The sequence below is a fragment of the Escherichia sp. MOD1-EC6021 genome (assembly GCF_002965245.1).
Classification (GTDB): Bacteria; Pseudomonadota; Gammaproteobacteria; order Enterobacterales; family Enterobacteriaceae; genus Escherichia; species Escherichia coli_F.
Genome location: NZ_PTRU01000004.1, coordinates 173,015 through 230,685, shown reverse-complemented (window position 1 = coordinate 230,685; position 57,671 = coordinate 173,015). Strand labels below are relative to the sequence as shown.

Annotated in this window: 42 protein-coding genes and 3 pseudogenes (2 of these 45 running past the window's edge); 20 read left to right on the top strand and 25 right to left on the bottom strand. The window is 48.5% G+C overall.

Translation table 11 applies throughout. The annotated features are described in order from the left end of the window. Together BEB54_RS07310 and hrpA are read right to left on the bottom strand one after the other, a co-directional pair. A protein-coding gene (locus BEB54_RS07310; RefSeq protein ID WP_000365422.1) for a DUF2262 domain-containing protein crosses the window boundary here: on the bottom strand, positions 1 to 814 show its 5' portion. The gene continues 44 nt to the left of window position 1, outside the view; only the first 814 of its 858 coding nucleotides appear in the window; its start codon is at positions 812 to 814; its stop codon lies beyond the left edge, outside the window. 212 nt (positions 815 to 1,026) lie between these two features. Then, complete coding sequence (gene hrpA / locus BEB54_RS07305) at positions 1,027 to 4,929, bottom strand: ATP-dependent RNA helicase HrpA (protein ID WP_105282159.1); 3,903 nt, start codon at positions 4,927 to 4,929, stop codon at positions 1,027 to 1,029. Between the two features lie 200 nt (positions 4,930 to 5,129). Here hrpA and azoR point away from each other — a divergent pair, with 200 nt between their 5' ends. Beyond that, positions 5,130 to 5,735 (top strand): FMN-dependent NADH-azoreductase, encoded by a 606-nt coding sequence (gene azoR, locus BEB54_RS07300; protein ID WP_000048948.1) that lies wholly within the window; start codon positions 5,130 to 5,132, stop codon positions 5,733 to 5,735. Positions 5,736 to 5,788: 53 nt separating this feature from the next. On the opposite strand, the gene BEB54_RS07295 is transcribed toward azoR, so the two are convergent. The 10 genes from BEB54_RS07295 to BEB54_RS07250 all read right to left on the bottom strand — a co-directional run bounded on the left by BEB54_RS07295 (position 5,789) and on the right by BEB54_RS07250 (position 23,284). Beyond that, on the bottom strand, positions 5,789 to 7,081 hold the full coding sequence (locus tag BEB54_RS07295) for a phosphatase PAP2/dual specificity phosphatase family protein (RefSeq protein WP_088542073.1): 1,293 nt from the start codon (positions 7,079 to 7,081) through the stop codon (positions 5,789 to 5,791). A gap of 13 nt (positions 7,082 to 7,094) precedes the next feature. Next, complete coding sequence (locus BEB54_RS07290) at positions 7,095 to 8,852, bottom strand: bifunctional alpha/beta hydrolase/class I SAM-dependent methyltransferase (protein ID WP_088542024.1); 1,758 nt, start codon at positions 8,850 to 8,852, stop codon at positions 7,095 to 7,097. Positions 8,853 to 8,867: 15 nt separating this feature from the next. Beyond that, positions 8,868 to 9,764, bottom strand: coding sequence for a phosphatidate cytidylyltransferase (locus BEB54_RS07285; protein ID WP_088542025.1), 897 nt, complete (start codon positions 9,762 to 9,764; stop codon positions 8,868 to 8,870). After that, positions 9,764 to 10,369 (bottom strand): CDP-alcohol phosphatidyltransferase family protein, encoded by a 606-nt coding sequence (locus BEB54_RS07280; RefSeq protein WP_088542026.1) that lies wholly within the window; start codon positions 10,367 to 10,369, stop codon positions 9,764 to 9,766. Before BEB54_RS07280 ends, BEB54_RS07285 begins: the two co-directional genes overlap by 1 nt. 170 nt (positions 10,370 to 10,539) lie before the next feature. Beyond that, on the bottom strand, positions 10,540 to 12,846 hold the full coding sequence (locus BEB54_RS07275) for a DUF2773 domain-containing bactofilin (RefSeq protein WP_105277695.1): 2,307 nt from the start codon (positions 12,844 to 12,846) through the stop codon (positions 10,540 to 10,542). A 63-nt stretch (positions 12,847 to 12,909) separates the two neighbouring features. Beyond that, positions 12,910 to 13,770, bottom strand: a complete 861-nt coding sequence (pdxI, locus tag BEB54_RS07270; RefSeq protein WP_105277697.1) for a pyridoxine 4-dehydrogenase — start codon at positions 13,768 to 13,770, stop codon at positions 12,910 to 12,912. 207 nt (positions 13,771 to 13,977) lie between these two features. Continuing rightward, positions 13,978 to 19,476 carry a BigA/YdbA N-terminal beta-barrel domain-containing protein gene (locus BEB54_RS07265; protein ID WP_105282158.1) on the bottom strand — a complete coding sequence of 1,833 codons (5,499 nt, stop codon included), beginning with the start codon at positions 19,474 to 19,476 and terminating at the stop codon, positions 13,978 to 13,980. Between the two features lie 646 nt (positions 19,477 to 20,122). Further along, positions 20,123 to 20,449 (bottom strand): YdbL family protein, encoded by a 327-nt coding sequence (locus tag BEB54_RS07260; RefSeq protein WP_161398338.1) that lies wholly within the window; start codon positions 20,447 to 20,449, stop codon positions 20,123 to 20,125. A gap of 4 nt (positions 20,450 to 20,453) precedes the next feature. Next, the gene (locus tag BEB54_RS07255; RefSeq protein WP_000698143.1) at positions 20,454 to 20,639 is read right to left on the bottom strand and encodes a YnbE family lipoprotein; all 186 of its coding nucleotides are present in this window, start codon (positions 20,637 to 20,639) and stop codon (positions 20,454 to 20,456) included. After that, positions 20,636 to 23,284, bottom strand: a complete 2,649-nt coding sequence (locus BEB54_RS07250; RefSeq protein WP_105277700.1) for a YdbH family protein — start codon at positions 23,282 to 23,284, stop codon at positions 20,636 to 20,638. The genes BEB54_RS07255 and BEB54_RS07250 overlap by 4 nt, the downstream gene beginning before the upstream one ends. Before the next feature lie 207 nt (positions 23,285 to 23,491). Between BEB54_RS07250 and ldhA the strand changes: the two genes are divergently transcribed. Both ldhA and hslJ read left to right on the top strand, forming a co-directional pair. Beyond that, positions 23,492 to 24,481: a D-lactate dehydrogenase gene (ldhA, locus tag BEB54_RS07245; RefSeq protein ID WP_032184120.1), complete on the top strand. Its 990-nt coding sequence runs from the start codon at positions 23,492 to 23,494 to the stop codon at positions 24,479 to 24,481. Positions 24,482 to 24,591: 110 nt separating this feature from the next. Next, a complete protein-coding gene (gene hslJ, locus BEB54_RS07240; protein ID WP_001309480.1) occupies positions 24,592 to 25,014 on the top strand; it encodes a heat shock protein HslJ in 423 nt (140 codons plus the stop codon). Here hslJ and BEB54_RS07235 read toward each other — a convergent pair. Further along, a complete protein-coding gene (locus BEB54_RS07235; protein WP_001295715.1) occupies positions 25,011 to 25,277 on the bottom strand; it encodes a putative hemolysin in 267 nt (88 codons plus the stop codon). The genes hslJ and BEB54_RS07235 overlap by 4 nt on opposite strands. Positions 25,278 to 25,549: 272 nt before the next feature. Between BEB54_RS07235 and nifJ the strand changes: the two genes are divergently transcribed. From nifJ to BEB54_RS28570, 4 genes and pseudogenes are all read left to right on the top strand, one after another. Then, on the top strand, positions 25,550 to 29,074 hold the full coding sequence (gene nifJ, locus BEB54_RS07230) for a pyruvate:ferredoxin (flavodoxin) oxidoreductase (RefSeq protein WP_105277701.1): 3,525 nt from the start codon (positions 25,550 to 25,552) through the stop codon (positions 29,072 to 29,074). A 365-nt stretch (positions 29,075 to 29,439) separates the two neighbouring features. Beyond that, positions 29,440 to 30,573, top strand: coding sequence for a porin OmpN (gene ompN / locus BEB54_RS07225; RefSeq protein ID WP_000837924.1), 1,134 nt, complete (start codon positions 29,440 to 29,442; stop codon positions 30,571 to 30,573). A gap of 140 nt (positions 30,574 to 30,713) precedes the next feature. Then, on the top strand, positions 30,714 to 31,148 hold the full coding sequence (gene uspF, locus BEB54_RS07220) for a universal stress protein UspF (RefSeq protein WP_001295593.1): 435 nt from the start codon (positions 30,714 to 30,716) through the stop codon (positions 31,146 to 31,148). A gap of 88 nt (positions 31,149 to 31,236) precedes the next feature. Beyond that, positions 31,237 to 31,837, top strand: a pseudogene (locus BEB54_RS28570) (metal ABC transporter permease). Positions 31,838 to 33,063: 1,226 nt separating this feature from the next. Here the strand turns inward: BEB54_RS28570 and BEB54_RS28565 are convergent. After that, positions 33,064 to 33,179: pseudogene (locus BEB54_RS28565) on the bottom strand (DUF1627 domain-containing protein); the annotation flags it as partial. A 12-nt stretch (positions 33,180 to 33,191) separates the two neighbouring features. Here BEB54_RS28565 and BEB54_RS07200 point away from each other — a divergent pair. Next, a pseudogene (locus BEB54_RS07200) lies at positions 33,192 to 33,422 on the top strand (tyrosine-type recombinase/integrase); the annotation flags it as partial. Between the two features lie 51 nt (positions 33,423 to 33,473). Further along, positions 33,474 to 34,409 carry a tRNA 2-thiocytidine(32) synthetase TtcA gene (ttcA, locus tag BEB54_RS07195; RefSeq protein WP_105277411.1) on the top strand — a complete coding sequence of 312 codons (936 nt, stop codon included), beginning with the start codon at positions 33,474 to 33,476 and terminating at the stop codon, positions 34,407 to 34,409. A gap of 128 nt (positions 34,410 to 34,537) precedes the next feature. On the opposite strand, the gene dbpA is transcribed toward ttcA, so the two are convergent. From dbpA to ydaN, 4 genes are all read right to left on the bottom strand, one after another. After that, positions 34,538 to 35,911, bottom strand: coding sequence for an ATP-dependent RNA helicase DbpA (gene dbpA / locus BEB54_RS07190; RefSeq protein WP_105277410.1), 1,374 nt, complete (start codon positions 35,909 to 35,911; stop codon positions 34,538 to 34,540). A 30-nt stretch (positions 35,912 to 35,941) separates the two neighbouring features. After that, a complete protein-coding gene (gene ynaL / locus BEB54_RS29680; protein ID WP_001296046.1) occupies positions 35,942 to 36,115 on the bottom strand; it encodes a proline-rich small protein YnaL in 174 nt (57 codons plus the stop codon). 274 nt (positions 36,116 to 36,389) lie between these two features. Further along, complete coding sequence (gene zntB, locus BEB54_RS07180) at positions 36,390 to 37,373, bottom strand: zinc transporter ZntB (RefSeq protein WP_000387388.1); 984 nt, start codon at positions 37,371 to 37,373, stop codon at positions 36,390 to 36,392. A gap of 13 nt (positions 37,374 to 37,386) precedes the next feature. Continuing rightward, positions 37,387 to 37,434, bottom strand: coding sequence for a protein YnaN (gene ydaN / locus BEB54_RS29235; protein ID WP_211180494.1), 48 nt, complete (start codon positions 37,432 to 37,434; stop codon positions 37,387 to 37,389). A gap of 193 nt (positions 37,435 to 37,627) precedes the next feature. Between ydaN and dgcM the strand changes: the two genes are divergently transcribed. Beyond that, positions 37,628 to 38,860 carry a diguanylate cyclase DgcM gene (gene dgcM, locus BEB54_RS07175; protein WP_001355263.1) on the top strand — a complete coding sequence of 411 codons (1,233 nt, stop codon included), beginning with the start codon at positions 37,628 to 37,630 and terminating at the stop codon, positions 38,858 to 38,860. Between the two features lie 20 nt (positions 38,861 to 38,880). On the opposite strand, the gene smrA is transcribed toward dgcM, so the two are convergent. Together smrA and BEB54_RS07160 are read right to left on the bottom strand one after the other, a co-directional pair. After that, positions 38,881 to 39,444: a DNA endonuclease SmrA gene (gene smrA / locus BEB54_RS07170; protein WP_001046832.1), complete on the bottom strand. Its 564-nt coding sequence runs from the start codon at positions 39,442 to 39,444 to the stop codon at positions 38,881 to 38,883. Between the two features lie 328 nt (positions 39,445 to 39,772). Further along, positions 39,773 to 40,681 carry a LysR family transcriptional regulator gene (locus BEB54_RS07160; RefSeq protein ID WP_105277409.1) on the bottom strand — a complete coding sequence of 303 codons (909 nt, stop codon included), beginning with the start codon at positions 40,679 to 40,681 and terminating at the stop codon, positions 39,773 to 39,775. A gap of 175 nt (positions 40,682 to 40,856) precedes the next feature. Here BEB54_RS07160 and abgA point away from each other — a divergent pair, with 175 nt between their 5' ends. The 6 genes from abgA (at position 40,857) to uspE (ending at position 47,750) form a co-directional block, all read left to right on the top strand. After that, positions 40,857 to 42,167, top strand: coding sequence for a p-aminobenzoyl-glutamate hydrolase subunit AbgA (abgA, locus tag BEB54_RS07155; RefSeq protein ID WP_105277408.1), 1,311 nt, complete (start codon positions 40,857 to 40,859; stop codon positions 42,165 to 42,167). Next, a complete protein-coding gene (abgB, locus tag BEB54_RS07150; protein WP_105277407.1) occupies positions 42,167 to 43,612 on the top strand; it encodes a p-aminobenzoyl-glutamate hydrolase subunit AbgB in 1,446 nt (481 codons plus the stop codon). Before abgA ends, abgB begins: the two co-directional genes overlap by 1 nt. 36 nt (positions 43,613 to 43,648) lie before the next feature. Continuing rightward, the gene (gene abgT / locus BEB54_RS07140) at positions 43,649 to 45,175 is read left to right on the top strand and encodes a p-aminobenzoyl-glutamate transporter (RefSeq protein ID WP_000062976.1); all 1,527 of its coding nucleotides are present in this window, start codon (positions 43,649 to 43,651) and stop codon (positions 45,173 to 45,175) included. A gap of 10 nt (positions 45,176 to 45,185) precedes the next feature. After that, positions 45,186 to 45,701, top strand: coding sequence for a methylated-DNA--[protein]-cysteine S-methyltransferase (gene ogt / locus BEB54_RS07135; RefSeq protein ID WP_039020832.1), 516 nt, complete (start codon positions 45,186 to 45,188; stop codon positions 45,699 to 45,701). Positions 45,702 to 45,895: 194 nt separating this feature from the next. After that, positions 45,896 to 46,648, top strand: coding sequence for a fumarate/nitrate reduction transcriptional regulator Fnr (gene fnr / locus BEB54_RS07130; protein ID WP_000611911.1), 753 nt, complete (start codon positions 45,896 to 45,898; stop codon positions 46,646 to 46,648). Between the two features lie 151 nt (positions 46,649 to 46,799). Continuing rightward, the gene (uspE, locus tag BEB54_RS07125; protein ID WP_001262123.1) at positions 46,800 to 47,750 is read left to right on the top strand and encodes a universal stress protein UspE; all 951 of its coding nucleotides are present in this window, start codon (positions 46,800 to 46,802) and stop codon (positions 47,748 to 47,750) included. A gap of 49 nt (positions 47,751 to 47,799) precedes the next feature. Here the strand turns inward: uspE and BEB54_RS07120 are convergent, their stop codons facing one another. Beyond that, entirely contained in the window at positions 47,800 to 48,057 is a 258-nt protein-coding gene (locus tag BEB54_RS07120; protein WP_000605090.1) for a DUF2534 family protein, read from the bottom strand. A 243-nt stretch (positions 48,058 to 48,300) separates the two neighbouring features. Between BEB54_RS07120 and ynaI the strand changes: the two genes are divergently transcribed. Further along, positions 48,301 to 49,332 carry a low conductance mechanosensitive channel YnaI gene (gene ynaI / locus BEB54_RS07115; protein ID WP_000559907.1) on the top strand — a complete coding sequence of 344 codons (1,032 nt, stop codon included), beginning with the start codon at positions 48,301 to 48,303 and terminating at the stop codon, positions 49,330 to 49,332. Positions 49,333 to 49,377: 45 nt separating this feature from the next. Here the strand turns inward: ynaI and mppA are convergent, their stop codons facing one another. Further along, entirely contained in the window at positions 49,378 to 50,991 is a 1,614-nt protein-coding gene (gene mppA / locus BEB54_RS07110) for a murein tripeptide ABC transporter substrate-binding protein MppA (protein ID WP_105282157.1), read from the bottom strand. Positions 50,992 to 51,173: 182 nt separating this feature from the next. Here mppA and mpaA point away from each other — a divergent pair, with 182 nt between their 5' ends. Then, positions 51,174 to 51,902 (top strand): murein tripeptide amidase MpaA, encoded by a 729-nt coding sequence (gene mpaA, locus BEB54_RS07105; protein WP_105277405.1) that lies wholly within the window; start codon positions 51,174 to 51,176, stop codon positions 51,900 to 51,902. Here mpaA and ycjG read toward each other — a convergent pair. Continuing rightward, positions 51,877 to 52,842, bottom strand: coding sequence for an L-Ala-D/L-Glu epimerase (gene ycjG, locus BEB54_RS07100; protein ID WP_105277404.1), 966 nt, complete (start codon positions 52,840 to 52,842; stop codon positions 51,877 to 51,879). The two genes, mpaA and ycjG, sit on opposite strands and share 26 nt — an antisense overlap. A gap of 118 nt (positions 52,843 to 52,960) precedes the next feature. Here ycjG and tpx point away from each other — a divergent pair, with 118 nt between their 5' ends. Both tpx and BEB54_RS07090 read left to right on the top strand, forming a co-directional pair. Continuing rightward, positions 52,961 to 53,464, top strand: a complete 504-nt coding sequence (gene tpx, locus BEB54_RS07095; protein ID WP_032184040.1) for a thiol peroxidase — start codon at positions 52,961 to 52,963, stop codon at positions 53,462 to 53,464. Positions 53,465 to 53,617: 153 nt separating this feature from the next. Next, a complete protein-coding gene (locus BEB54_RS07090; protein ID WP_105277403.1) occupies positions 53,618 to 55,660 on the top strand; it encodes a hypothetical protein in 2,043 nt (680 codons plus the stop codon). Between the two features lie 37 nt (positions 55,661 to 55,697). On the opposite strand, the gene tyrR is transcribed toward BEB54_RS07090, so the two are convergent. Next, entirely contained in the window at positions 55,698 to 57,239 is a 1,542-nt protein-coding gene (gene tyrR / locus BEB54_RS07085) for a transcriptional regulator TyrR (protein WP_032184038.1), read from the bottom strand. 147 nt (positions 57,240 to 57,386) lie between these two features. Beyond that, positions 57,387 to 57,671, bottom strand: partial view of a YcjF family protein gene (locus tag BEB54_RS07080; protein ID WP_000138728.1) — the final stretch only. 777 nt of this gene lie beyond the right edge of the window; the window shows 285 of its 1,062 coding nt (coding positions 778–1,062); the start codon falls outside the window, past its right edge — the gene reads right to left on this strand; it ends in the stop codon at positions 57,387 to 57,389.

The following is a 57,671-nucleotide window of genomic DNA, read 5'->3' as shown; positions in this document are numbered from 1 at the left end:
CCACAATATCAATAATGTGACCCCAGAACATATCATCATCGTTATAATATAATGAATAATCTCCATTATAATCCATAGCCAACTCAACAAGATTTATTCTGCTAACAAACATATCTTCTGTAATTTCTTCATCTTCTTCATCTTGAAGCCAGTCATTGGCCAATTCAGTTAATTGTTCTGCAGCATATTGGCGGAACTCCTGATCTTTTTGTTGCATATGACTACATAAAAATCGCAGATTTTCAAAAGCCTGTTGCCAGGTATATCTATCATTCTTATCTACTTCCATAGATACAGAAATATTCTGATCATTCCATTTCACTTCCCCGCTAAAACAGGAGTAGTCTTTATTAAGCACGAAAGTCCCCAATTGCTGATCTTCAACAACAACTGGTTTGCGATATTCTTTCTGAATATTGAGCAGTTCCTCACACTGAACATGACTTTCAAGAACCTCAAGAACATAAAACCGATTATAAAACTCGGCTAACTTTCCTTCCGGCACGGTCCTGTCAATCAAATCTCGTACTCTCAGGCGATATATACCACCAGACTGCATATTAAACGGCCACGCACAGCCTTGAGTTTTCTCATTTTCTTCTGTTATCAACCAGTTGAGTCGTCCATCTCCAACGTGAATTTCTCCCGTAGTCAGACTCTTCCAGGCGAGTAAGTGTTCAACCGCTGTCCAGTAATTATCACCGTTACTCTTACCCGCGCCACCGCCAGTATCACTAAGAAGAACGATAATTTCTTCTTCTGTATCTTTAAATGTATGACTAAATTTTTTGTATTCTTCAGAATTTAAGTCCATTTTTGCCCCGGTGAAAAATAAATTTGATCAATAACATTGAGTGCCGCAGTAAAGAATGTGTTATCGATAATTCAAAAATGACTGCGTACGCCACAAGCCTACTCCCCACGCGACGTAAGGAGTACCGCCCTTGCTATTTTTCAGAATTCATAAAGAAAAAACCCGGCGCTAAATGCTTACCGGGTTTTAGATTTATCAGGCAAATAGCAGGATTAACCGCTAATCTGCTCCATCGCCTGTAAAATACGCTTATCCGAAATCGGATAAGGCGTACCAAGTTGTTGAGCGAAGTAGCTGACGCGCAGCTCTTCTATCATCCAGCGGATCTCTTTTACGTCTTCATCTTCACGACGTGCTGGCGGCAGTTTGTTGATCCATTGCTGCCACGCCTGCTGGACGTTTTCAACTTTCAGCATCTGAGCACGGTCACGGTGCGGGTCAACCTCCAGTTTTTCCAGACGCTTTTCAATCGCCTGCAAATAACGCAGCGTGTCGCCCAGGCGTTTGAAGCCATTACCAGTGACAAAACCGCGATACACCAGCCCGCCCATCTGCGCTTTAATGTCAGAAAGCCCCAGCGCCATGGTCATATCCACCCGCCCTTTCAGGCGTTTGTTGATATTGAACACCGCTGTGAGGATTTGCTCGACCTGCTTCGCAATATCCACCACCGTGTCGTTCAATTCAGCGCGCACTTTTTCATGAAGCGCAGCAAAGCCTTCTTCCGTCCAGACCGGGCCACCATTGGCGTCGATCAGTTGATCCACACCGCAGGAGATACAGTCGTCTATCAGCTCCAGCACTTTGCCATACGGGTTAAAGTACAGCCCAAGTTTGGCTTTGTTTGGCAACTTCTCATGCAAATATTTGATTGGCGACGGAATATTCAGCAGCAGTAAACGGCGAAGACCGTTCCACATTGCCTGCTTTTGCTCCAGCGGGTTATCAAACAGTTTGATCGCCACGCTGTCGCGCTCATCCACCAACGCTGGCCACGCCTTCACTTTGTAGTTGCCACGCTTCTGTTCGTAGCTTTCCGGCAGTTGCCCAAAACTCCAGATATGTAACCCGCTTTGCTCAATACCATCATCGGCAACGGCGGAAAGCGTTTCCTGCACTTTGCCTTTCAGGGCGTCTTTCAGATCCTGTAATGAGCGCCCTTCTTTTAGCTTCTTATTTTTGTCATCCACCACACGGAAGGTGATTTTCAGGTGATCGGGCACCTGATCCCAGTGCCAGTCTTCGCGGTCAACGGTAACGCCGGTCATCCGCCGTAGCTCGCGCTCAAGGCTGTCGAGCAACGGCAGTTCCAGCGGCGTGACGCGACCTAAAAACGCTTCGGCGTAGTTTGGCGCGGGCACAAAATTACGCCGTACCGGTTTCGGCAACGATTTGATTAGAGCAATCACCAGTTCACGGCGCAGGCCGGGGATCTGCCACTCAAACCCGCTTTCCTCAACCTGGTTAAGTAACGGCAGCGGAATATGCACGGTCACACCGTCAGCATCCGCCCCCGGCTCAAACTGATAGCTTAAACGCAGCTTGAGATTGCCCTGATGCCAGAAGTTCGGGTAATCCAGCTTGCTGATTTTTTCCGCCCCTTCTTTGATCAACATGCTCTTTTCAAAGTTGAGCAAATCAGGTGTTTCGCGGCTGACTTTTTTCCACCAACTATCAAAGTGTCGTGCAGAGATCACATCATGGCTGATGCGCTGGTCGTAGAACTCAAACAACGTTTCGTCATCCACCAGAATATCGCGGCGACGTGATTTGTGTTCCAGTTCTTCCACTTCTGCCCGTAGTTTCAGGTTTTCACGGAAGAATGCGTGACGCGTCTGCCAGTCACCTTCCACCAGCGCGTGGCGAATAAAAAGTTCACGACACAACGCCGGATCAATCTGGCTGTAGTTGACCTTACGCGCAGCAACAATCGGCAACCCGTAAACGGTGACTTTTTCAGTTGCCATCACCGCGCCCTGCGCCCGTTCCCAGTGCGGTTCGCTGTAGGAGCGTTTAATCAAATGCTGAGCAACTGGCTCCACCCATTCTGGATCGATGCGTGCCGCAATGCGCCCCCACAGGCGGCTGGTTTCTACCAGTTCCGCCACCATTGCCCATTTCGGCGGCTTCTTGAATAAACCAGAACCGGGGAAGATGGAGAAACGCGCGTTACGTGCGCCGGTATATTCCTGTTTATCGGCATCTTTCATGCCGATATGCGAAAGCAAACCTGTCAGTAAGGCGATGTGAATTTCGCGATACTCCGCCGGTTCGCTGTTAACCGGAATGCCAAGTTCTTTCACCACCTGGCGCAACTGGGTGTAGATATCCTGCCATTCGCGCACGCGCAGATAGTTAAGGTAATCGGTACGGCACAGGCGACGGAAGGCGTTTGAAGAGAGCGCCTTTTGCTGCTCGCCGAGATAATTCCACAGATTTACAAACGCCAGGAAGTCGGATTCTTTATCGTGAAAGCGACGATGTTTTTCGTCCGATGCCTGCTGCTTGTCCATTGGCCGCTCACGCGGGTCCTGAATAGAGAGCGCGGAAGTGATAATCATCGCCTCACGCACGCAGCCATGTTTCTGCGCTTCCAGCACCATTCGCGCCAGACGAGGATCGACTGGCAGTTGCGAGAGCTGGCGACCGAGCGGCGTCAGTTTATAGGCGCTGGCCTGTTCATCAGTGGTGATCGCGCCCAGCTCTTCGAGCAGACGCACGCCATCCTGGATATTGCGTTTATCCGGCGCTTCTACAAACGGGAACGCAGCGATATCGCCCAGCCCCAGCGCGGTCATCTGCAAAATAACCGAGGCCAGGTTGGTACGCAGAATCTCCGGATCGGTAAACTCCGGGCGCGAGAGGAAATCGTCTTCGGAATAAAGACGAATGCAGATCCCTTCTGACACACGACCACAGCGGCCTTTACGCTGATTAGCTGAAGCCTGCGAAATGGGCTCAATCGGCAGACGCTGCACTTTGGTGCGATAGCTGTAGCGGCTGATACGCGCCGTACCTGGGTCGATAACGTATTTAATCCCCGGCACAGTCAGCGAGGTTTCCGCGACGTTAGTCGCCAGCACAATGCGCCGTCCGCTGTGCGACTGGAAGACGCGGTTCTGCTCGCTGTTCGAAAGCCGTGCATAAAGCGGAAGAATTTCCGTATGGCGTAAGTTCAGCTTGTTCAGCGCATCGGCGGTATCGCGAATTTCTCGCTCGCCGCTCATAAAAATCAGAATGTCGCCAGGGCTTTCCTGACTCAGTTCGTCTACGGCGTCAAAAATCGCCTGCAACTGGTCGCGCTCGGTGTCATCAGCTTCTTCAACAATCGGGCGATAGCGCACCTCCACCGGATAGGTACGACCGGAGACTTCGATAATCGGCGCATTATTAAAGTGGCGCGAAAAGCGTTCCGGGTCGATAGTCGCGGAAGTGATAATGATTTTTAGGTCAGGACGCCGCGGCAGTAACTCTTTCAAATAACCGAGGAGAAAATCGATATTCAGGCTACGTTCGTGCGCTTCGTCAATAATGATAGTGTCGTACTGCATCAGCAGGCGGTCTTGCTGGATCTCTGCCAGCAGGATACCGTCGGTCATCAGCTTGACCATCGTGTTATCACTGACGTGATCGCTGAAACGCACTTTATACCCGATGCAACCGCCCGGCTCCGTTTGCAGCTCTTCCGCAATACGGTTCGCCACCGTTCGTGCCGCCAGACGACGCGGCTGGGTATGGCCGATCAGCCCTTTAATCCCGCGGCCCAGTTCCATACAGATTTTCGGTAACTGAGTCGTTTTACCGGAACCCGTTTCCCCGGCGACGATCACCACCTGGTGATCACGGATTGCTTCGAGAATGTCCTGCTTTTTCTGACTAACCGGCAAATTGTCCGGATAAGTGATTTCCGGTCGTGCTGCTTCACGCAGCAGGACTTTCCCTGCCGCCTGGTCAATCTCTTTCGCCATCTCCTGGAAAATGGCCTGTTGTGCATCAGGATTTTTAACCTTCTTCACACCATGCAGACGGCGGGAAAAACGCAGTCTGTCACGCAGCATCAGCGAATCCAACCGTTGCTGCAAGGCCGTAAAGGTCAATTTTTGTTGTTCTGTCATAACGTTAGTGGGCAGTTGGCTGCCTGATTAATTTTCTTTTAAATGATAGATATAGAGTACCACATCGCGGCTTTCTATGCGTTGTTCAATAAATTCGAACATAGGCTTCGATTTATTGCGCTATCTCTGTGGCAGGATTGTGAATAAAGTGTCAACAAGCAACGGGGCATCGCCCATTCAAACATCTATAAGGAAACACCATGAGCAAGGTATTAGTTCTTAAATCCAGCATCCTGGCAGGGTACTCTCAGTCTAATCAGTTGTCCGATTATTTTGTTGAACAATGGCGCGAAAAGCACTCCGCTGATGAAATCACCGTGCGTGACCTGGCTGCAAATCCGATTCCGGTACTGGATGGCGAACTGGTTGGTGCACTGCGTCCGAGCGATGCGCCGCTGACTCCGCGTCAGCAGGAAGCTCTGGCGCTTTCCGATGAGCTGATTGCCGAGCTGAAAGCCCACGACGTTATCGTTATTGCGGCACCGATGTATAACTTCAACATCTCAACTCAGTTGAAAAACTATTTTGACCTGGTGGCACGTGCAGGCGTTACTTTCCGCTATACCGAGAACGGTCCGGAAGGTCTGGTAACGGGTAAAAAAGCCATCGTTATTACCAGCCGCGGTGGGATCCATAAAGATGGCCCAACGGATCTGGTAACGCCGTATCTGTCCACATTCCTGGGCTTTATCGGCATTACCGATGTGAAATTTGTCTTCGCCGAAGGGATCGCGTACGGCCCGGAAATGGCAGCGAAAGCGCAGTCTGACGCGAAAGCAGCCATCGACAGTATTGTTGCTGCATAACCGGACACTATTTTGATGTGGACTGTAGATATTCAGTCCACATCTCAATCCACTTACCTGTTTTCCCACAATCTCAGCATCGCTTTGTGCTCTTCTGTCAGCACAATCGGCGGGCGTCTGACGCGAATATAGTTAATCGCTTCATCAACGGTTTTACAGTGTCCGTAACATAACAGCCATGCGGCCACAACCAACGCACTGCGCGATAATCCCAACGCGCAATGGACCAGAATGCTGCCTTGCTCTTTGCGTAATGTTTCCAGCATCGCCACGGCCTGTCGGAGCTCCCCCTCTTCCGGAATCACCAGATCCAACATCGGTACACAAAAATAGAGTCGATCTTTTGTCGCGCGTCCGCGAGGGAATTCAAAGGTGACGTCCAGAACTGCATTCTGTGCCGGAATATGTCGTGGAAACGCCCCTAAATAAACACCCGCAGTAATTTCGCTCACTGGCTCCAGGCGAAGGCAAAACCAACGCATAGACAGCCACATCCCGATGCGCCAGGGCAACGTCAGCCAGTAAACGGCAGGCGGGAGTTTCCCCTGACTATCTTTCCCTGTTGTTATCGCGCCAAGCCCACCGTACCCACGGCCAATAATGAGTAGCGATAATACTGGCCAACATAACCAGACTGACCACCGTAACTGATTCATCATCATTAGCGTCATCAATACTATGCACGAACACGCGCCTACGACATAAGGCAGTGCTATTTTGATTCGACGTTGATCAGGTATCTGGTAGTTCCAGCGACGGTCGACGGGCACCATCCAGTCAATCAACATACCTACCGCCAGCCCTGTGATGACATCAATAAAATGATGCTGCCAGGTCGTCAGCGTAGAAATAGCGATGAGTAAAAACCATCCGCCACAGACTTTACGCCACCTCACAGCCAGATGCTGACGATAGTGACGCCAAAGTAGCCAGCAGAGAATAATATGCAGCGAAGGGGACTGGTTATAAGGCAGATCAAACAGTTCAAGTTGCGAAAATAGCCATCCCGTCACCCCACTCACTTCAGGGCGGATAAAACTAAACTTCAGCGGATAGAGCAAAAAACCGCAACAGGCCATTACCGTTGCCAGAATAAGCCGGTGGACCAGTCGGCGCTGTTCGAATGTCGAGCGACAAACGAACAGCGAAAATCCATATAAAAGATCCAGACTCCAGTAAGGAACAATAGTCCAGGGAAGAAAAGGGATCGCCGTTTCCCAACCGAACACCTGACTGGGGATATCATGGTTGTTAAGATCCTGAAACGCGGTGAACTGATTAAGAAATCCATATGTGAAGAAGAAAAACGGGGCCAGCAACAATAACCAGCCAGCTCCTTGTAGCAATACGCTCCGGCGTTCAGTGGTCACGACGCACCGCCATCGAAACCGTAAAAATGCCCCACTCATCAATCCGTTGTGTGCATTTATCAAATCCGGCATTACGCACGAGCGAATCCATCTCCCCTTGCGAACGCACGCGCATTACCCACGGTTTACCATCTTTATGACTGGTTAACACCCCGGCAATCAGCTCCAGTTGTGGGTGCCACGGCTGCCCGGTGTAGATGAGAATGCCACCCGGTTCGATGGCATTGGCAAGACCAGCGAGGGAGTTTTTTACCTGCTCGTTTTCGGGAAAAAGCTCATACAGGCCAGAGACAATCGCCAACGTAGGCCGCGGAGTTAACGCGCTGAGTTCTGCAGTATTAAACGCATCGCCCTGTTCAAAACGCGCCCGCCCAGACATTCCCTTTTGGGCAATCATCTCTTGCCCCTGTGCAACATTTAACTCACTGTAATCACGTAACAAAATATCGCTTACGGCAGGCTCGTTTGCCAGCGCATCCAGTACATAGCCCCCATGCCCTGCGGCAATGTCAACCACGCGGACGGCTAAACCATTGGCGTGGAGATCGGCAACGGCTTGTTTCATCAGCATTTGTAAATGGGCTTTGCGCTGGCGAATACCGCGCCAGCCAACACTGTTCAGGTAGATTTTGTCGATAAAACGCCCGAATGCGTTACTGCCTTGAGGTTGATTTTGATAGACATAATCCAGCGAACTGCCTGAATCAAAGCCGGTGCTCATTCCGAGATGCAGGCCCGCAGATTGCGCCCCGAACAGTTTCATCGCCTTTCGCATAAAGCGATACGCCAAATCAACTGGCGATAATGGCACGGGTCCACCAGAAAGGAGCCGCCATCGATCCGCAGATGGTCCTGTGCGGTCTTCATGCTGATAATCAAATTTTTGCGACTTGTTAGCATATAAGCGACTAATAAAGCTTTGCATTTTTTCAAATGCCTGTGCCCTGTTCTCTTCACCCAACGTGTCGTGATAAAAGCCCGGCAGCAGATGCAGCTCTTTCAGAGGGCTACGTAATCTCTGATAAAAATCAATCTGCGGTTGGCGATGTACCACATAGTCATCGCCCGATATCAGTAGTTGCGTAGGGAGCGTAATCGCCGCCGCATCGCTAACAATACGTTCAGACGTTTTATAGAGATCGAGCAAGATATTGACGGCAATCGCCCGTGTGATCAGCGGATCATTATTGAAACTCGCTACCCGTTCCCAATCGTGGGTCAAATAGCGTCCTTTCACATAGGAATTAATAAAAAACAGACCACGCAGACGATGCCATAACGCCAGCGCAGGACGTGCCAGCGGCACATACAATTTAACCTTAAAGGCCGGAGAAGCCAGCACCAGCCCGCGAATAGCAGGCGCATAATCATGAACCCATGTGGCAACCAGCACTGCGCCGACGCTTTGCGCGATCACAACCACCTCTTCCAGCCCGACCTGGCTGTCGCTGGCAGCAAAACGGACAAATTCATCGACATCCTGCACTGAACGCGCAAGAGATGGGCTATAACCACGCGGCCCCGAAGTTTGTCCATGCCCTCGGGCATCCCAGGCATAAAAAGTAGTATCTGGCATCGCCAGTTCATCAACGATATGTTGTAGACGACCAGAATGTTCATGACCGCGATGAAATAAGACGATGACCTTTTTAACCCCTGGCTGTAAAGCGGGCCAGTGCCGATAAAACAACGCTGTATTATCACTGGCTGTAAAAAAACATTCCCCAGGGATGCGTGAATTTTCCATTTTCTCTATTTTCCTTCAGTAACAGCAGTAGCGAATAAAATAAAAAAATACCGGAGCGGTGAAAATTAATGAGTCAATCCTGTCAAGGAGTCCGCCATGTCCTGGTAATAGTTTTCCACTATCTTTAACACCAATATCTCGTTTGATGGCTGACATCACTACATCGCCGCAAAAACCACTAATACCAATTAACAAACCCGCTAATAATGCCTGTAATGTATCTAGCGGTGTCAGCAACGGTCCAATAATCAGTGACGCAATCATGGTGGTGATTACGCCGCCCATCAGACCTTCCAATGTTTTTCCCGGGCTGACTTTAGGGACCACTTTTCTTCTGCCGCAGGATTTCCCCCATAAATACTGTGCAATATCGTTTGACTCGGTTAATGCCAAAAGAAATAACACCAGTAACGCCCCGACCTGGATATTTATGGTTGGCAACATTAATAACCAGGCGGCATGACTCAAGGCGAAAACGGTCATTATCCAGCCCCAAAAAATGGCGCTCACGGTATGCAGAAAACCGGAGAGGTCACCCACAAAAACTTGCCAGGTGGCTAATATCAGAAACCCAGCCAAAGGTATGAATAACAGAAACAGCTCAAAGCAATTAAAACCGATAAGCAAATAGTTAAGAGGAATAACCCAATATAACCAACGCGGAAAATGAACGGATATAAGCGTACAATATTCTTTCAATGCCATAAAACTTATCAGCGCAAAAAACGTCAATGTCATCCAGTGTGGACCTGAAATGACCAGTGAAAAACAAATGACGATGCCCCACCAGGTACGAATACGTAATGTAACTTCATCCCCTTTTCTCTTTGGTAACCGCCATACCAGAAAACGGTTTATCAGCGTTGCTAAAATTAACAACACGAAAAGTATTGCCAGAGATTTTTCCAGCATTACTTTTCAGCACTCATAAAAAGCACGCTCCGACTACGATTAATCGCAGTCCAGATAAGCAGAATTGAAGCAATGCTCCATAAAAGATTATTCCATTGCATCCACTGTGGATAAATGGCAACGGCCAGCCCCCACAACCCAAATATTAACGCACGATCGCTTTTGCCAAATGGACCGGCATAACTGCGAATACCGTTAATCGTCTGCGCGAGTAAACCGCAAAACTCAGTCAATATGGTGCAAAATAACATGAGTATTACGAGTGATGCGTTACTTTCCGGTAAAAATAAAAACGGTAAATAAAGCGCAATATCGGAAATAACATCGCCAGTTTCATTCAAAATCGCCCCAAGACGTGTTTGCTGATTACACTCACGCGCCATCATGCCATCCAGCGCATTGAGTGCCATACGGACAAAAAGCACGATGGGCAATAGCAAAAAGAGGATGGGGCGTGCCACCAACATCAACAGCAATCCGGTAAGAAGAGAAAGCGCCAGTGCAGCAAGAGTGATGTGATTCGCTGTAACATGGTGCTTATTAAGCCAAAACATCGTCGGCCTTAACAGCGACTGAAAGAGCGGTTTTATCTGGTAGAGCGTCATTATCAATCCTTGATAATTCGGTTTGCGCTATGGTGTATCAATTCCCCTGACGGAGATATCGCAACACGCCGCTTCATTAAAAATTCAGAATATATCAAGGTATTGGGGACTCACCGTCAGGAATGATTATCCCCAATAGATCAAGTGGTTAAAAATTATTACGCTGTTATTCAATACAACTCATCAAGTTTTCTCATCGCTTGTTCCCGTATTGCGCGCGTCTTACCGTTAAGCGCCAGCTGCCGAACTAAATCCAGTTCAGGGTTAACAAGCTCTAACGCCAGCAAAGGATCACGTTTCAGCCTCGCCTTCAATACATCAACTGGAAAGCGGGGATTATTCATCGCCACAATCCACCACTCGGGATCAATTTCTGCCGCCAGTGCCGCAGGGGGGGTGTGGCGGTTGCTAAGTGCGCCGAACTTGAAAAATGTGAGATTGCTTTTCGCCAGTGTACTCCACCATATACGATCCGGTTGTTTTGCCAGTACATCCAGTTGTGCTAACGCATCGGGGTCGAGTGCATAATAAACACGTAACGCTTCGTTAACCTGCGCACGGGAACTGTTTTCCTGCCTCAGAAAAAACTTCGCCCAAATATCATTGCGTGGCGTGTTTTGCTGTAATTCCTTGAGAACAACAGCGGGTAAATTATCCCAACTAATTAATGCACTCTCTAAAAAGTCCCAGTCGTCCGAACGTATCAGAGAGGTGGCATTTAATAGCATCTGGTCATCAACTTCACCGTAGCTGATAAGCTCAGACAAAATCATATCAGCGCTGGTTTCATATGCATCTGAATCTGCTTTGGGATTATTTTTCCGATGCGATAAAGCACGTTGCCAAATTTTTTGTTTCATCGACGTGCTCAGATACTGATTTTTCGCCAGATTACTCCACCCCTCAGGATCGTTGAAACGTGTCAATAACCGTTGTAGAGCAGCGTCAGAGTGAATTTCCTGCATATCCCGACAGCAAAAGTAGGCAGGGGATTTTTTCTCCATCCTTTTAACAAAATTAAACTGTAAGTTATCTGGCAATGCTAAAAATAACACACGTATTAGATCATCGTCATTCTCGAATTTTTGGTATAAATATACTGCAACTTTGTCACTCTCTTGTGGCGTCATCCGCAACAATTGACCATGGTGTTTCATCTCTGCCAGCTTTGACGCTAAGCTTGTGACAACATCGTTTGATGAATCGTTCGCCAACTGCATTGCCTGATTGTAGGTGAGTTGTCCTCCAGCACCGACCTGACGAATAGAGGGATCATCACTGCGGATATAGCCATCAATAATGGATTCGGGCAATAACCACGCATCTTTATAAAGCTCCTGAATGATCATATCCCAATCTCTTTTCGCCAGAGTCATGACGATATCCAGAGGGAGATTTTCACGTAGCGCAAGATTCAACGGACCGACACCATCAGGTAGATGACTCATTCGCGTCATTATTTCGACAGAGAGCGGTTCACGGTCGAGCAACCCCAGAACAACAGGCTGGTAACCCAATTGCTGATCGGTCAACTCCAGAATCTCATTGTCAGGCATATATCTCGCCATACTTTCAATCGTTTGTCCATCATTGCTATTAATAAGTTGTTTGCGTAGGTTAGCTGAAATTCCTTTAATCCTTGGGAGAGTTCGCATTATGGCAAGATCAAATGTCGCAATATCTCGTCCTTCAAATGCAGCAACGTTGCCTTCATCCAGCATTTGCAATTCCTGCACTAACTCAGGAGAAGGCTTAGGGCGAAACAGCGCTTCTTTTTTCATCAGACTACAGATATTCCCTGCCATGCGAATATTGCTTCGCTTAAAAATTTCTTTCAGAGCATCTTCATCATTTATTAGACCCCAATAATATGCATCAGGATTTATTATCATCAGCGCTTTTTTGACATTTTCAGTGTCATTTTTGTCACTCGCACGGACCATGAATTCACTATTTGTCGAAGACGCAACAACAGGTGCAATTATGTCATTGATAAATATCCCTCGCGCATTAATACTCCCCTTAATCGTAGACGGATTATCGTAATATGAGTCGATAAATACCAGTCCACTTGCATTTATCGAACCGGTAATTAACAGTGGCGAATCTGTAACCATATTCGTTGCCGTCACGTTACCGAGAATAACCCATGGATTAGAAAGAGATAAAGTGGAAATATTACCTTTGACTGTCAAATTGCCAAGAACAATCAATTTTTGATTACTCTCTATATTACCGTCTACCACTAAATCGCCACGATGCACTTTCCAGTCCGATGCAGATAAACCGAAGGGGACAAGGTTCACGCTACTGTTGATAGCTTGTTCAACTTGTTGTTTATCTTCAGCGGTAGCCGCAGAAAAAAATGGTTCAATATCAACTGCATTTGCAACACATCGAAGGTCCGCCTGTACTGGAAGACTCAGCATAAACAGGGGAAGTAAACCTATCCAGCTGCAAATCCTGGGCTTAAACATATGCACTCCATGCCATTAAAAAAGAAACAAAAGGGAAATGCATCTTTCCCTTTTGTATATTCGTTATTCTCGCGAAATACCGTCCAACGTAGACAACACGTCCGCAGAAAGATGCAATTTTTCTGAGGCCATATTCTCCCGTAAATGCGCAACAGAAGATGTTCCAGGAATCAACAAAATATTCGGTGAACGTTGTAACAGCCACGCCAGCGCTACCTGCATTGGTGACGCATTAAGGCTCGCAGCAACATCGGAAAGCGTGGAGGATTGCAGCGGCGTAAAGCCCCCGAGCGGGAAGAACGGCACGTAGGCAATGCCGTCACGAGCCAAAGCATCAATCATTGCGTCATCAGCACGATGAGCAATGTTGTATTCGTTCTGCACACAGACAATTTCGGTAATCTTACGCGCCTCTGCAACCTGCGTCGGTGTGACGTTGCTCAGGCCAATATGTTTTACCAGGCCTTGTTGTCGCATCTCTGCCAGCACGGTCAGGCTGGCTTCAATCGATCCTTCCGCTGGGCCATGACCATCCCCCATCATAACGCGCAGGTTAACCACATCCAGTACGTCCAGTCCGAGATTACGTAGATTATCGTGTACCGCTTTTTGCAACTCTGCCGGAGAAAATGCAGGCAACCAGGAGGCGTCCTCTCCACGCCGCGCCCCAATTTTAGTAACAATGGTCAGGTCGTCAGAGTAAGGATAAAGCGCTTCGCGGATAATCTGATTGGTGACGTGTGGACCATAAAAGTCACTGGTATCAATGTGATTAACGCCTAATGCCAGCGCCTCGCGCAGCACGGTTATAGCGACGTGGCGATCCCTTGGGGGACCAAAAACTCCAGGACCTGCCAGTTGCATCGCGCCATAACCAAGACGGTTAACGGATTTTGTACCGAGAGTAAATGTGTTGCTGCTCATCGCACCCTGCCCTGTAATAAAACGGATTAAGAAAAATCAGTATAGAAACGAAAAGAGTTAAATAATGCGAAGGCGTAAACAAGATTACTGGATGAGTTCCTCTATTGTCCTGAAAAACACCAAAACAAAACGCGTCAAGCGCCGCATCCGGCAATAAAAAACCGCAACCTGTATCAGCGTTGCGGTTTATGCATCACATACTAAAAATTAGAACGTTTTCTTGAAGTTCAGCATCACGCCTTTATCGCTGATACCATCCTCTTTCCAGTGGTAAGCATCCAGATTCAGCGAACTTTCTTTGCTGCTGTACTTCACGCCGACGCTTGCCAGGCTGTTGATGCCGCCGCCCTTCTGCCCATCATCGACATTAAAGTGCTGGCTGCCTGCGCCTGCCAGGCTTGCCGTGCGCTGGCTCTTCGTGTAGCTCAGGTTCGGCCCACCTTCCAGCGCGGCGTTCGCACTCCAGCCGTCTTTGGCTGCGTAGTCCAGCTTCAGCCCAACGATGCTGTCCACCGCCGTTTCGCTGCCGCTGTTCATGCTCAGATTAAAGTCTCCGGCATTACGCTCCTGATAACCGCCTTCGAGCGTATGACGCAGCTTCACTCCGGCATATGGCGTGATTTTCAATCCGGCACGTGGTTCAAAGGTTTTCGCCCCTTCACTGCGGAACTCCAGATACTGCTGTTTCACATTCGTGTCCGCCGTCTTACTGACGTCGCCATAAGCTACCGAACGGCTGCTGTCCAGTTGGTGGATATCGTAACGCAGCGCGTTATTCCAGCTCATACCGTTGTCAAAGGACATCTGATGCTTCAGGCCAAAGAACTGGCTGTAGCCGCCGGTGACGCCGTTATCACCCGCTTTCTGCGCACCGTCGCCGTCCAGAAGGGCGATACCGTACTCCAGGCTCATGGTCTGGTTTTCGCTCAGGTCGAGGGTTTTACGCAGCGCCAGCATGTCGTACTCGGTATTGTTACCCAGCTCAGCACGCGGATCGCCTTTCGCCACCACGTTAAATGCCAGACCGTTGCCCATCTTCGGTGCTGCCTCGGCCAGCATACTGAAGCGGTTGCTCAGTACGCGGGCTTCACGGAACACAGTGGTGGCCTGGCTCCCGCTGACTTGTTTTAGCGCGCTGTTCAGCTCTGCAGTGGTGCCGACGTTCAGACTGGTATACAGCTCGTTGTTGGTGTAACCCGCATCCAGCGCTTTTGCCACGTCATTCACTGAGGCATCCGTCGCCACATCGGTGTAGGCTTTTTTGCTCATGGTCACATCAACATTGCCGCTGGCGTCGGTACTGCCTGTCGCCTGCCAGACAACAGATGTCGAAGTGATCGCTTGCGCATCGGTCAGGTTGCTGCCTTGCACCACATCATCAAAGCTGACGGTTTTGTCCGCCGTTCCCGCCGCAAAAGCGGTATTGATCTCCACGCCATTCATACTGGCGTTATTGACCATCAGCTTACCGACGCTACCGTCGGCGTTCGTCCCCACCACGTAACCGTTGAGGTTGTTCATGCCATCGTTGCGGCTAACAGAAGAAGAATGGCTGCCGTCGTATGGCGTAATGATGGGTTCTTCCGGCGCTGTAAAGTCGACATAGTGTACTTCCGTACCGTCTCCCCCTTCGCCACTGCCCTCTATCGCCGTGCCAGATTGTTTAATCAATCCGGAACCATTCACGCTGTCGTCAATATAAACAGTGCCGTTGTTAACAATGTGACCATTGCTCCCGAGCTTGCTGAAAGCCCAGGAATTATTGGCGTAGATATTAATCGTACCGTTGTTTTCAACCACACCATCCGCTTTCGCGTCCGATGCTAATTGCATTCCAACCATACCTGTATGCGAAGTGCCTTCGCTACCAATATTGATAGTGCCATTGTTGACCATTTTTGCGCTGCCGTGCGCATTCATGGCGATGGTATTATTTTTATCAATATTGATAGTGCCATCGTTAATTGCCCGGCTACCGGCGTTATTATTTGGCGTCGTAACCTGGCCGTTAATCACACCTGTCGTACCGTTATACAAGGTATGCCCATTACCGCCGGTAGCGATATCAGCATCCCCATTCACTGTACCCCAGTTGTTGAAATGCCCAGCCCAAAGTCCGTTTTCAAGAAGATCGACAACACCACCACCCAGGTTATTAAAGGTCGAGTTTTTATCAACCGAACCACTGTGAACCGTTCCTGCGTTATTGAAGGTGGCTGCGGCAGAAAAATTCACTTTATTGACCGTTCCATCCGCTTCGTTATTCATCACGGCAGAAGCTGAGGCCCCTTTCCAGGCGGTTACCGTCCCGGCGTTATAAAACGTACTGGCCCATTGTTCAACAGTGTTGATAGTGCCGGAGTTGTTGATAACAGAACCCGCAACGGTTGTACCTACCTGCCCGGTCACTACACCTTCGTTAGTAAACACGCCGCCATCCATAGAAACGGTTTTTGTCGTGCCCTTATTGGTGTATTCCCCACCGGTTGCGATATCAACCTCATTAATACTGCCCGTGGTTTCATTGACCAGATGGCCGAAGTCAGCCACGGTGACAGGCCCCCCGGTAACCGTACCCGCGTTGGTTACCAGGGTTTCGGCGGTTGCCGTGATATCAGTCGTACCGCCATATGAAGACAGGTTAAGCGTTTCCCCGTCAGCCGTAATAATGTCACCATTTCTCCAGCTTAATGAAACAACTCCGTCAGTCGGGTTATAGGCGTTATTGTCCTGGCATTTCCCAAAAGTACAGATGGTTCCGTAATTAACGATAGTCCCGCTGCCATCGTTATAGAACGCCTGCCCGTTTTCAGCATTAATATTGATGATGCCCGTCTGATCATTAATCGCAGTGGCACCATTGTAGACAGCCATACCGACCAACTTATTTGGCCCCAGCGTATCATCATAATTTTCATTTACTTCCAGGTTTATAGTTCCCTTGTTAATAATGATGTTACCTGGCTTCATCGCGGCCATACCGGCACCGGCATTATAGATTGTAATTTCACCGCCCTGCTGATTAATGGCGGTAGAATTAACGCTGGCACCAGAACTGTCTGTACCCACAGCCATCCCGACAGCATAATCTTTGGCGCTGTCATGAGCGATATTGGACGCCAGACTGGAAGTATCGTTTTCATCCACCCATAATGCGTCAATGAAAATCTTACCCATATTGTCAATGGTTGAATTATTGGAGGCCAGCATGCCAACACTCCCCCGGCCGTACATTTGGATCTCACCGGCAGTATTATTTAAAGCGGTGCCATTGTTGCCTGCTGTCATCCCCGTCAGACTAATGACTTGATTATTAAAAATTAAAGGGTCACTCAAACCTTGAGCGTTCAGACTATTGAAAATACGTCCCTGCGCGAGTACCTTACTGGTGATGGCACTGTTATTAACAACTCGACCACCATAGACGCTAAAATATGCAGAACTAGCAGAGTCTGATGTATTCCCCTCTACGCCGTAGATAGAAATCGTTACATTGTTATTATTTACAGCTAGCGACTCTTCACCAGTAGCCCTGGCAAAGCCAATATTCCCCAGTTCTACATCACCATTATTTATCATCTGCGAACCGGAATTCACCAGTACAACCTGTGATGTGTCACTATTATAATGATCAAATGTATTTATATCTTTTAGGATAAAAGTGGCGTTGCGGCCAAGTTCTAAATGGGCTCGGTTATTCAGTTGAATGATATCGCCTAATCCAAGCGGAAAAACACCACTGATTGTTGAATCCCCATTTAGATACAGAGTAGAGTACCCATCGATTTTGATAACAGGCGTATCGCCATAACCATTACGTTTTAAAGCAGGTGTGGAGCCATCCTGTAGAGTATTTTCTTCGCCAGCTAAATGGATACCACCATTAATTTCGACGGTATTACCGTCACCCGACACAACCAGACCATTAATATTTTCCTGGCTGCCATCCATTTCATTATAGATACGAGAAGTGATTTCACTGTCAGCAACAACGGTAAGATTGCCATTTAATACGATATTATTGTCGTGTCCCTGCACCTGAATGCCAACAGAAGGGGTAAAAAAGTCATTTATTGAATGCTCTCCGGCCTGATTTTTATCCACCAGAATATTACCGGTAATTTCAACCTCATTGCCATCACCGGCCACATTTACCCCTATAGCAATACTGCCGGTCACATTAAGCTCATTCGTCGCCAGCGTCATGGCGTTATTATTTCCAAATACATCCAGACCGGTTGAATAATCCCCTACATCCACACGGCCAGCCAGAGAAATCAGACCATCATCTCCGATGATGCGAATCCCGGTACTGAAATTATCAGCAATGATGTCCCCCACATTGATAAGGGTAGAATGATCACCCTCAATCAGAATCCCTGTCGCATTGACCTCTGAACTGCCATTACTGACGGAAATATCCCCCCTGTTAATGAACGTCGACGCATCACCACTGAGCGAAACACCCAGCGATTTTTCATCCACGACCGCTACATTGCCTTTGTTGCTGACGATCGCGCCATAACCCTCAACATCAATGCCCCGAGCAGCATTGCTAACGTATAAATCCCCTTCCTGTATAACCGTCGCATTATTACCAACGATTTTGCTGCCCGTTGAATTTTGCCCATCAACCGTCATATGGCCTTTATTATCGGTCCTGACATCATTACCGCTAATAACGGCCCCTATTCCGCCGTTATTGACGGTGGAGTCGCCAGTGTTATTTAAGATTGTACGATCGCCATTGACGATAACCGCCGTGCCAGCATCGACCACCGTCTGACCGTTATTATTGATGGTTATATTATCGCCGGTCAGGATACCGACCACCGAATCTTCACCGACAGCCTCTGTTTTACCCTCGTTTGTCAGCGCAATGTTGTTACCATTAATCATCATCACCGTGCCGCCATTCAGGGCCGTGTTACCGCCCTGGTCAGTGATAATCGCATCATTAACGGTAATTATTCTGCCCGTTGTTCCATCAGACACGACACTGGCTAACTGTGTGACGTGGAGTTTACCTTCGTCATCGTAGCGCCATTCCATATCACCTGTGGTACTCACACCACTAAAGATGGCGGTATGAGTCTCTTCATGGTTTTCCCACTCTGTCACAATGGTTTTTCGGCCATCTTTTGCCGACAGCGTGTAGCTACCATCGACATTCTGTATATAGGTGAACGTTGCCCCGCGAATCTTCAGGGTTTGCGCGTCCTTGTCCCATGTCACATTGTTATCAAAGACAACGGGTTCTGTTCTCGGTAGGTCAACATCATCACCGCTATTGTCGGGTGGAATAACATTACCGCCGTTATCTGGCTTTACAGGTATACCTGAATCTTCATCACTGGGAACGGGTAGCGGTAGAGGGCCATTATCATCTGGCGGTATGGGCTGGGGAAAAGAAGAGTGAGCAGAATGATCATTGTCATGAGACAATTCAATCACTGCGAGTGTTGCCAGTACCGCCGTGGCACCTAATGCCAGTAACGAGCTGAAACCATTATTTGTAACAACAGCACATTTTTCTGGCATTGTTTTCAACTTCGTTGACGGTCGGGCGTGCCCTTCTGACTGACATGTCATTTGAGAGCTTCTGCGCATACTGTCTGCACTCTCGCCTTCTGTTATTTCCGCCCCCCAGCTTTGGCCACTTAACGCTATAGCGATACACGCTGATAATAACGTTTTCTTTTGCATGAGAAATCCTTTTCAATGAATGACATTTTAAATAATAAAATATGAGTAACAGATAAGAAATAGCCACAGGCTGTGTCATGATTTAATGTCTACTCTTGAAATTTTATTTAGCAACCCCAGAACATTCAACTTAATTAGTATTTCGAAACCTCAATGCAGACACATAAAAAACAAATTATTCGATTACTTAGGCTATTTGTTGCATTATTACACATCCTCTAACAATAATCAGACAAAAAGCAATGTCAGCGTCAAATTGGGTAGCTGATTCATATTACTGACCACTCCGGAAATTCATTCATCGTGAAAATATTAACATTTCAACCATGTTCCATTTAATCAACCCACTGAAAATCTGGAGGTTATCTACTGCGGTTTGTTGTTGACTGCCCCTGACAGGTTTACCAGGCGTTGACAGAAGATGAGGCTTGCAAGATGCTAAAAACAATGTGGTGTTACAAGCAATCCCATAAACCTCGTAACTTCACTTAAATGAGCGATGCCGTCCATATTTGGGTTGACTATAAAAACCCTTAATTTTGAGGTTGATGATGATATTCATGATGGCATTGGAAAAATAGGACACCCATAAAATATCTATACAGCCTTTAAATTAAATCATTGAAATATCGCTGTTGCATAGTGCTTATTTTTGCAACCATTTCCCGTTAATTCCCTGCACATATTCCCCCGGTTTGGCCCGAGCTACAAGCTTTTGTCCGGCAAGCTTCGCGATATCATCTACCGATACATTATTTTGCTTTGCCAGTTGTTGATAACTCACTTTACGTGCGGCATTAATCTCGGTTACTAATTTCTCTGTTTCAGCATCCGTTTTCAACGCAACCAAATAACCGTTAAATGTTTCACCTACCCGCCCCTGAGTTCTGGCCTCGTCCAGTGTTAATGCCATTACATTGCTGCTTACCAGCCCAACAAGAAACGCACAAAGAAGTAATGTTTTCTTCATCATCCCCTCAGAAAAGATCGCTACGGGTTTTGAGTAAATCTTCGACATCTTTGTCTGCCTTAATGATGATCTCATGCTCAATTTTAACGTTCATATTGATAGTGATCGGTTCCTTAGGTGCAGCGACTTCAATGCGAGGCGTACAGCCAACCAGCATAAAAGATGACGTCAACGCAGCCAGTAAAATTTTCATTGTTTTTCCTCACACCCTTTTCCTTGCGGACAGCCATTTTCCGGCAGACGCGCGTTCTGCTCCAACCATGCCTGGAGATTATCGCCAAAGCGTAAACTGCGCCACAGGGTAAAAATATTCTCTTCATGATGGTAATTAAGGTTTACCGTACCACTTTTACCGTCGACGCGACTGGTACCTGTAATATTGGCCTGCATGGTTAACACACCGAGATTATCTAAATTAATTTTTGTCGATGAACGGCTAATTTCCATATAGCGCAACCAGTTAATCGCAGAACCCGCGGTCATATTGTCTTTCACCACCGCATCTGCGGTGTCTTTATCCAGCCGCAAGGTCATTGGTCCGCTATTTGCCAGCCAGCCGTCTTTAACTATCCATTTTTCATTGTTCAGCCATAAAGGCAATGCCCCACTAAATGCCCCGGACATGGCGAATTGTTTCGGATTGACGGCGCTAACCAGTTCGCTGGATGAGAGGTTATTCAGCCGCAACAGCGCCGGGTCATGTTGCGGCATGCGTAATTGTTTCATCAGCACGTTACCGCCTAACACATCGACGCTAACATCGGTCAACAACAATGGTTCGTCTTCACTCCACGGATAACGCCCTTGCAAGTCAGCCGTAATATTTTTCGCTGTCACCAGATTAATCACTTCGGCAATTCGCAACGTAACGGGGCCGCGAGTCCCCAGATGCCAGGCTCCATCGGCAAAACGGAAAGGCAGGACAAAATCGACACCGTTAACCTGATTATCTGGCATCCAGGCACTACCGCCTTTCAACACACCGTGCCCTCCCGCGCGGAATCCTTGTTCAGGCGCAGCAGAAAATGCAACCTGGGCATACAGCTCGCCATCGCGTAAGTTCATCTTCCAGTCTGGTGGCACCAGCGGCTGGAATACGGTCAGTGATTGTTTAGGCCACCAGGCGTTACCGCGCAGACGAATACCGTCCCAGCGACCATTTACCCGAACCGGGCCAATCTCACCAGCATGTAAATCGCCTTTAAAGAGGAAATACGTCGGATCGCGTCCATCGACGCTAAATTTTAAGGTTGATGGCGGTAACACACTGCCACCCGTGAACAGCGTTTGCCCGGCGTCCAGTGACAGCGCGCCGCTGAACGAAGGATTCTGCACATCACGTACCCAGACGACGGGCTTGTCGAGAATCAATCGCGGCTTTTCTACCGTCATTGTCCCGTATTGCAATTTGTCAAAGCCGGTGGAGAGATCGGTCAGCGTAATCGTGCTGTCACGCCACTCACCTTTTCCTGCGACATCCCAACTGGCGTGCATTGGGGTAAAACTGCCCTTGCCCCAGTAGCGCCACTGCCAGCGGCCAGCGTCAGGGAGAAAATCATCCGCCAGTCCATCCATATGCAGCACGAAATCGCCCAGTTCATTTTCATGCGCCTGCAAAATGGCCTGCAAACGTCCGTCAACACCACGTTGGGTGACTTTTACACCCGCTAAAGGCCAGCGGATTTCATCGATGTCCAGCGAATCGATGACTCTTCCCTTCGAACGTAATAACGCGCCTGGCTCAAAGGCCAGCATTGGGTCAGTCAGACTTCCGCTTAGCTGCGCAGGTAAACGGGCATATAAAATGAGGTCCGCCTGTTTCGCTTCACCGGTCAGCTGCAAAGGCAGCTGGCTGTTATCCATACTTAATTTTCCTGGGCCAAAATTAAGCACCGCGTTGCCCTTACCCGCTTGCCCCTGGGTCAGCACACTCAGTCGTCCGCTGACCAGAGCGTTCTCAAGCCCTGCCTGCCAGTTGTCGACTTTGACACCCAGTCGTCCACTCAAAGGAAAACCTGCATACGGCCAGCTCCAGCGACCATCGCTTACGGTCAATTGTTGGCGAGTAATTTGCCACGGCAGATCGAGCAACGGATCGCCGTTATCCCGTGCCAGCACAATCAATTGCCCGCTATTTTCCTGCCAGTCCAGCTCGGCATCCACCAGTGAAGGCTCCTGCGGCAAGTTTAACGTCGCAGTAGCATGACCACTTACAGGAAGTCCATCCGGCACTAGCGGCATAGTAAATTCCCCCACCAGTTTAACTGGCGGCTGATTTTCAAACGCGACGACATCCAGTTCGCTGACTGTAAGTTGTTGCCCTTTCAGCTGGCCTTGAAATTTAACTTTTTCGCCCTGATAACGCAGTTGCTGGATATCGGAGTTTAATGCGAGAGAGAGTTTTCCCTGCCATTCCTGCCATTCCTGCCAGGGAGAAAAAATCAGTTTATCGATATTGATCCAGGTGTTAGGCAACATGGCCTGCCACTGCGCGAGGGTTTTTGGAGCGGCTGGCGATTGCTCCGTCTGCGGCAATTTCGCCAGACAAGCAGAATCAAGTTCTACCGTGCCGACGTTCAATAACCAGCGGCTGGGATGAGAAAGGCTGGCGTTGGTGATATGTGCAAGCTGACAATCTCCTACCAGATAACGGAGATCGGGAATGATTAAACCTTTACGCGTAATGCGTGGGCTTTCATCTAAAGCAATACGTGTGCCGAGCGGTAGCCAGATGCCCGCCAGCGTGGGAACCCACAAGCCGAGCGTCATCAGCAGCGTCAACGGCACAAGAATAATCAGTAATAACAGCGCGAGAACGGCTTTATATTTACCCAGCATGGGTAGTTAATATCCTGATTTAGCGAAAAATTAAGCATTCAATACGGGTATTGTGGCATGTTTAACCGTTCAGTTGAAGGTTGCGCCTACACTAAGCATAGTTGTTGATGAATTTTTCAATATCGCCATAGCTTTCAATTATATTTGAAATTTTGTAAAATATTTTTAGTAGCTTAAATGTGATTCAACATCACTGGAGAAAGTCTTATGAAACTCGCCGTTTATAGCACAAAACAGTACGACAAGAAGTACCTGCAACAGGTGAACGAGTCCTTTGGCTTTGAGCTGGAATTTTTTGACTTTCTGCTGACGGAAAAAACCGCTAAAACGGCCAATGGCTGCGAAGCGGTATGTATTTTCGTAAACGATGACGGCAGCCGCCCGGTGCTGGAAGAACTGAAAAAGCACGGCGTTAAATATATCGCCCTGCGCTGTGCCGGTTTCAATAACGTCGACCTTGACGCAGCAAAAGAACTGGGGCTGAAAGTAGTCCGTGTTCCAGCCTATGATCCAGAAGCTGTTGCTGAACACGCCATCGGTATGATGATGACGCTGAACCGCCGTATCCATCGCGCATATCAGCGTACGCGTGACGCCAACTTCTCTCTGGAAGGTCTGACCGGCTTTACCATGTATGGCAAAACGGCAGGCGTTATCGGTACTGGTAAAATCGGTGTGGCGATGCTGCGCATTCTCAAAGGTTTTGGTATGCGTCTGCTGGCGTTCGATCCGTATCCAAGTGCGGCAGCGCTGGAACTCGGTGTGGAGTATGTCGATCTGCCAACCCTGTTCTCTGAATCAGACGTTATCTCTCTGCACTGCCCGCTGACACCGGAAAACTACCATCTGTTGAACGAAGCCGCCTTCGATCAGATGAAAAAAGGCGTGATGATCGTCAATACCAGTCGCGGTGCATTGATTGATTCTCAGGCGGCAATTGAAGCGCTGAAAAATCAGAAAATTGGTTCGTTGGGTATGGACGTGTATGAAAACGAACGCGATCTGTTCTTTGAAGATAAATCCAACGACGTAATCCAGGATGACGTATTCCGTCGTCTGTCTGCCTGCCACAACGTGCTGTTTACCGGGCACCAGGCATTCCTGACAGCAGAAGCTCTGACCAGTATTTCCCAAACTACCCTGCAAAACTTAAGCAATCTGGAAAAAGGCGAAACCTGCCCGAACGAACTGGTTTAATCTTGCCGCTCCCCTGTACGCCAGGGGAGCTTATTCAGATAATCCCCAAAGACCTTTCATCCTCTATTCTTAAAATATTCCTCAGTCAGAAACCGTAATTGAGAACCACAATGAAGAAAGTAGCCGCGCTTGTTGCGCTAAGCCTGCTGATGGCGGGATGTGTAAGTAATGACAAAATTGCTGTAACCCCAGAACAGCTACAGCATCATCGCTTTGTGCTGGAAAGCGTAAACGGTAAGCCCGTGACCAGCGATAAAAACCCGCCAGAAATCAGCTTTGGTGAAAAGATGATGATTTCCGGCAGCATGTGTAACCGCTTTAGCGGTGAAGGCAAACTGTCAAATGGTGAACTGACAGCCAAAGGGCTGGCAATGACCCGTATGATGTGCGCTAACCCGCAGCTTAATGAACTCGATAACACCATTAGCGAAATGCTGAAAGAAGGTGCACAAGTGGATCTGACCGCGAACCAGTTAACGCTGGCGACCGCGAAACAGACATTAACTTATAAGCTGGCGGATTTAATGAATTAATAGCTGCCACAGCTCCCGGCGGCAAGTGACTGTTCGCTACAGCGTTTGCCGTTGGGTAATGCACACATCCCAATCGCCGTACCATCCAGTTGACGGGCAACAGAAAGCGAACCGCCGATCATTGCACAATTTGCTTCTCCACTACTGGACATCGACGCTTTTAAACCTGGCGCTACGTGCGCCGCAGTCGCCTGCTGAACAGGTTCACTACTACACGCCGACAATAATAAAGCGGCACACCCTACCCAAAACGCTGCTCGCATCTTTTCTTCCTCTGATCTTCAAGCCAAACGACACCGCCATAAATAATAGGCAGCACAGAGGGCGGCGTCGAGAGCTGTCCTGCGCGTTGCCCCGCATTTTTACTTTTTTATGGCTATTTTTTGCCCTCTGTTTGATCAAAACATTCATTACGCTGATGTGGGGGACACAAAAGCGAAAATGCAGAAGAAAGCCATTTGCTAAAATTGAAAGATAACTACTGGGCGCGCAGCAATTTCGTGCGCCCCTCATTTGCGCAATGTAAGGGTGTCATATGATTACTATTGACGGTAATGGCGCGGTTGCTTCGGTGGCGTTTCGCACCAGTGAAGTTATCGCCATCTACCCTATTACCCCCAGTTCCACGATGGCAGAACAGGCTGATGCATGGGCCGGAAACGGCTTGAAAAACGTTTGGGGAGACACACCACGCGTGGTTGAAATGCAGTCGGAAGCGGGTGCTATCGCTACCGTGCATGGTGCTTTGCAAACTGGCGCCCTCTCAACATCGTTTACGTCATCGCAGGGTTTGCTGCTGATGATCCCAACGCTGTACAAACTGGCAGGCGAACTGACGCCGTTTGTCCTGCATGTTGCGGCTCGTACCGTTGCCACACATGCACTCTCTATTTTTGGCGATCATTCCGACGTCATGGCAGTGCGCCAGACGGGTTGCGCGATGTTGTGTGCAGCAAACGTCCAGGAGGCGCAAGACTTTGCTCTCATTTCGCACATTGCGACGCTGAAAAGTCGCGTGCCATTTATTCATTTCTTTGATGGTTTCCGCACGTCCCACGAGATCAATAAAATTGTCCCGCTGGCCGATGACACTATTCTTGAACTGATGCCGCAGGCAGAAATTGATGCTCATCGCGCCCGTGCACTCAACCCGGAACATCCGGTGATCCGCGGTACGTCCGCCAATCCTGACACTTATTTCCAGTCTCGCGAAGCCACCAACCCATGGTACAACGCAGTCTATGACCATGTTGAACAGGCAATGAATGATTTCGCTGCCGCGACAGGTCGCCAGTATCAGCCGTTTGAGTATTACGGGCATCCACAAGCGGAACGGGTGATTATCCTGATGGGCTCTGCCATCGGCACCTGTGAAGAAGTGGTTGACGAATTGCTGACCCGAGGCGAAAAAGTGGGCGTGCTAAAAGTTCGCCTGTACCGCCCATTCTCTGCCAAACACTTACTGCAAGCATTGCCGGACTCTGTTCGGACAGTGGCGGTGCTGGATCGCACCAAAGAGCCAGGTGCGCAAGCGGAACCCCTGTACCTGGATGTAATGACCACACTGGCTGAAGCCTTTAATAATGGCGAGCGCGAAACCCTGCCCCGTGTCATCGGCGGGCGCTATGGTCTTTCATCAAAAGAATTTGGCCCGGACTGTGTTCTGGCAGTATTTGCCGAACTCACTGCGGCTAAACCGAAAGCGCGCTTTACGGTTGGTATTTACGATGATGTGACCAATCTGTCACTGCCGTTGCCGGAAAACACCCTGCCAAACTCGGCGAAACTGGAAGCCTTATTTTATGGTCTTGGTAGTGATGGCAGCGTTTCGGCGACCAAAAACAATATCAAAATTATCGGTAATTCCACGCCGTGGTACGCACAGGGCTATTTTGTTTACGACTCCAAAAAGGCAGGCGGCCTGACGGTTTCTCACCTTCGCGTGAGCGAGCAGCCGATTCGTTCCGCTTATCTCATTTCCCAGGCTGATTTTGTTGGCTGTCACCAGTTGCAGTTTATCGACAAATATCAGATGGCTGAACGTTTGAAACCTGGCGGCATTTTCCTGCTCAACACGCCGTACAGCGCAGATGAAGTATGGTCGCGCTTGCCGCAGGAAGTTCAGGCCGTGTTAAACCAGAAAAAAGCGCGCTTCTATGTGATTAACGCGGCGAAAATCGCCCGTGAATGTGGCCTGGCGGCCCGAATTAATACCGTCATGCAGATGGCTTTTTTCCATCTGACGCAAATTCTGCCTGGCGACAGCGCCCTGGCCGAATTGCAGGGCGCGATTGCCAAAAGCTACAGCAGCAAAGGCCAGGATCTGGTGGAACGCAACTGGCAGGCTCTGGCACTGGCGCGTGAATCCGTAGAAGAAGTTCCGCTGCAGCCGGTTAATCCGCACAGCGCCAATCGACCGCCTGTGGTTTCCGATGCTGCTCCTGATTTCGTGAAAACCGTTACCGCTGCGATGCTCGCCGGACTTGGCGATGCTCTCCCCGTTTCGGCGCTGCCGCCAGACGGCACCTGGCCGATGGGTACCACACGCTGGGAAAAACGCAATATTGCCGAAGAGATCCCCATCTGGAAAGAGGAACTCTGTACTCAATGTAACCACTGCGTCGCCGCTTGCCCACACTCAGCTATTCGCGCCAAAGTAGTGCCGCCTGAAGCAATGGAAAATGCCCCTGCCAGCCTGCATTCGCTGGATGTGAAATCGCGTGATATGCGCGGGCAGAAATATGTCTTGCAGGTGGCACCGGAAGATTGCACCGGTTGTAACCTGTGCGTCGAAGTTTGCCCGGCGAAAGACCGTCAGGATCCAGAGATTAAAGCCATCAATATGATGTCGCGCCTGGAACATGTCGAGGAAGAGAAAATCAATTACGACTTCTTCCTGAATTTACCAGAAATCGATCGCAGCAAACTGGAACGTATTGATATTCGTACATCGCAACTGATTACACCGCTGTTTGAATATTCAGGTGCTTGCTCTGGTTGTGGCGAGACGCCGTATATTAAATTGCTGACTCAGCTCTATGGCGATCGGATGCTGATCGCTAACGCTACGGGTTGTTCTTCAATTTATGGTGGTAACCTGCCCTCCACACCATATACCACCGATGCCAACGGTCGTGGACCGGCATGGGCGAACTCGCTGTTTGAAGATAACGCCGAATTTGGCCTTGGTTTCCGCCTGACGGTCGATCAACACCGTGTCCGCGTGCTGCGTCTGCTAGAGCAATTTGCCGATAAAATTCCGGCGGAATTACTAACTGCATTGAAATCAGACGCCACGCCAGAGGTTCGTCGTGAACAGGTCGCAGCTTTACGCCAGCAACTCAACGATGTTGCCGAAGCACATGAACTGCTGCGTGACGCAGATGCACTGGTGGAAAAATCAATCTGGCTGATTGGTGGCGATGGCTGGGCTTACGATATCGGCTTTGGCGGTCTGGATCATGTATTGAGTTTGACGGAAAACGTCAACATTCTGGTGCTGGATACGCAATGCTATTCCAACACCGGTGGTCAGGCGTCGAAAGCGACACCGCTGGGTGCAGTAACTAAATTTGGCGAGCACGGCAAACGTAAAGCGCGTAAAGATCTTGGCGTCAGTATGATGATGTACGGTCATGTTTATGTGGCGCAGATTTCTCTTGGCGCACAGCTCAACCAGACAGTGAAAGCGATTCAGGAAGCGGAAGCGTATCCGGGGCCATCGCTGATCATCGCTTACAGCCCGTGTGAAGAGCATGGTTACGATCTGGCACTCAGTCACGACCAGATGCGCCAACTCACTGCCACCGGCTTCTGGCCGCTATATCGCTTCGATCCACGTCGAGCCGATGAAGGCAAACTGCCGCTGGCGCTGGATTCACGCCCGCCGTCAGAAGCACTGGAAGAAACGTTACTTCACGAGCAGCGTTTCCGTCGTCTGAATTCGCAGCAGCCAGAAGTGGCAGAACAGTTATGGAAAGATGCCGCAGCTGATTTGCAAAAACGCTATGACTTCCTGGCACAAATGGCCGGAAAAGCGGAAAAAAGCAACACCGAGTAAATGCTCTTGATAAGGATCATCCAATTCTAAAAAAAAGCCCGGACGACTGTTCGGGCTTGTCTTTTTATATGTTGGAAAATCAGTGGCAATGCAATGGCCCAACAGAAAATAAAATCTGTGACAATAAAGGCATATAACTCGCGCAGAATAACGTATAGCAAATTAAAAGTATAATTTTTATTTTGTATGTATTATCTTCGATACATTCACCAGACTTATTATCATTTCAGAGGAATTATTTGATTAAGGTTTTACTTAAGGCGTAACAAATGATATTTATCGGCTAACTGAACTTCTCCTTTAGGATGTTTTCATTCCCCGAAATGGGGATAAAAGGCAAATAAAATAACTAAAGGATTTATTCAATGAAAAGCAAAGTACTGGCACTTTTAATTCCTGCCCTGCTCGCCGCAGGTGCTGCACATGCAGCCGAAGTTTATAATAAAGACGGCAACAAATTAGATCTGTATGGCAAAGTTGATGGCCTGCATTATTTTTCTGATAATTCAGCGAAAGATGGCGACCAGAGCTATGCGCGTCTGGGTTTTAAAGGCGAAACCCAAATTAACGATCAACTTACTGGCTACGGTCAATGGGAATACAATATTCAGGCAAACAACACTGAATCTTCAAAAAACCAGTCATGGACCCGTCTGGCATTTGCCGGACTGAAATTTGCAGATTACGGTTCTTTCGATTACGGACGTAATTATGGCGTAATGTACGACATCGAAGGCTGGACCGATATGCTGCCTGAATTTGGCGGTGACTCTTATACCAATGCAGACAACTTTATGACTGGTCGTGCCAATGGCGTCGCGACTTATCGTAACACTGATTTCTTCGGTCTGGTAAATGGTCTGAACTTCGCGGTGCAGTATCAAGGTAACAACGAAGGAGCCAGTAATGGTCAGGAAGGCACCAACAACGGACGTGATGTTCGCCATGAAAACGGTGACGGCTGGGGTCTTTCCACAACATATGATTTAGGCATGGGCTTTAGCGCTGGTGCGGCATACACCTCTTCTGACCGCACCAATGACCAGGTTAACCATACTGCGGCGGGTGGTGATAAAGCAGACGCGTGGACTGCTGGGCTAAAATACGATGCTAACAATATTTACCTGGCAACCATGTATTCAGAAACGCGTAATATGACCCCGTTTGGCGACAGCGATTATGCTGTTGCAAACAAAACCCAGAACTTTGAAGTCACTGCACAGTACCAGTTTGATTTTGGTCTGCGTCCGGCAGTCTCTTTCCTGATGTCTAAAGGCCGTGACCTGCACGCTGCCGGTGGTGCAGACAACCCGGCAGGTGTTGATGATAAAGATCTGGTTAAATACGCCGATGTTGGCGCGACTTACTATTTCAACAAAAATATGTCCACCTACGTTGACTATAAAATCAATCTGTTGGATGAAGATGACAGCTTCTACGCTGCCAACGGCATCTCTACCGATGATATTGTCGCTTTAGGTCTGGTTTATCAGTTCTAAATCCTCCTGCCCGCTGTTATGGCGGGCTTTTTCTGCTTATTCTTCCTCCTTTGATCTAAATTAAAAATGTGAACTCCGTCATTACACAAAAAGTGTCATCTGGCGTTACACTTTATGCGGATACTAAAACAGGAGGTTTTATGAACAGAACGATTCTTGTCCCTATCGATATTTCCGATTCAGAATTAACTCAACGCGTGATTAGCCACGTTGAGGCAGAGGCAAAGATTGATGATGCAGAGGTTCATTTCCTGACGGTAATACCTTCATTGCCCTACTATGCCTCTCTGGGTTTAGCGTATTCCGCAGAATTACCGGCAATGGATGACCTGAAAGCGGAAGCCAAATCGCAACTGGAAGAGATCATTAAAAAATTTAAACTGCCAACCGACAGAGTGCATGTCCATGTTGAGGAAGGCTCGCCCAAAGACCGCATTCTGGAATTGGCGAAGAAGATCCCCGCTCATATGATCATCATTGCTTCCCATCGACCGGATATCACCACTTATCTGCTCGGTTCTAACGCCGCAGCTGTAGTGCGTCACGCAGAGTGCTCCGTGCTGGTTGTGCGCTGACACTAACGCCCGCACATTGCTGCGGGCTTTTTGATTCATTTCGCAAATGTGCTGACATTTTCCCCTCTAATCATTACAATTTAAATTTATGAATTATGCATTGATAATCGCTATTATAATATCGTTCCCCTGTGCATTATTATCAGTTTTTCTGGTATTAAAAGACTGGGCGCTAATAGGAGATGCAATGAACCACGCAATGTTTCCTGGCATAGTTCTAGCCTGGATTATAGGTATGCCGCTGGGAATTGGTGCATTTATTGTAGGACTGTCTTGTGCAATTGCAACTGGCTATCTGAAAGATAATAGCATCATAAAGAAAGATACCATTATAGGTATCGTTTTTTCAGGAATTTTTGTCTTGACTATCAACAGGCACAAGTCAGCGGATTACAGATATCATTATTACATTACGGTTTACTCTGCATGGTATCGCCTACCATTTTTGCCACATTAAAAGCAGTCGGAATTATTCTGTCTATATACTATTAATAGCTCCAGGGTCTATTGCTGTCCTCATCACGCATCGCTTTCATAAGACATTACTTATCGCCGTAACGATATCAATAACAATATAAGGCGTATGGTTATTATATTTTCTCGACAGAGCCCCAGCGCCGACAATCGTCCTCTTATTTGCTGTAGCATTTCTTTTCGCGCTTATAATAATCAATTTTCGGAAACAATAATCTCAACAGTAGAATAAAGAGGCAAATCAATCATTACATATATAAGATGGTGCTAATATTGCACCGCCTTTAAATTGAACTTTATCCTTTCACCCTTACACAATTTAAGGAATGCAGATGACTATTTTATCAGCACCCAGCCTTTTTCCTGGTAATCGAAAACTTGAAAATCATTAACTCTAAGAAATTCTGCCAAATCGTTGAAATTACTTTAAATTAGACTCGAACAAATCAACCCCTGATGGGGCTTTTACTTATCCATTTAATCGGGTATATATCGACCTCCATCTGCCCGCCTCAGATTCGTACCTGGTGGAGGTCTTTTTTCGTTACCTCTTTCCCCCTTTAGTTCAGTATAAAATCATCAAACTAATGCTGTTCACACTATTTACCTCCAGCATTCTATATAAATAATAGAAATAAAAACCCCAATACATAGTGCATTGGCATGACCAAACATCAATGCCATTATACTCGCCTCTGTTAAATACTCGCTAGTTAATATGATAGGCACGCATGATATAACAATCCATATGCTAATACATAAATACACCAGTATTTTTCTCATAGTCAGTCCCTGTGATTAACAATCAAGGCATAGTTAAGCATATTTCACATTCAAACGTAAACATTATTAATAACATTATGTCAATCGAACTGACATCACGATTCAAGCCCTCTTCAGACTGAAGGCTAGAGCAGCGTAGAACATTTCAAAACAATACACTAAAAAAATACTTGAACAAAAAACTTAATTCTTTTTTATTGTGAACTTTAGTAATTTTGTCATGCAACTCTTTATTACATTTAGGCCTATCTTATTTCATGGCAACGCAAATACAGGACCATTTCTTGTGCTATGGATAAGTAATAAGCTAGTTACATCTTATTAAGAGAACCATTTTCACATATCAAAATATCACCACCACCCACAATGAATTAAGTATTTTTCTTATTCTTTAGATTAGATACGTAATGAATCCCTAACTCCATTCGGGTGTCATGGCTCTTTCATTTGAAATACATTCATATCCAATGTAATATTTCTATGCGCAAATATAACTACCGACCATACTCATCATTTATTACAGAGAATTATTTTATTCACCGAAAAGTTTCACAAAATATCCCCTGATAGAAAACTAAAAAACACTGCATAATATCGCTATTCTGGCACTTGCGAAAAATTATATTCTGCACCTGTTGTAGCGTTCTATTTCTCCGCCTGGCAACGAATGCACAATGTCCGCCACAGTTTCTGTTCTAATTTCTTCCTGTGTTACCGCATCCTGTACGGGTAGCGCAACACCAGCATGCTAAGCAAGGCTTTCCCATCAGATTTCACTACGACTATTTGGGAGCGAGATGGAATGCAGCAGTAAAACGTGCTGGTATTCGCCGCCGTAATCCGTACCATACGCGACATACTTTTGCCTGCTGGCTGTTGACGGCAGGAGCGAACCCGGCATTTATAGCCAGCCAGATGGGGTATGAAACTGCGCAGATGGTGTATGAAATTTACGGTATGTGGATTGATGACATGAACGACGAACAGGTAGCCATGTTGAATGCGCGGTTATCGTAGTTGCAATGTTTGCCCTCAATAAGCCCCATTTAGTACCAGAGAACTGAAATAATGCAAGAAAATCAACAAATTACAAAGAAAGAACAATACAATCTGAACAAATTACAAAAACGTCTGCGTCGTAACGTGGGCGAAGCCATTGCTGACTTCAATATGATTGAAGAAGGCGATCGCATCATGGTTTGCCTCTCCGGGGGTAAAGACAGCTATACCATGCTGGAGATTCTGCGCAATTTGCAGCAAAGCGCGCCAATCAATTTTTCGCTGGTGGCTGTTAACCTCGATCAAAAGCAACCAGGCTTCCCGGAACACGTTCTGCCTGAATATCTTGAACAGCTGGGCGTTGAATACAAGATTGTGGAAGAGAACACTTACGGTATCGTGAAAGAGAAGATTCCGGAGGGCAAAACCACTTGCTCACTGTGTTCTCGTCTTCGTCGCGGAATTCTTTACCGTACCGCAACAGAACTGGGAGCGACGAAGATCGCGCTGGGTCACCATCGTGACGATATCCTGCAAACGTTGTTCTTAAATATGTTCTACGGCGGCAAGATGAAAGGTATGCCTCCGAAACTGATGAGCGATGATGGCAAACATATTGTGATTCGTCCGCTGGCCTACTGCCGCGAGAAAGATATTCAGCGCTTTGCCGATGCAAAAGCGTTCCCGATTATTCCGTGCAACCTGTGCGGTTCACAGCCTAACCTGCAACGTCAGGTGATTGCTGACATGTTGCGTGACTGGGATAAACGTTATCCGGGGCGTATCGAGACGATGTTCAGCGCGATGCAGAATGTGGTGCCGTCGCATCTGTGCGATACCAACCTGTTCGATTTCAAAGGCATTACCCACGGTTCTGAAGTGGTTAACGGGGGTGATCTGGCGTTTGATCGCGAAGAGATCCCTCTACAACCGGCGGGTTGGCAGCCTGAAGAAGATGAAAATCAGTTGGATGAGTTACGACTGAATGTGGTTGAAGTGAAATAACCCGGATAGCGCCCGATGCGCAAGCTTATCGGGCTACTCTTATGGAGGCCGGATAAGACGCGGCCAGCGTCGCATCCGGCAATCCCGAAGAAGATGTTTACTCTTGCACCCTGCGATTCAACATTTCATTATTTTAATAACCGCACCCGGCACGTTTTTCCTTTAATCTTCCCGCCCTGTAACTGTTTCCATGCTTTATGAGCAACAGCCTGACGCACCGCAACATAGACATGCGCCGGATGCACGGCGATTTTGCCAATATCTGCGCCATCAAGCCCGATATCTCCTGTCAGCGCACCTAATACATCACCCGGGCGCATTTTGGCTTTTTTCCCGCCATCGATACATAACGTTGCCATTTCTGCTTCCAGCGGCACAATGGAACTATTAACTGGCGGCGTTTGCCAGTTAAGTTTTATCTGCAACATGTCAGAAATGATATTGGCCCGCTGTGCTTCTTCCGGGGCACAGAAACTGATCGCCAGACCGCTATTTCCTGCACGCGCTGTACGACCGATGCGATGTACATGAACTTCAGGGTCCCACGCCAGTTCAAAGTTCACTACCAGCTCAAGCGATTTAATATCAAGACCACGCGCAGCAACATCCGTCGCGACCAGCACACGAGCGCTACCGTTAGCAAAACGTACCAGGGTCTGATCGCGGTCACGTTGCTCCAGATCGCCATGTAACGACAATGCACTTTGCCCTATGTCATTCAGCGCGTCGCAGACAGCCTGACAATCTTTTTTGGTATTGCAAAACACCACGCAAGAGGATGGCTGATGCAAACTTAATAACCGTTGCAACAGCGGAATTTTGCCTTTGCTGGATGTCTCATAAAATTGTTGTTCAATGGGAGGCAGAGCATCTGTTGGGTCAATTTCAATCGCCAATGGATCGCGTTGAACTCGTCCGCTGATTGCGGTGATGGCTTCCGGCCAGGTTGCCGAAAACAGAAGCGTCTGTCGAGATGCTGGCGCAAAACGGATAACATCATCAATGGCATCGCTAAATCCCATATCCAGCATGCGATCGGCTTCATCCATCACCAGCATATTCAACGCATCCAGTGATACCGTGCCTTTTTGCAGATGGTCCAGCAAACGACCTGGGGTTGCCACGATAATATGCGGCGCATGTTGCAACGAATCACGCTGCATACCGAACGGTTGACCACCGCACAAAGTCAAAATTTTGGTATTTGGCAGAAAACGCGCCAGCCGACGCAATTCACCTGCCACCTGATCCGCCAGTTCACGCGTAGGACACAGCACTAAAGCCTGGGTCTGAAATAGCGACGCATCAATTTTCTGTAGCAGCCCGAGGCCAAAAGCCGCCGTTTTGCCGCTGCCGGTTTTCGCCTGCACGCGAACATCTTTTCCGGCAAGGATCGCCGGAAGCGCGGCGGCCTGCACCGGCGTCATAGTTAAATAACCCAACTCATTAAGGTTCGTGAGTTGGGCGGGAGGCAAAACATTCAGGGTAGAAAAAGCGGTCACAATCTGTTCTCGTGGTCATCGACGCAAAAATTAGCAAGCGCGTATCCTCGCAGATCTACGCTCACGATGCGACAATTTAATCGGTTCTTCATCGGGTGGTGGGTCAGGCATGGGTTGCGGGCGAGGGATTGGATCGGGCACTGGAACAGGATCGCCAGGAATCGGTTCAGGGACAGGAATTTGCAAATAAATGAGTGTCGTCATATTTCCCTCCGGTCATTGGGTGGACTCTTAAAGGGTAGACGCTGATATATAACAGGCAAAAAAAAGCCGACTCATCAAAGTCGGCGTCGTACGAATCAATTGTGCTATGCAGTAATTCAAAAAAGGAAGTAAGACAATATGGAGCGCAACGCCCATCGCTTGACGTTGCATTCACCTGCAAGAGAGATATTGCCCTGAATGGGTAGAGAGTTTATTGACTTCGCTCAAACTTTGCGGCGTTTTTGTATACAGACGGCCGGAAAAATTGCTTTTGTTACAACCATTTACTACGATGCAACCATAAAGCAACACCACCAATAAGAACAACTAACAGAATACAAAAAATTGAAAATCCGAATTGCCACCCGCCGCCTGGGATCCCACCAAGGTTGACGCCAAATAACCCTGTCAGAAACGTACTGGGTAAAAAGACCATTGCCATCAACGACATTGTATAGGTACGACGCGCTAAATTTTCCTGCATCACCTGAGCGATTTCATCAGCCATCACGCCAGTCCGTGCTATACAGGCGTCGATTTCGTCAAGCCCGCGCCCAAGGCGATCGGCAATATCCTGCATACGACGGCGTTGGTCATCGCTCATCCACGGCAAACGTTCACTGGCAAGACGAGCATAAACATCACGTTGCGGTGCCATATAGCGACGCATCACAATTAATTGTTTGCGCAACAGAGCCAGGAATCCACGCGGTGGAATTTGCTGATCAAGGAGATTATCTTCAAGGTCGATAATTTTATCGTGCAGCTGCTCGATAAATTCGCTGGAATGATCGGTCAACGCATCGCACACATCCACCAGCCATCCCCCGCAATCGGTCGGACCAGTGCCTTCTTCCAGATCGCTTACCACATCGTCCAGCGCCAGCACTTTGCGTTGTCGGGTCGAAACAATTAACCGCCCGTCCATATATACACGCATGGCGACCAGTTGATCGGGCCGTTCATCGGTGCTGCCGTTTATACAGCGCAATGTAATCAGCGTACCTTCACCGAGACGGCTGACTCGGGGCCGTGTGCTCTCGCCCGCCAGCGCATCACGTACGTTATTGGGAAGCAGCGGTGTTGTCGCCAGCCATTGGGCGCTATCATGGTGTACATAATTAAGGTGGAGCCAGCAGGGATGCGCTTCATCAATCACATCTGTATTTTCCAGCGGTTTAACGCCGCCTCTACCATCCAGCATCCAGGCAAATACTGCATCCGGGACATTAACGTCCGATCCCTTAATCGCTTCCACAGTGCCTCCATCATCAACGCATTATTTTGTAGTCTAGCCTTCTGGCCCTGTTACGCAACATCTCATCACCCCATTACCCTGAAATGATTAATAAAATTCTGTCTAAATTGAATACAAAAAGCAAAATGCTTTTCCATATACAAACCGTGTGAAGTGTTAAATAGCGTCTATCATTATCAGAATTATCTGATCATATGACGTGGCTTTTTTGCGATCGGATAGCAACAAAAATTGATAAAAATAACGGGATCTCAATGATTACGCACAACTTCAATACCCTGGACTTACTCACCAGTCCTGTCTGGATCGTTTCGCCCTTTGAGGAACAGTTAATTTATGCCAACAGCGCGGCGCGACTGTTGATGCAAGACCTCACGTTTAGTCAGCTACGAACCGGTCCCTATTCCGTCTCCTCACAAAAAGAACTGCCGAAATACCTCTCCGATCTGCAAAACCAACACGATATTATCGAAATCCTCACCGTTCAACGTAAAGAAGAGGAAACAGCATTAAGCTGTCGGCTTGTTTTGCGAGAGCTGACAGAAGCAGAACCGGTGATTATTTTCGAAGGTATCGAAGCGCCGGCAACGCTGGGTTTAAAAGCTAGTCGCTCGGCAAATTATCAGCGCAAAAAACAAGGTTTTTATGCGCGCTTTTTTCTGACTAACTCTGCACCAATGTTGTTGATTGACCCCTCACGAGATGGCCAAATCGTCGATGCTAACCTCGCCGCGCTCAATTTCTATGGTTATAACCATGAAACGATGTGCCAGAAACATACCTGGGAAATTAATATGCTCGGGCGTCGCGTCATGCCTATCATGCATGAAATCTCGCATTTACCCGGTGGTCATAAGCCTTTGAATTTTGTTCATAAACTGGCGGATGGTTCGACTCGTCATGTGCAGACCTATGCTGGGCCGATTGAAATTTATGGCGACAAGCTCATGTTATGTATTGTGCATGATATTACTGAGCAAAAACGGCTGGAGGAGCAGCTGGAACATGCTGCCCACCATGACGCGATGACCGGATTACTGAATCGGCGACAGTTTTATCACATTACCGAGCCAGGCCAAATGCAGCACCTCGCCATCGCTCAGGATTACAGCTTATTGCTCATCGACACCGATCGTTTTAAACACATTAACGATCTCTATGGGCATTCTAAAGGTGATGAGGTGTTATGCGCCCTCGCCCGCACTCTCGAAAGTTGCGCTCGCAAAGGCGATTTGGTGTTTCGTTGGGGAGGCGAAGAGTTTGTCTTATTGCTACCAAGAACCCCACTGGATACCGCGCTTTCGCTGGCTGAAACTATCCGCGTAAGCGTGACAAAAGTGAGTATTTCGGGCTTACCACGCTTTACCGTCAGCATTGGTGTGGCGCATCACGAAGGAAATGAAAGCATCGATGAACTGTTTAAACGCGTTGATGATGCTTTGTATCGGGCGAAAAATGATGGACGCAACCGCGTGCTGGCGGCATAAGCCGCGGATGCGTCTCGAGATCAACGACTGCGCTTAGCGTGGCGCTCCCAGTTTTCTTGCTTTGCCTGCGCCGTTTTACGTAGTGCGACGTAACACGCCCCGCTGCCGCCATGATGCGGTAGCGCGGTACAATATGCCTGGACATCATCAAATTCGGTCAACCAGCGCGCCACATAGCTGCGGACAATATTGGCATGCGATTTATCTTCCCGCCCTTTACCATGAATAATCAGCACATTACGCAAACCATCCGCCAGGGCTTGTTGAATGAAACTGAACACCATTTTGCGGCACTCTTCCACCGGCTGGCGCAAAAGATTCAGGCTCGCCTGTTGCGGATATTTACCACTGCGCAGCTTATCCAGCACCCCATGTTGCAACCCTTCCCGCCGAAACTCCAGCGGCTGGCTTAGCGGGATGATGTCGAGAAATCCGGTGGTGAGGAAATTATCAAGTTGCAGCGTGTCGATACGCTGCGGCGCACGTTGGTTACGCGTTGGATGCCAGTGGACATCTGTAGCACGTTTCAGCGGCTGGACATCTTCCATGGCGTCAAGAAACAGCGATTTGTCGTCAAGGTTCATGTTACATCCTCCCGCAATTAAGAGCGCGATATGATAACCAGACCGGGTCGGTCCAACAACGTATTACCCAAAATTCCAGTAATAAGTTCCAAATATTGCCGATATTTCAAGCAAAATGCTTATGCATGATTATTCATTCACGATATTAATAATGTAACTTATATTTTCGTGAAATCTGTCACTGAAGAAAATTGGCAACTAAAGGTTAAAACCGTTATAACACAGTCACCGGCGCAGAGGAGACCATGCCGGATTTAAGACGCGGATGCACTGCTGTGTGTACTGTAGAGTCTGGCGGATGTCGACAGACTCTATTTTTTATGCACTTTTAACTTTGCAGATAGCCGCATTCTCGCCGAAATTGCGTGATTAATGACGCGGTCAGTGGTGTCTGGCGACTATCACGCCGCTGAATCAAATAATAGGCCGCTTTCGGTAAAATTTCGCTAACCGGCAACATCACCAGCCCCTGTCGGTGCAAGGGATCGCAGCCCATTTCTTCAGGTAGTATGCTGAGAAAATCGCTTTTTGCCACCAGACTGATACAGGCTGAAAACGTCTCGCAGACTACGCCGACCTGTGGCGTTTGCGCCTGATCGTCAAGCAATTCACTCAACTGTTTGTAGTAGCTGCCGTGTGGCGTCGGCATTGTCCAGCTGTAGTCCAGTAACTGTTTGATCGAACGGGCACCAATGGCGGGATGTCCCGGGCGGCAAAAGATCGCGAATTGCTTTTCCAGTAATTTCTCAAAAGTAAATTCGTGGTCGTAGGGTCCCTGATAATAGGTATTGATGGTGAAATCCAGTTCTCCCTGGCGCAATTCATTAATCATCGACACCAGTTGCCCTTCCATAATGCGTACTTTTACCTGCGGATGCTGCTGATGAAAACGAGATATGACAGCTGGCATCAGACTGCGGGAAATACTGGCCCCCATGCCGATATTAATTTGCCCTGCCAGTTGCCCTTGTCGTTGGCGAATATCCTCTTGCGCTGCGCGCAGCTCTTCAAGAATAAGACTGGCGTGCTGATAAAAACTTTCGCCGGCATCAGTTAACGTCACGCCTTTACTGCGGCGAAAAAAGAGTTGCGCCGCTAACCCTTCTTCCAGCTCCTGAATAGATTTACTCAGTGCCGGTTGCGACATATTCAACATGCGGCTCGCTCCGCGAATGCTGCCCTGACGAGCCACTTCAACAAAAGCCCGAATTTGATGAATTTTTACCTGAAAAGCCATGACGCCACCGATAACCGTTATTTATCAGACCAAAGAAACTGGCATCTACTTTAATGCAGATGATTGTGTCAGGGTAATTTATGAACGGTTAAAACTGTGAAAAATCAGTTAGTGATAAGTAAAAACTATCACTACGTGAACCGGGTCACATTTTTTACTGATGACGGGAAAGGTTATGGAGTCTTTGAATCAATTTATTAATTCGCTTGCCCCAAGATTATCGCACTGGCGACGTGATTTTCATCACTATGCAGAGTCTGGCTGGGTGGAATTCCGCACTGCCACCCTTGTTGCGGAAGAATTGCACCAGCTCGGTTATTCACTGGCGCTGGGCCGCGAAGTCGTTAATGAAAGTAGCCGGATGGGATTACCTGATGAATTCACTCTACAACGCGAATTCGAGCGCGCTCGTCAACAGGGGGCGCTAGAACAATGGATTGCGGCTTTTGAAGGCGGTTTCACTGGCATCGTCGCTACCCTGGATACCGGTCGCCCCGGTCCGGTGATGGCTTTCCGTGTCGATATGGACGCGCTGGATCTCAGTGAAGAACGGGATGTCAGCCATCGCCCCTACCGCGACGGTTTTGCGTCATGTAACGCCGGAATGATGCATGCCTGTGGTCATGATGGACATACCGCTATTGGGCTTGGGCTGGCGCACACCCTTAAACAGTTCGAGTCCGGACTTCACGGCGTCATCAAACTGATTTTTCAGCCTGCAGAGGAAGGTACGCGTGGCGCGCGGGCGATGGTCGATGCAGGTGTAGTGGATGATGTTGATTATTTTACTGCCGTGCACATTGGCACTGGCGTACCTGCGGGCACCGTGGTGTGCGGCAGTGATAATTTTATGGCAACAACCAAATTTGACGCGCACTTCACTGGTACCGCCGCTCACGCAGGCGCAAAACCACAAGACGGTCACAATGCCTTACTGGCGGCAGCACAAGCAACTCTTGCGCTGCATGGAATCGCCCCGCACAGCGAAGGGGCTTCCAGAGTAAACGTGGGCGTTATGCAGGCAGGAAGCGGTCGTAATGTGGTTCCTGCCTCGGCGTTGCTGAAAGTTGAAACTCGAGGGGTCAGCGATGTCATTAATCAATATGTTTTTGACCGTGCACAACAAGCGATTCAGGGCGCAGCAGCCATGTATGGTGTCGGCGTTGAAACTCGGCTGATGGGTGCAGCTACCGCCAGTTCTCCTTCGCCGCAATGGGTCGCATGGTTACAAAGCCAGGCGGCTCAGGTCGCGGGGGTCAATCAGGCCATTGAACGTGTTGAGGCGCCTGCGGGTTCCGAAGATGCCACATTAATGATGGCCCGCGTGCAGCGACATCAAGGGCAAGCCTCCTATATGGTGTTTGGCACACAGCTGGCGGCAGGTCATCACAACGAAAAATTCGATTTTGACGAGCAGGTTCTCGCTATTGCCGTCGAAACGCTGGCGCGCACCGCGCTTAATTTTCCCTGGACGCGAGGTATCTGATGCAGGAAATCTATCGTTTTATCGACGATGCGATTGAAGCCGATCGCCAACGTTATACCGATATTGCTGATCAAATCTGGGATCATCCAGAAACACGTTTTGAAGAGTTCTGGTCAGCGGAACATCTGGCTTCGGCGCTGGAATCTGCAGGCTTCACCGTGACTCGCAACGTAGGCAATATCCCAAATGCCTTTATTGCTTCGTTTGGTCAAGACAAACCGGTTATCGCCTTGCTGGGGGAATATGATGCCCTGGCAGGTTTAAGTCAGCAAGCAGGTTGCGCGCAGCCTACATCCACGACGCCCGGTGAAAATGGTCACGGTTGCGGACACAATTTGCTGGGAACCGCCGCTTTTGCCGCAGCAATAGCCGTCAAGAAATGGCTGGAACAATATGGGCAAGGCGGCACGGTGCGCTTTTATGGTTGTCCTGGCGAAGAAGGCGGCTCGGGAAAAACGTTCATGGTCCGCGAGGGGTTATTTGATGATGTGGATGCGGCACTCACCTGGCACCCGGAAGCCTTTGCCGGTATGTTCAATACCCGCACGCTGGCAAATATTCAAGCATCATGGCGCTTTAAAGGGATCGCAGCACATGCTGCAAATTCCCCTCATTTGGGACGCAGCGCCCTTGATGCCGTAACGTTGATGACCACTGACACCAACTTCCTCAACGAACATATTATTGAAAAAGCGCGCGTACACTATGCCATCACAGATAGCGGCGGGATCTCGCCCAACGTGGTCCAGGCGCAGGCAGAAGTGCTTTATCTTATCCGCGCCCCCGAAATGACCGATGTGCAGCATATTTATGATCGGGTCGCCAAAATCGCCGAAGGTGCGGCATTGATGACCGAAACCACGGTTGAATGCCGCTTTGACAAAGCCTGTTCCAGTTATCTCCCGAATCGCACCTTAGAAAATGCCATGTACCAGGCCCTATCCCATTTTGGTACTCCGGAATGGAACTGCGAAGAACTGGCTTTTGCGAAACAAATTCAGGCTACGCTCACCCCCAACGATCGGCAAAACAGTCTGAATAATATCGCCGCAACCGGTGGAGAAAACGGCAAGGCTTTTGCACTACGTCATCGTGAAACGGTACTGGCGAATGAAGTCGCTCCATATGCCGCCACCGATAACGTGCTTGCGGCATCAACTGATGTCGGCGACGTCAGTTGGAAACTGCCTGTTGCCCAGTGTTTCAGCCCCTGTTTCGCCGTCGGTACACCGCTACATACGTGGCAACTGGTTAGCCAGGGGCGAACGTCTATTGCTCATAAAGGAATGCTGCTGGCGGCGAAAACTATGGCAGCAACCACACTCAATCTCTTCACTGTTTCAGGGCTATTGCAAGAATGCCAACAAGAGCATCAGCAAGTTACGGACACGCAACCGTATCACTGCCCTATTCCGAAAAACGTGACACCGTCACCTTTAAAATAACAACAACAACGCAAACACAACAATCGAGGAATGCCCATGAGTATGTCATCCATACCGTCGTCCTCCCAATCCGGGAAGCTCTATGGCTGGGTCGAAAGAATTGGTAACAAGGTTCCCCATCCTTTTTTGCTCTTTATCTATTTGATTATCGTACTCATGGTGACGACGGCAATTTTGTCGGCCTTTGGCGTCAGTGCGAAAAACCCGACCGATGGTACGCCAGTGGTCGTGAAAAACCTGCTCAGTGTGGAAGGATTACACTGGTTTTTACCCAATGTTATTAAAAACTTTAGCGGTTTTGCTCCACTTGGCGCGATCCTGGCGCTGGTTTTAGGTGCCGGTCTGGCGGAGCGCGTCGGCTTACTGCCAGCGTTGATGGTTAAAATGGCATCGCATGTGAATGCTCGCTACGCCAGTTATATGGTGCTGTTTATTGCTTTTTTCAGCCACATTTCTTCCGATGCGGCGTTAGTGATCATGCCACCGATGGGTGCGCTGATTTTTCTGGCGGTGGGCAGGCATCCAGTTGCAGGCTTACTGGCCGCCATTGCAGGCGTAGGTTGCGGCTTTACGGCTAATTTACTGATTGTCACAACCGACGTGTTGCTGTCGGGGATCAGCACGGAGGCTGCGGCTGCGTTCAATCCGCAAATGCACGTCAGTGTAATTGATAACTGGTATTTTATGGCCAGCTCCGTAGTCGTACTGACGGTTGTTGGCGGCCTGATAACCGACAAAATCATTGAGCCACGGTTAGGTCAATGGCAGGGAAACAGCGATGAGAAACTGCAGACATTGACCGAAAGTCAGCGTTTTGGTTTACGCATAGCAGGTGTCGTATCGCTACTTTTTATTGCTGCGATTGCGCTGATGGTGATCCCGGTAAACGGTATATTGCGCGATCCGATTAATCACACCGTGATGCCATCCCCCTTTATTAAAGGTATCGTGCCACTGATCATTCTCTTTTTCTTTGTGGTTTCGCTGGCTTATGGCATCGCTACCCGCACAATTCGACGTCAGGCGGATTTACCGCATTTAATGATTGAACCGATGAAAGAGATGGCGGGATTTATCGTGATGGTTTTTCCCCTCGCCCAGTTTGTCGCCATGTTTAACTGGAGCAACATGGGGAAATTCATCGCTGTGGGGCTGACCGATATACTCGAAAGTTCAGGGCTTAGCGGCATCCCGGCGTTTGTCGGTCTGGCGTTGCTTTCCTCTTTCTTATGCATGTTTATCGCCAGCGGTTCCGCAATCTGGTCGATTCTGGCCCCCATTTTCGTACCGATGTTTATGCTACTTGGCTTTCACCCGGCATTTGCGCAAATCCTCTTTCGTATTGCCGACTCATCCGTATTGCCTTTAGCGCCGGTATCTCCTTTTGTTCCACTGTTTCTTGGATTCCTGCAACGCTACAAACCAGACGCGAAACTGGGTACTTACTATTCGTTAGTTTTGCCCTATCCACTTATCTTTTTGGTGGTATGGCTGCTGATGTTGCTGGCGTGGTATCTTGTCGGTCTGCCGATAGGTCCGGGGATTTACCCTCGTTTGTCTTAAGAGAGAACGGATGCTGAGATTACTTGAAGAAAAAATTGCCACGCCACTAGGTCCACTGTGGGTGATTTGCGATGAGCAATTTCACTTGCGGGCGGTTGAATGGGAAGAGTACAGCGAACGCATGGTGCAGCTGCTGGACATCCATTACCGCAAAGAAGGCTATGAACGCATTTCTGCCACCAACCCAGGTGGTTTAAGCGACAAGCTTCGTGAATATTTTGCCGGTAATCTTAGCATTATTGATACGCTTCCCACTGCCACGGGGGGGACGCCATTTCAGCGCGAAGTCTGGAAAACATTACGCACAATCCCCTGCGGGCAGGTAATGCATTACGGCCAACTGGCTGAACAATTGGGCCGCCCCGGCGCGGCGCGTGCCGTAGGTGCGGCAAATGGATCGAATCCCATCAGCATTGTTGTGCCTTGTCATCGGGTCATTGGCAGAAACGGTACCATGACCGGATATGCAGGCGGAGTTCAGCGAAAAGAGTGGTTATTACGCCACGAAGGTTATCTTTTGCTGTAAACATTAAACAATTTGTGCCAGCTTGTTCACACTTTTATGTAAAGTTACCCTTAACAACTTAAGGGTTTTCAAATAGATAGACATATATTTACATCTAATATCGGAATTCTCTGCTGTTAAGGTTTGCTTAGACTTACTTGCTCCCTAAAAAGATGTTAAAATTGACAAATATCAATTACGGCTTGAGCAGACCTATGATCCCGGAAAAGCGAATTATACGGCGCATTCAGTCTGGCGGTTGTGCTATCCATTGCCAGGATTGCAGCATCAGCCAGCTTTGCATCCCGTTCACACTCAACGAACATGAGCTTGATCAGCTTGATAATATCATTGAGCGAAAGAAGCCTATTCAGAAAGGCCAGACGCTGTTTAAGGCTGGTGATGAACTTAAATCGCTTTATGCCATCCGCTCCGGTACGATTAAAAGTTATACCATTACTGAGCAAGGCGACGAGCAAATCACTGGTTTCCATTTAGCTGGTGACCTGGTGGGATTTGATGCCATCGGCAGCGGTCATCACCCGAGCTTCGCGCAGGCGCTGGAAACCTCGATGGTATGTGAAATTCCGTTCGAAACGCTGGACGATTTGTCTGGTAAAATGCCGAATCTGCGTCAGCAGATGATGCGTCTGATGAGCGGTGAAATCAAAGGCGATCAGGACATGATCCTGCTGTTGTCGAAGAAAAATGCCGAGGAGCGTCTGGCTGCATTCATCTACAACCTGTCCCGTCGTTTTGCCCAACGCGGCTTCTCCCCTCGTGAATTCCGCCTGACGATGACTCGTGGCGATATCGGTAACTATCTGGGCCTGACGGTAGAAACCATCAGCCGTCTGCTGGGTCGCTTCCAGAAAAGCGGCATGCTTGCAGTCAAAGGTAAATACATCACCATCGAAAATAACGATGCGCTGGCCCAGCTTGCTGGTCACACGCGTAACGTTGCCTGATTTTTCCGCATCACTCACTATCCTTCTGTCATATCATTAAATTTTTCTGATTTATTGATCTGGCAGAAGGTTCATCACTGTTTCATTCACCAGATATGGGTTAATCTTTTAATTACAAACTGCGTTGACAGTTGTTGTAAGGAGACCCTGTATGGCTATGTATCAGAACATGCTCGTTGTTATCGATCCTAACCAGGACGACCAACCAGCATTGCGGCGAGCTGTTTATTTACATCAACGGATTGGTGGCAAAATTAAAGCCTTTTTGCCGATCTATGACTTCTCATACGAAATGACCACCCTGCTCTCCCCGGACGAACGTACCGCTATGCGTCAGGGCGTCATTAGTCAGCGTACTGCCTGGATCCACGAGCAGGCAAAATATTATCTCAATGCTGGCGTTCCCATTGAAATTAAAGTGGTCTGGCATAACCGTCCTTTCGAAGCCATCATTCAGGAAGTGATCAGCGGCGGGCACGATTTGGTGCTAAAAATGGCGCACCAACATGACCGTCTGGAAGCGGTGATTTTTACGCCAACGGACTGGCATCTGTTACGCAAATGCCCAAGCCCCGTGTGGATGGTGAAAGACCAGCCGTGGCCGGAAGGGGGTAAGGCGCTGGTGGCGGTGAATCTCGCCAGTGAAGAGCCGTACCATAATGCGCTCAATGAAAAACTGGTTAAAGAGACGATCGAACTGGCGGAACAAGTCAACCATACCGAAGTTCATCTGGTTGGCGCTTATCCGGTAACGCCAATTAATATCGCGATTGAACTGCCGGAATTTGACCCGAGCGTTTATAACGATGCCATTCGTGGGCAACATTTGCTGGCAATGAAAGCCCTACGGCAGAAATTCGGCATTAATGAAAACATGACGCACGTAGAAAAAGGTCTACCAGAAGAGGTGATTCCTGATTTGGCGGAGCACTTACAGGCGGGGATTGTGGTTCTGGGTACGGTCGGACGCACCGGTATTTCAGCAGCATTCCTCGGCAACACGGCGGAACAGGTGATTGATCATCTTCGCTGCGACCTGCTGGTCATTAAACCTGACCAGTATCAAACACCCGTTGAACTGGATGACGAAGAAGACGATTAACGACTCTTCAATAACTGACAAGGCCCGAGTTATCGGGCCTATTTTTTACTTACTGCTCTTCGCCGCCAAGGAAATAAATTCCCAACGGGATTGCCAGCAACACAGTAAAGACCAGGCTATAAACAAAAATCATCGATGACTGAATCACATACATTGATGTCGTCCACTCAGACAGCGGAATATTGTACTGTTCTATAACGCCGCCGATGGTCGCGCGAGTCACAACCGACGCCGCAATAATGAAAACCGCCAACAAACCAAAGAGAAATTTCTTCCCTTTCGCTGACTTCAGTTTCGCCATAATCATGATGTAATCCTTGTGCAGACAAATTTCTTGTTACCTAAACGTAACAATACCATGACATTTCACCGTTGTCTGCTCTGAAAACCTCACCTCTTAGCTGGATTTACAATCAACGCATTGATTAGTTAGCTAATGTTGCTACTTCCTTCCCTGACTATTGATGATCTGAATGAATTGTCGCGGTAAAATAGCCCCGCCAGGGGTTTCCGGCATGACGACAATTATCTGGAGGAGCCTGATAAAACAATGATCGCTGAACTGTTTACAAATAATGCGCTTAATCTGGTCATTATTTTCGGTAGCTGCGCAGCATTGATTCTGATGAGCTTTTGGTTTCGCCGCGGAAATCGTAAAAGAAAAGGATTTTTATTCCATGCGGTGCAATTTTTAATCTACACCATAATTATCAGTGCTGTTGGTAGCATCATTAATTATGTTATAGAAAACTACAAACTCCAATTTATCACTCCAGGCGTTATCGATTTTATCTGTACGTCCCTGATTGCGGTTATTCTGACGATTAAGTTATTTCTGCTGATTAATCAGTTTGAAAAACAGCAGATTAAAAAAGGTCGTGATATCACCAGTGCGCGGATTATGTCGCGTATCATCAAAATCACCATTATTGTGGTACTTGTTTTGCTTTATGGCGAACATTTCGGCATGAGCCTTTCTGGCTTGCTGACCTTTGGTGGTATTGGTGGTCTGGCTGTTGGTATGGCCGGTAAAGATATTCTGAGTAACTTCTTTTCCGGGATTATGCTCTATTTCGACCGTCCTTTCAGTATTGGCGACTGGATCCGTTCACCGGACAGAAATATCGAAGGTACAGTAGCGGAAATTGGCTGGCGAATTACCAAAATTACGACCTTTGATAATCGTCCGTTATACGTCCCGAACTCGCTGTTTTCGTCTATCAGCGTAGAAAACCCGGGGCGAATGACCAACCGACGTATTACCACGACAATCGGTTTACGTTATGAGGATGCGGCAAAAGTGGGAGCCATTGTCGAAGCCGTACGTGAGATGCTTAAAAATCACCCAGCCATCGACCAGCGACAAACCTTACTGGTTTATTTCAACCAGTTTGCTGACTCGTCATTGAATATTATGGTTTATTGCTTTACCAAAACCACAGTATGGGCTGAATGGCTTGCCGCCCAGCAGGATGTTTATTTGAAGATTATCGATATTGTACAGTCACACGGCGCGGATTTCGCGTTCCCAAGCCAGACGCTGTATATGGATAACATTACACCACCAGACCAGGGTCGTTAATTCAGACATCACTGGCGTTACCCACAAGGGTAACGCCAGTTCACATCAATGTTTCACAATATACATAGTCCGGCTATACGCCACATCTTCCGGGTTATTAATGGGATAACCTTTCAGCCACGGCTTGATTAATCGTCCATTGGTATATTGATAAATTGGTGCAATCGGTGCTTGCTCCATGAGGATTTTTTCTGCCGCGTTGTAATCGGCATTACGCGCTTTAACGGTATTTTCCGTCGATGCATGGGCCAAAACTTTGTCGTAGGCCGGGTTGTTAAAGCGTGAAATGTTGCCTGAATGCGTTGACGTTAATAATGTCAGGAAGGTGGAGGGTTCATTATAATCCCCCACCCACGAGGCGCGGATAACATCAAAATTACCTGTATTACGACTATCGATATAGGTTTTCCACTCCTGATTTTGCAGTTTGACATCTACACCAAGGTTCTTTTTCCACATCGATGCCACAGCAATCGCAATTTTTTGATGGTTTTCTGAAGTATTATACAAAAGCGTCAGCTTCAGCGGTTTTTGCGGACCATAACCGGCTGCGCTCAACAAAGTTTTTGCCTGCGCATTCAGTTCTTCCTGACTCATTTGTTCAAACGGCGAAGGCTCCGGCGTGAATCCGGCAGTAACATCTGGCGTAAAATGCCACGCTGGTTTTTCGCCCGTCCCCAACACTTTTTCGGTCATCAGGCGGCGATCTATCGTCATACTTAATGCCAGACGAACGCGCTGATCTGCCGTCGGCCCTTTTTGCGTGTTAAACGCATAATAATAGGTCCCGAGCTGCGGCGGTGTATAAACCTGCCCCGGAATATCCTTCAACAGCTTCTGATACATATTTTTTGGGAAGGATTCGGTGATATCAATATCCCCCGCAAGATAACGCTTAGTGGCTGCGGATTCCTGATTAATTGGCAGGAAGGTCACTTTTTGCAACACCGTTTTGGCGTTATCCCAATAATGAGTATTTGGCACCACGACCAGTTTTTCATTGACTACACGCTCTTTAAGAACATAAGCGCCATTGCCGACCAGATTTCCGGGTTTCGTCCACTCTTTCCCGCTTTCTACGTTAGCTTTTTGCACCGGGAAGAAGGCAAAATTGGCTGTTAAATTCACAAACCATGGCAACGGTTTATCAAGCTGGATTTTCAAAGTACGGGCATCAACCGCGGTGACGCCTAGCTGATCAGGCATAGCTTTACCATCAATAATCGCCTGTGCGTTGTTGATTCCCGCCAGCGCGGCAAACCAGGCAAACGGCGACAACGTTTTTGGGTCAACCAGACGTTGCCAGCTGTAGACAAAATCCTGTGCCGTTACCGGTGTGCCATCCGCCCATTTTGCGTTATCGCGCAGGGTGAAAGTCCAGATACGGTTGTCATTACTTTTCCACTGAGTCGCAACGCCGGGGACAATCTCCCCTTTCTCGTTCTGATTCACCAGTCCTTCAAAAAGATCGCGAATGACCTGAATCTCTGGCAGACCCACGGCTTTAGCGGGATCCAGCGACGCAGGCTCATCTTTAATATGGCGCACCAGCTCCTGCTTCTCTGCCAGTACTGTGCCGCTCGGAACTTCTGCAGCATACGAAAGAGAAATGCTGCTGACCAACAGCGCACAACACGTGACTGAAACAGAGTGCTTCATAAGTTACCCTCAAACCTGCGTTAATAATCATGCGTAATTATTTGTTTCGCCTTAAAGAAATGCAAACAACTTCCGGCAAAAAAGTGATACAAGATCGATAACATAGCGTTGAAGAAAAGGATTTGATAATCCGCAAAATTTGCACAACACTGCCTGTAATACTTCCTGAACCAGAGACGATCATGACCGTAACTCGCCCACGCGCCGAACGCGGCGCATTTCCGCCCGGTACAGAACATTACGGACGTTCATTATTGGGCGCGCCTTTGATCTGGTTTCCGGCCCTAGCCGCCAGTCACGAAAGTGGTTTGATTCTGGCTGGCACCCACGGTGATGAAAACTCTTCGGTCGTGACCCTCTCCTGTGCTCTGCGGACATTGACACCTTCTTTGCGCCGCCATCATGTGGTGCTGTGTGTGAATCCTGACGGCTGCCAGTTAGGGTTACGGGCCAATGCTAATGGCGTGGATTTAAATAGAAACTTTCCGGCAGCAAACTGGAAGGAAGGTGAAACGGTTTATCGCTGGAACAGCGCCGCTGAAGAACGTGATGTCGTTTTACTGACAGGTGACAAACCTGGCTCCGAACCTGAAACTCAGGCGCTGTGCCAGCTTATACATCGCATTCAACCTGCCTGGGTGGTCTCATTCCACGATCCACTGGCCTGTATTGAAGACCCCAGACACAGCGAATTAGGTGAATGGCTGGCCCAGGCGTTTGAATTGCCACTGGTCACCAGCGTCGGTTATGAAACTCCTGGCTCTTTCGGCAGTTGGTGTGCAGATCTGAACTTGCATTGCATCACCGCAGAGTTTCCGCCCATCTCCTCCGACGAAGCCAGCGAAAAATACCTCTTTGCGATGGCTAACTTGCTGCGCTGGCATCCTAAAGATGCAATGCGCCCGTCGTGAATTGAAGCGCCGGTTCCACATCTACCGCCAGCCAGGTCGGTCCGTCAAGATCAGCAAAACTGACCTGCGGCACCAGCGGTAAAGCGGCGTTAATAGCACGAGAGGTACACAACATGCAGCCCAGCATCAGACTGAAACCTTGTGCACGCGCTTCGGTCGCCAGCGCCAGTGCCTCCGTCAGGCCACCCGTTTTATCGAGCTTAATGTTAACCATCTCATAGCGCCCTTGCAGCGCCTTCAGATTGCTACGGGTATGACAACTTTCATCAGCACAAATCGGTAACGGATGAATAAAATTCTCCAGTGCCGCATCGTCCTGCGCAGGAAGCGGTTGTTCAAGCATCGCAACGCCTAAATCCGCGAGCAGTTGGCAACGCGCTGCCAACCCTTCTGCACGCCAGGATTCATTTGCATCAACGATTAGCGTCGCATCGGGTACAGCCGTGCGAATTGCTACCATCCGCTCACTGATAAGATGGTTATCCAGCTTCACTTTCAGTAATTTCGCGCCTGCCTGCCAGAGTGTTGATGCACTATTGGCCATCTGATCAGGCGTACCGATGACTACCGTCTGGGCAGTGGTGACTGTCTCGGGAAGCGTTATGCCGATCAAATCAGCCAGCGATTGCTGCTGTTTTCGCGCCGCCAGATCCCACAATGCACAATCCAGCGCATTACGTGCTGCGCCAGCAGGGAGAATTTTTTGCAACTCCTCCCGTGTCAGCCCTTTCTCTAATTGCGGCACGACGCTCATAATTTGCGCCATTACCGAGGCATCACTTTCTCCATAACGCGGATACGGCGTGCATTCACCGGTGCCTTTAATACCTTCTTCTTCCAGTTCAACCACCACCACGCGCGCTTCACTACGACTTCCCCGAGCAATCACAAACGGGGTATGTAAGGGCCAGGCTTCCTCAAATACCTTAACGGTTCTCATCTTTACTCCTTGTTGTCGCGGTGGTCTGCGGATTAAGCGCAAATAGCGTTTGCTGTGTTATTGACAGTTAGCATAAACTAGGTGTGACGTTAACTATATGTAAACAGGAAAGATAATCATGTCACAAACCGTTCATTTCCAGGGCAACCCGGTTACAGTCGCCAATTCCATCCCGCTGGCGGGTAGCAAAGCGCAGACTTTTACTCTCGTGGCAAAAGATCTGTCTGACGTCACCCTCGGTCAGTTTGCGGGTAAACGCAAAGTGCTGAACATTTTCCCGAGTATTGATACCGGTGTTTGCGCCGCATCAGTACGTAAGTTTAACCAACTGGCAACCGAGATCGACAACACCGTTGTGCTGTGTATTTCTGCCGATCTGCCGTTCGCCCAGTCTCGTTTCTGCGGCGCAGAAGGTCTGAACAACGTTATCACCCTCTCCACTTTCCGTAACGCTGAATTCCTGCAAGCCTACGGTGTGGCAATTGCTGATGGCCCACTGAAAGGTCTGGCAGCGCGTGCCGTTGTGGTTATTGATGAAAATGATAATGTGATTTTCAGCCAGCTGGTGGATGAAATCACCACCGAGCCGGATTACGAAGCAGCTCTGGCTGTACTGCGCTAAACAACTGTGCCGTTCACTGAATCACCACCGGTGAACGGCAGTTTTTGATCTACCAGTCCCACTATTTTCCAGAGTTCCTGCCACTATTCCCCCTAACTGTTGTGCATTAAGATTGCTCTTTGCCATTATTAGCCCAGCGGAGTGATGACTATTATGGATGATAAACAAATTACGGTCTGGCTTAAACACAATTGCTGTTCAACGGACATTCCTGCCATTGCCGAGGCACTAACGAACCATGCAGAATGGCTTTTAGAGCTAGCGCCAGATCCTATTGAACAAGGTAGTTCATGTTTACCGCCGGCAGCTGCAGCTGGTATTTTTCTTGGCGCAGCGGCGATGGTTCACTGCGGCGAGGCTAGTGGTGCAGAAACCTGGCTCGAAGCAGCCATTACTGATTACCATTTCTTTAATCCAAACGGATATAGTTCATGGAGAGGTAGTACGCCTGTTTTTACAGCATTATCGCGTTACCCGGCATTAAGAATGGTGTTATTTAACGCCGCTTGCGCAATGGAAGACTGGAATAAAGCATCCGCTGTTCTTGAATCGCTTTTCCATGCCAGCGATGTCCCGGAAGATAACCCTGTCGCCCCAAATTTTACCCCTTATGCGCTGAAAGCGTTTATCGCGGATTACCACCCGTTAGGGCCTGCTTATTATGATGAAACCTGGTTGCTGGCAAAACAAGCGTGGTTAATTAATGCGGGCGTTCTGGATGAGCGAACCTGCAATACCTGGAAGCAATATACCCGCCACTTGCGCCATTTGATCCACAATGCACAGTTTGCCGATGCGCTCTCTTTTGTACGCAGTAAAAAAGAACCGTTAAATCATATCCATACCTACTCAGACTTTTATCTGTATGCGATTGGTTTATTTTCTTATACTAGTCAGCTAAATGAAGCGCTGACCTGGATAAAACAGTTAATCCACAACAATGATGGTCATTTCTGTGATCTTTTCGTTTCAACTGGCAAAGAGCGCCGAATAAAGCCTGAACTTAGTACATTGCTGAATAATCTCTTGCACAGCGCAGAGTTTCAGGCGTTGCAGGATAAATATCTCACCGTCGGACATGATGTTGTGCATTCTGGTCCCTTCATGTCACTTTATGAAAAGGTTCTTGGCGGTAAGTCCCGAAAGCGCTGCGCGATTAGTCGAAAATTAATCTCGCCCGGCGAAGCGGTTTATGAATATCGTCAGCTGGATAGTGTGGAATATATTGCAGCGAAAGCGGCCTTTCAGACATCTGAGCTAAATAATATCGCTCACCGGCATCATAATGATAGTTATCAGTGGCATGAATTTGCCGCCCAATGGCCTCGTCGGGGTTCACTTTCTCACCCAGATATTGCCCGTTATTTGTTTGAGCGCCAGGAAGGAAAATGCTTTGATGCCGCAGAGTTTATACAACTGATTGCGGAACCGTTTGTCTTTCCGATGCGTTTCATATGGGTTGCCGGGTTGTCCTTTGAATTACATCAGTATCCGGATGCCTATTTCGTAAATGACAATATGGCGGGTGAATTTGTTAATCTCTGCTGGATGGCTATGAAATGCGGACATGCTGGCGACATTTTCAAACAACTGGCCCACGAGCCGCATGACGTTGCTGACCCTATTTACGCCATGCTCGCCACGTTTGACCGCGCTGATTGCCGTAGCGCCGCCGCCGCGCACTTTGGACAACCGGAACTACCGGAAATAATGGCACTGGCTTTCAGTTCGAGGTTATCGCTCGACAGCGTCCTTACCATCGCTGAGTTTGGTAAAAATCAGCCGCGATTTTCACATGCGCTAGCAACGGCCCTCCTGCGTTATAACCTGCACATCTACTCAAACTATATGCCGCAGGTTAACTGGTACCTTCAGGGGCTGGAACACTATGCTTTGGCAAAAGGCGGTCAACTTTTAAATTTCTTTGTGCATATTCCAGAACAAATTCCCGTTCTGGCGACCATGCTGGAACATGGTGTATTAGTGCGTGGGATCGGTGAAGGTGCCTATGATGGTTATGATAATTCAGCAAATTCATTTCATCATGCCGCCGTGATGCACTGCCTCACGCACGCGCCGGAAAAAGTCCGCTACTGGATGGAAACACCCTGGATTCAGAACTATTTAGTGAATGCGCCGCTGCGTCAAACGGCGCGCCATGTGGAAGCCTGGCATAAAAAGTTTGGCATCAAATGAACGTTGCCGCTGCGCCTGAACGGCGCAGCCAGCACAATCACTCTTCGCTTTTCTTCTGGTTTAAGCCATATTCCCGCAACTTATTGGCAATCGCGGTATGCGAAACGCCGAGACGTTTTGCCAGTTTGCGCGTGCTGGGATAATTGCGATAAAGCTGAGTTAATACCGAGCGTTCAAAACGGCTGGTAATTTCGTCCAGCGAACCTTCCATCGCATCTTCGCCCACGGCTACCGTTGCGGCGTCATAATCCGGCAACAAAATATCCTGAGGACGCAGCTCATAGCCGTCCAGTTGTGTCAGTGCGCGATAGATAGCGTTCTTTAACTGCCGCACATTTCCCGGCCACGCATAACGCGTAAGTACAGTATTCAGGTCAGCGGCCAGTTTCGGACGCGGCACGCCCTGCTCGTCGGCAAAGCGGGCGACGAACAGCTCGGTTAACGGCATGATGTCCTGCGGACAATCACGTAGCGGCGGCAGATTGAGCGTCAACACGTTCAGACGATAATAGAGATCTTCACGGAACACGCCTTTTTGCACCAGTTCGACCAAATTCTTCTGCGTAGCGCAAATAACCCTTACATCGACATGCACTTCATGATCTTCACCAACTCGACGGAAAGTACCATCATTAAGGAAACGCAGTAATTTCGCCTGCATCCGTGGTGACATCTCACCTATTTCATCCAGCAGCACCGAACCACCGTTCGCCTGCTCAAAGAATCCTTTCTTCCCTTCCGGAGCATGACCAAACAGCTCACTCTCGACCGCATCTTCCGGTATAGACGCGCAGTTCAGCGCCAGGTAAGGTTTACCCGCTCGTGGGCTTGCCTGATGGCAGGCGTAGGCAAAGAGATCTTTACCTGTACCGGTGTCACCCGTAATCAGCAACGGCGCGCTTAGCATCGCCAGTTTCTGCGCCTGTTCGACAACATGCTTCATTTTCGGGCTGACGGCGACAATTTGACTGAAGGCACTGACGTCCTGTGCAGCGACATTCTGCAACTGACGGCCCATACGAATCGTCGAGCGCAACATCACCACCGCACCGGTCAGAACGTGTTGATCATTTTCATCCTGAAGATAAACAGGCGTAATCTCCATCAGGAAATTCTGCCCATTAATAACGACATGCTCGTTATGCGAGTCTTGCGGTTCGCTTTCCAGCCAGCGTAAAAAATTAAAACCGTTAATTAATTGCGCGGCGGTATGGTTGCGCAGGCGATCCAATTTTTGCCCAAAAAGCTGACAGCTCGCCGGGTTCGCCATATCCACTTTGCTTTTCATATCAACAGAAAGCACAGGCTCAGGCAACGCCTCCAGTAACGCGCTCAACGCCAGATGCTCACGTTCGGAAGGCATCCACGGAACAGTGCGCACATCGGTAACACCTGCAATACGGCGTATTTCGGCCATCAGACTGCTGAAACTTTCAAATTCCAGTTCGGCAAAATTGAGGTAGATTCGCCCAATGGGGTCAATCTCAATACCGCGTAAATCAATGCCTCTCAGCACCAGTAGATCGAGTAATTCGCGGGTCAGACCAAGTCGGTCTTCACAAAAGACTTCCAGACGCATGGGAACCTTCACCTGAAAAAAGAACAATTAATATGATGATATGACACTATTTGGATAGCAGGAAGGTTTCTGTCAACAATCATTGACACAAAGACGGAAAAACGGGCACTTCGGCGTAAAGATATCCGGTCAGCACCCGATATTGCATTATTTTTCGCTGGGCGTTTTGCCTTTTTGCAGCGTCTCTTTCACCTGACCGATAAGCTGACGACGGAAATCCCCGAGGCGAGGTTTGTCATCGTCAATCCACGGCAGCGGGCGGCAAAGCTCCATAGCTTTAATCCCCAGTCGTGCCGTCAGAAGTCCAGCACCAATCCCCTGAGCTGCCCGGGTAGACAAACGCGCAGCGAGATCTTGCGACATCCAGTCCATCCCCACTTCGCGCACCAATTCGCTGGCTCCGGCAAAAGCGATATTCAGCAATACCAGCTT

Excerpts from the sequence above, each read along its gene's own strand:
- hrpA (WP_105282159.1), bottom strand. The coding sequence starts at position 4,929 with ATGACAGAACAACAAAAATTGACCTTTACGGCCTTGCAGCAACGGTTG.
- azoR (WP_000048948.1), top strand. The coding sequence starts at position 5,130 with ATGAGCAAGGTATTAGTTCTTAAATCCAGCATCCTGGCAGGGTACTCT.
- BEB54_RS07290 (WP_088542024.1), bottom strand. The coding sequence starts at position 8,852 with ATGGAAAATTCACGCATCCCTGGGGAATGTTTTTTTACAGCCAGTGAT.
- BEB54_RS07285 (WP_088542025.1), bottom strand. The coding sequence starts at position 9,764 with ATGCTGGAAAAATCTCTGGCAATACTTTTCGTGTTGTTAATTTTAGCA.
- BEB54_RS07280 (WP_088542026.1), bottom strand. The coding sequence starts at position 10,369 with ATGACGCTCTACCAGATAAAACCGCTCTTTCAGTCGCTGTTAAGGCCG.
- BEB54_RS07275 (WP_105277695.1), bottom strand. The coding sequence starts at position 12,846 with ATGTTTAAGCCCAGGATTTGCAGCTGGATAGGTTTACTTCCCCTGTTT.
- pdxI (WP_105277697.1), bottom strand. The coding sequence starts at position 13,770 with ATGAGCAGCAACACATTTACTCTCGGTACAAAATCCGTTAACCGTCTT.
- BEB54_RS07265 (WP_105282158.1), bottom strand. The coding sequence starts at position 19,476 with ATGCAAAAGAAAACGTTATTATCAGCGTGTATCGCTATAGCGTTAAGT.
- BEB54_RS07260 (WP_161398338.1), bottom strand. The coding sequence starts at position 20,449 with ATGATGAAGAAAACATTACTTCTTTGTGCGTTTCTTGTTGGGCTGGTA.
- BEB54_RS07255 (WP_000698143.1), bottom strand. The coding sequence starts at position 20,639 with ATGAAAATTTTACTGGCTGCGTTGACGTCATCTTTTATGCTGGTTGGC.
- BEB54_RS07250 (WP_105277700.1), bottom strand. The coding sequence starts at position 23,284 with ATGCTGGGTAAATATAAAGCCGTTCTCGCGCTGTTATTACTGATTATT.
- ldhA (WP_032184120.1), top strand. The coding sequence starts at position 23,492 with ATGAAACTCGCCGTTTATAGCACAAAACAGTACGACAAGAAGTACCTG.
- hslJ (WP_001309480.1), top strand. The coding sequence starts at position 24,592 with ATGAAGAAAGTAGCCGCGCTTGTTGCGCTAAGCCTGCTGATGGCGGGA.
- BEB54_RS07235 (WP_001295715.1), bottom strand. The coding sequence starts at position 25,277 with ATGCGAGCAGCGTTTTGGGTAGGGTGTGCCGCTTTATTATTGTCGGCG.
- nifJ (WP_105277701.1), top strand. The coding sequence starts at position 25,550 with ATGATTACTATTGACGGTAATGGCGCGGTTGCTTCGGTGGCGTTTCGC.
- ompN (WP_000837924.1), top strand. The coding sequence starts at position 29,440 with ATGAAAAGCAAAGTACTGGCACTTTTAATTCCTGCCCTGCTCGCCGCA.
- uspF (WP_001295593.1), top strand. The coding sequence starts at position 30,714 with ATGAACAGAACGATTCTTGTCCCTATCGATATTTCCGATTCAGAATTA.
- ttcA (WP_105277411.1), top strand. The coding sequence starts at position 33,474 with ATGCAAGAAAATCAACAAATTACAAAGAAAGAACAATACAATCTGAAC.
- ynaL (WP_001296046.1), bottom strand. The coding sequence starts at position 36,115 with ATGACGACACTCATTTATTTGCAAATTCCTGTCCCTGAACCGATTCCT.
- dgcM (WP_001355263.1), top strand. The coding sequence starts at position 37,628 with ATGATTACGCACAACTTCAATACCCTGGACTTACTCACCAGTCCTGTC.
- smrA (WP_001046832.1), bottom strand. The coding sequence starts at position 39,444 with ATGAACCTTGACGACAAATCGCTGTTTCTTGACGCCATGGAAGATGTC.
- BEB54_RS07160 (WP_105277409.1), bottom strand. The coding sequence starts at position 40,681 with ATGGCTTTTCAGGTAAAAATTCATCAAATTCGGGCTTTTGTTGAAGTG.
- abgA (WP_105277408.1), top strand. The coding sequence starts at position 40,857 with ATGGAGTCTTTGAATCAATTTATTAATTCGCTTGCCCCAAGATTATCG.
- abgB (WP_105277407.1), top strand. The coding sequence starts at position 42,167 with ATGCAGGAAATCTATCGTTTTATCGACGATGCGATTGAAGCCGATCGC.
- abgT (WP_000062976.1), top strand. The coding sequence starts at position 43,649 with ATGAGTATGTCATCCATACCGTCGTCCTCCCAATCCGGGAAGCTCTAT.
- ogt (WP_039020832.1), top strand. The coding sequence starts at position 45,186 with ATGCTGAGATTACTTGAAGAAAAAATTGCCACGCCACTAGGTCCACTG.
- fnr (WP_000611911.1), top strand. The coding sequence starts at position 45,896 with ATGATCCCGGAAAAGCGAATTATACGGCGCATTCAGTCTGGCGGTTGT.
- uspE (WP_001262123.1), top strand. The coding sequence starts at position 46,800 with ATGGCTATGTATCAGAACATGCTCGTTGTTATCGATCCTAACCAGGAC.
- BEB54_RS07120 (WP_000605090.1), bottom strand. The coding sequence starts at position 48,057 with ATGATTATGGCGAAACTGAAGTCAGCGAAAGGGAAGAAATTTCTCTTT.
- ynaI (WP_000559907.1), top strand. The coding sequence starts at position 48,301 with ATGATCGCTGAACTGTTTACAAATAATGCGCTTAATCTGGTCATTATT.
- mppA (WP_105282157.1), bottom strand. The coding sequence starts at position 50,991 with ATGAAGCACTCTGTTTCAGTCACGTGTTGTGCGCTGTTGGTCAGCAGC.
- mpaA (WP_105277405.1), top strand. The coding sequence starts at position 51,174 with ATGACCGTAACTCGCCCACGCGCCGAACGCGGCGCATTTCCGCCCGGT.
- ycjG (WP_105277404.1), bottom strand. The coding sequence starts at position 52,842 with ATGAGAACCGTTAAGGTATTTGAGGAAGCCTGGCCCTTACATACCCCG.
- tpx (WP_032184040.1), top strand. The coding sequence starts at position 52,961 with ATGTCACAAACCGTTCATTTCCAGGGCAACCCGGTTACAGTCGCCAAT.
- BEB54_RS07090 (WP_105277403.1), top strand. The coding sequence starts at position 53,618 with ATGGATGATAAACAAATTACGGTCTGGCTTAAACACAATTGCTGTTCA.
- tyrR (WP_032184038.1), bottom strand. The coding sequence starts at position 57,239 with ATGCGTCTGGAAGTCTTTTGTGAAGACCGACTTGGTCTGACCCGCGAA.